Raw genomic sequence first — 57,671 nt, 5'->3', positions numbered from 1 at the left:
ACCTGGACTTCTACTAACACGCCGTCGATACAACAGATTATAAATTGGGATAAATTTTTTTATAATAAAGTAGGGGCATGGAATATTTTCTCTAAAGTCCATTATATATTTGCGTGTTGGTTTACCCATTTTCTATTCGGAAAGTATGATTCTTTCTTATCTCTTCAGGATCGGGAGCAATACAGTAAAGAAGAGCTTTTGAAGTTGGCAAGGAAAAGAGGAATAAATACATGGGGTTCTTGTATATATTGCAAATATCGTTGTAAGAATAAGACGGTGTGTAAGCGACAAGATTTTATTCGTCGGTTAATTTTAAAGGGAAAAACGAAATTAGAAACTTGATTGACTTCTTTATCTATCTTTTGATTTGTTTTTAGAAAGGAAAAAGTTTAGTTTTTTCTCTTAATATGACAGATTCTTTATAGAAATAGCGAGTTATACTTTCGTTACTCCAACGATTTTTATCAGACATAATGTCCATGTGAAGTAACATTTGAGGGGGAGTACTCTAAAAGCTTATCTAAATTTTATTCGGATAGAATTTGAAAGACACAAAAAATCAGTTCCCCTTTTTAGAGAGGAACTGTATCGGTACTGCCAACAGCGTTATAGTACGGAAAAAAGTAAAAAATAACCTGGTAATATTTTTTTATTGGAAAATCCGAACAGGCTTTTTATACTTGCAGATACATATTTAAAATTTGAAACCTTGTTCCTTGATTACTTTTAAAAACACCTCTGAAAAATATTCATTATCTTCCTTTTTATAACGTACGTCAGTAAATACTTGAGCTAAAGTTTTTTTGTTATTTTCTTTGATGAATTTCAAATTTGCGGCAAGATTTTCTTTATCTCGGTATAAACGATCTATATCTTCACGAGTATAGTCTTTATATTTTTCTTGATGTATAATTGCTTCTAAAGGAAGACGATCTACCTGTTCTGGGATTTCGGATGGATAACCGACTGTAATTGTTGTTACCGGAATTACATGCTTGGGCAACTGTAACGTTTCTATAATTTGCGGTGCATTGTATGTTGTCGTTCCGAGATAACATATTCCTAATCCAGCAAGTTCTGCGACTGTACAAAATTGTTGGGCAAAGATGAGGGCATCGATTGCTGCTGTAAAAAATGATTGGAAGTTGTCGTAACCTTGTTGAGCATCTCGCCAATCACACCATTTGATGAAACGGTTAAAATCAGCACAAAACGTAAGAACTACGGGAGCAGACGTGACAGTCGGTTGATTAAAGTGAGCCGGGGCTAATTTTTCTTTCATCTCTTTATCTCGAGTAATAATTACGCTATATAATTGCATATTACCCGTTGTTGAGACCCGACATGCCGTCTCTATAAGTTCGTTCAATAACTTTTCGGGAATATCTTCCTGTGAATATTTACGGATAGTACGTCTTTGTTTTAATTCTTCAAATAACATAAGCAGTCTTTTTTTACAAAAATACAAAATAAAATCAGGAGAATATTCTTTTCTTGTTAGTAGCTTGACATTTTGCACAAATATTTTTATTACTTATTCCTTTTTTTTGTAAGAATTTGTCTGGAGTTGGTAGAAATATTCGTATTAATAAAATAAAAATAGGATAATTTGTCGGATAAGCTTGTATTTATATAGTGTTTTTTATCTTTTGGAAATTCAATTTCTATTTTGGAAAACTTTTGTTGATTCTTTAATTTTTAATAATCTGATTATTAGTTTGTTATTATGTTAAAATGGAAAACTTTGATATTGTTGATAAATAATTAGTTTTTTATTTGTGTAAACAAAATGTTTTCTATAAACTTGTAATCTCAAATTTTTCTACAAAAATCAATACTGAAAATTTATTCTAAAAACACAAAACCTACTTAAACTAAAGAACAGTGGAACCTAAAAACTACACTTATGATGAAGCATTCGAAGCTTCATTAAAGTATTTTAAGGGTGATGAGCTTGCAGCCCGAGTATGGGTGAACAAATATGCCCTTAAAGATTCTTATGGAAATATTTATGAGAAGAATCCGGATGAAATGCATTTTCGTTTGGCAAGTGAAATTGCGAGAATCGAAAAAAAATATCCTAATCCGCTTACAGAGGAGCAGTTGATGGATCTTTTTAAAGATTTTCGTTATATTGTTCCTCAAGGAAGTCCGATGAGTGGTATCGGAAATAACTTTCAAATAGGATCTTTGTCTAATTGTTTTGTTATCGGTATGGACGGCACAGCTGATTCATACGGCGGTATTATAAAAATAGATGAGGAACAAGTACAGTTGATGAAGAGGCGGGGTGGAGTAGGACACGATCTGTCTCATATTCGTCCTAAAGGTTCGCCTGTAAAAAATTCAGCTTTGACCTCTACCGGTTTAGTTCCGTTTATGGAACGTTATTCCAACTCTACCCGTGAAGTTGCTCAAGATGGACGTCGTGGAGCTTTGATGTTGAGTGTTTCTATTAAACATCCTGATTCGGAGGCTTTTATCGATGCAAAGATGACAGAAGGTAAGGTAACAGGGGCAAATGTCTCTGTAAAGATCAGCGATGATTTTATGAAAGCTGCTATTGCCGGAGAGCCTTTTGTTCAGCAATATCCGATTGAAGGAGAAAATCCCAAAGTTGCAAAAGAAGTCGATGCTCAGGCTATTTGGAAAAAGATTGTACATAATGCGTGGAAGTCGGCAGAACCGGGAGTCCTTTTTTGGGATACTATTACTCGGGAATCTGTACCCGATTGCTATGCTGATCTGGGATTCAAAACCGTTTCTACCAATCCTTGCGGAGAGATACCTTTATGTCCTTATGACAGTTGCCGTTTATTAGCCGTCAATTTATATTCATACGTTGTAAATCCGTTTACAGATAAAGCATATTTCGATTTTGATCTGTTCAAACAACATATTATGCTGGCTCAGCGTATTATGGATGATATTATCGATCTTGAAATGGAAAAAATCGATAAAATATTGGATAAGGTTAAGTCTGATCCTGAGTCGGATGAAGTGAAGCAGACAGAATTGCATCTTTGGGAAAAGATACGGTCAAAGACTTTGAAGGGACGTCGTACCGGAGTCGGAACAACAGCCGAAGGAGATATGTTAGCTGCACTCGGATTGCAGTATGGGACAGAAAAAGCGACGGAATTTTCGGAACAAGTCCATAAGACATTAGCTTTGGCGGCATATCGCTCTTCTGTGCAGATGGCGAAAGAAAGAGGGGCTTTTGAAATATTCGATGCGAAGAGAGAAGAGAAGAATCCGTTTATTCTGCGTTTAAAGGATGCCGATCCTGAGCTTTACTCTGATATGGTGAAGTACGGACGTAGAAATATTGCTTGTTTGACGATTGCTCCGACAGGAACAACGAGCCTTATGACACAGACGACCTCCGGTATTGAACCGGTGTTTATGCCTGTGTATCGTAGGCGTCGGAAAGTAAATCCGAATGACCCTGAAGTTCGTATCGATTTTGTCGATGAATCAGGAGATGCGTATGAAGAGTATGTTGTGTTCCATCATAAGTTTATAACATGGATGCAGACCAATGGTTATGAAGTGCGATCGAACTATACACAGGAAGAAATAGACGAATTAGTCTCCAAATCACCTTATTATAAGGCTACATCGAATGATGTCGATTGGTTGCAGAAAGTAAGAATGCAAGGCCGTGTTCAAAAATGGGTAGATCATTCGATCAGTGTAACGATCAATCTGCCGTCGGATGTAACAGAGGAATTGGTGGGACAGTTGTATGTCGAAGCTTGGAAGAGCGGCTGTAAAGGTTGTACCGTTTATAGAGACGGTTCTCGGGCAGGAGTGCTTCTCGCAACGAAAAAGGAGGAGAAAAAAGCTCCGGTACATCTTGATCCTAAACGTCCTATAGAGTTAGATGCCGATGTAGTCCGTTTCCAGAATAATAAAGATAAATGGATTGCTTTTATTGGCTTGAAAGATGGTAATCCTTATGAAATTTTTACAGGTCTGGCGGATGATGAAGAGGGAATCTTGCTTCCGAAAAATATTACGAAAGGAAAGATAATTAAAGCTATCGATGAAGAAGGCAATAAACGTTATGATTTCCAATATCGAAATAAGAGAGGATATAAAACGACAATTGAAGGTTTATCCGATAAGTTTAACCCTGAATATTGGAATTATGCCAAATTGATTTCGGGAGTCTTGCGTTACGGTATGCCTATTGATCAGGTTTTGAAGCTCGTTTCTACTCTTGAATTGGACAGTCAGTCTATCAATACGTGGAAAAACGGGGTAGAAAGAGCTTTGAAAAAATATCTGCCGAACGGAACAAAAGCCAGCGGACAAACGTGTCCGAATTGTGGTCAGGAAACCCTTATTTATCAGGAGGGTTGTTTGATTTGTACTTCATGTGGGACATCTAAATGCGGATAAATCGGTCGATTATTGTATAGAAAGATATTCTATTGATAAAAAAGGCGAACATGTGTTCGTCTTTTTTTGTTTGAACTTACGATCCTGTTTTAAATCTTTTGGAAAGTTATATTATTTCATTTCGGATAAAAATTTAAACAGGCTCTTAACAATATTTGAAAGAAAGAATTTTATTTTTGGGCTGGGATATAATTATCGGTTTTGAATAAATTCGTAACTTCATAACGAGCTAATGATTAAAATGAATAGCTATGAAAATAGTATTTAAAATAGAATATCGTACCCGTTGGGGACAAGAACTTTATGTGACGGGCAGTCATTCGTCTCTTGGTAATTTTGAGGAGAAAAATGCTGTACCGATGCGGTATGAAGGAGATGGAATATGGTCTTTAATACTGAATCTACAAGACTCATCCTCCGGATTTGATTATCGTTATTTAGTAAAAGAATATGGTCAGCCTTATGACAAAGAGTGGGGTGAACCTCGCTCTTTTATACCGTCGGCGTTAAATCATACTTATTATTTATATGATGTTTGGCAGAATATGCCTGCCGACAGTTCATTTTATTCTTCTGCTTTTAATAAGGTAATTTTGGCACGTCATCGAACAGATTCTGAAATTTTGCCTTCATATTCAACTGCCGTAACGTTACAGATGTATGCACCCTCTGTTCGTCCGGATGAGGTTGTGGCTTTGACTGGGACGATGACATCGGAAGCATGGAGTATCAAGGATGCTATTATTATGAATGATGCGCATTTCCCTTTGTGGAAGGCAGTGTTGGATGCATCATCTTTAAAACATCCCGTAGAATATAAATTTTTGGTCATGAAGAAAGATTCCCGTAATATTGTTGCATGGGAATCCGGGAATAATAGAGTCTTAGAGATTCCCCATTTGGAGTCGGGTGAAAATATCGTTTTTTCCGGTTTTAAATGGAAACTTCCTTTACCGGACTGGAGAGGGGCAGGAGTTGCAATTCCGGTTTTCTCATTACGTTCAGAAGAAAGTTGGGGAATCGGAGAGTTCCTTGATTTGAAGAAGATGATCGATTGGGCTGTACAAACAGGTCAAAGATTTATTCAGGTACTTCCGGTTAACGATACTACAATGAGTCATACTTGGCTCGATTCATATCCTTATAGGGCGAATTCTATTTTTGCTCTTCATCCGGCATATTTACGAGTAACGGTGATAGATCGATTGAGAGATAGTGATTCTATGGTTGCATATGAAAAACTTGCAACAGAATTGAATGCCTTACCGGAGGTTGATTATGAACGAGTAACTCTTATGAAATGGGAGTATTTAAAAGCCATTTTTTTGCAGTCAGGGAAAAAAACATTGAATTCATCTGGTTTTAAAGAGTTCTTTAAGGCTAACAGAGAATGGCTTGAGCCTTATGCTGCTTATTGTTGTTTGCGTGATATTTATGAAACTCCGGACTTTAGGAAATGGAAGATGTATTCGGTTTTCAACTCGGATGATATAGCCGAATTCTGTGCACATGGGAATATTTATTATGATAAAGTCAGTTTTTACTATTTTGTTCAGTATCACTTACATATACAGCTTCTTGAAGTCAGGGATTATGCTCATGCGAAAGGTGTAGTACTTAAAGGCGATATTCCTATCGGGGTAAGTCGGGATAGTGTGGATGCATGGTCTCACCCCGATTTGTTTTATATGGATTCGCAGGCCGGAGCTCCGCCTGATGATTTTTCCGTAGAAGGTCAAAATTGGGGATTTCCGACATATAATTGGGACGAGATGGCTAAAGACGGTTATACTTGGTGGAAAGCCCGTTTTCGCAAAATGGCAGAATATTTCGATGCATATCGCATAGATCATATATTGGGTTTTTTCAGAATCTGGGAAATTCCCGAAAGTGCCATACAGGGAGTATTGGGGCATTTTAATCCGGCTATTCCTTTTTCGATAGAAGAATTACAGTCTTATGGATTTTATTTCGATGAACATCGGCATGCTCGCCCGTATATTCGGGAATATATGTTACAAGATATGTTCGGTGAATATACAGGAGAGGTAATACATGATTATTTGCTTGAATGCGGATATGGAATATATGCACTGAGTCTCGATTTCAATACGCAAAGAAAAATAGAAAACCATTTTTGTGGTAAAAGTGATGAGAAGAGTCTAAAGATAAAATCCGGACTTTTTGCATTAACAGATGAAATTTTGTTTGTAGAAGATCCTTATCAGAAAAGGAAGTATCATCCATGTATCTCTGCCCGGCAAACATATAGCTATAAATCTTTGACCGATTATGAGAGATGGTGTTATGACCGGTTGTATGTTGACTTTTTTTACCATAGGCAAGATGCTTTCTGGAAAAATGAAGCAATGAAGAAGCTACCACCGTTGATATCTTCGACCGGAATGTTGGTGTGTGGCGAGGATCTGGGTATGATACCGCAATCTGTACCTGAAGTAATGAATGCGTTGCAGATTCTGTCACTCGAAATACAAAGAATGCCGAAAAATCCGGATAAAGAGTTCGGAGATGTTGCTAATTATCCGTACTTGTCGGTATGCACTACTTCCACGCATGATATGTCCGGAATTAGGGCATGGTGGGAGGAAGACAGGGGCAAAACTCAACGGTACTATAATTATATATTGCAGGAGCAAGGAGAAGCACCTTATTATTGTGAACCGTGGATATGTGAGAAAATTCTGGCTATGCACATGCATTCGCCTTCTATGTTGGCTATCATTCCGTTACAAGACTGGCTTTCGATTGATGGAAATATACGTCGTAATAATCCTGTGGAAGAGAGGATAAATGTTCCGTCTGATCCTCGCAATTATTGGCGTTATCGTATACATATTACGATAGAAGATTTATTGAAAAACTCCGATTTCAATGAACGGGTATTCAAGCTGGTGAGATTCGGTGGGCGTGAATGATTCAAACGCAAACGGGCGGGATCAAATCCCGCCCGTTTGCGTTTGAAAAACTATTTTATTCTTCTGTATATCTTACGATCGTTTGTTCACGGTCGGGACCTACCGAAACGATTTTAATAGGAACTTGCAGTTCTTCTTCTAAGAAAGCGATATAAGCGTTAAATTCTTCCGGGAATTCGTCTTCACTTTGCATTTTGGTCATATCGCATTTCCATCCCGGGAGTTCTACATATACCGGTTCGATAGAATCATTGATTTCAAAAGGAAATTCATCTGTTTCTTTACCATCGATTTTGTAAGCGACACAGGCTTTGATTGTTTCGAATGTATCGAGCACATCGCTTTTCATCATGATGAGGTGTGTAACACCGTCTATCATAATGGCATATTTCAAGGCAACGAGATCTATCCATCCGCAACGACGCTTACGTCCGGTTACAGCTCCGAATTCATGTCCGATTGTACACATTTTTTCGCCTGTTTCGTCGAATAATTCTGTGGGGAAAGGTCCGCTTCCTACACGAGTACAATATGCCTTGAAAATACCGTAAACATTTCCGATTTTGTTGGGTGCTATGCCGAGTCCCGTACAAGCGCCGGCACAAATGGTATTTGAAGAAGTAACAAAAGGATATGAACCGAAATCGACATCTAACAGAGTCCCTTGTGCTCCTTCTGCAAGAACAGATTTACCCTCTTTCAAAAACCTGTTTACAACGTGTTCGCTGTCGATAAGATTAAATTTTTTCAGATATTTCAGAGCTTCGAACCATTGATTTTCGAGTTCTGTAATATTATATTGATAATTAAGCGATTTCAAAATAGATTCGTGCCGAGCTTTAGCTTTGGCATACTTCGTTTCGAAGTCGTGTAATAAATCGCCTACTCGCAATCCGTTGCGGCTTACTTTATCGGTATAAGTAGGACCGATGCCTTTACCTGTCGTTCCGATTTTAGAGTCGCCTTTAGCAGCTTCGTATGCTGCGTCTAATATACGATGAGTCGGGAGTATAAGATGTGCTTTCTTCGAAATGTATAATCTTTGTGTCAGGTCATGTCCACTGGCTGCCAGAGCTTCGGCTTCCTGTTTGAAAAGAACCGGGTCAAGAACTACTCCATTGCCGATTACATTTACTTTTCCGCCTTGAAAAATACCTGAAGGAATAGAGCGGAGTACATATTTTTGACCGTCGAACTCCAAAGTGTGTCCCGCATTTGGACCTCCTTGAAAACGGGTGATAACGTCATACTTAGGGGTTAGCACATCGACTACTTTTCCTTTACCTTCGTCGCCCCATTGTAAACCTAATAGCACATCTACTTTCATACGTATATACCTAATTTTATATAAACTTTCTTGTTCTTGAAAAAATAAGGGTTATTTACGAGATGATTTTTTTCGTTCTGCCTGATTGCAACGGTTACATAGGCCATATACATACAAGGCATAATATGAAGTTGTAAATTTCCCGAATTTTTTGTTTGCCAATACATTCAATAGTTCTTGATCTTTCACTTCCTGTACTTTCCCGCATTTTGTACAGATCAGGTGATGATGGCTGACCATATTATACGATTTTTCGTATTGAGCGGGATTGTAGCCGAATTGATGTTTCCTTATCAGGCCGGCATCGACAAGTAAGTCTACGGTATTGTAAATGGTTGCCCGGCTTACCCGATATTCGCTTTGAGACATAATGTCATAAAGCGAATCAACATCGAAATGTTCGTTCGTCGAATATATCTTATCCAATATGGCATAGCGCTCAGGAGTTTTGCGATGACCTTTCGCTTCTAAATATTGAGTAAGTTTTTGTCTTACGATTTCTTTCGTTTTATCTTCCGGCATGGTGTCATTTGTAGGAAACAGGACAAAGATAATTAATTTTTATAACAAGAACAATGAAACATTAGTTCATTTATCTTGCGTCGGAAAAAGAGTGTCTTTGCAAAATTCATATTCCAGGAAGATCTCTTCTGCAAATCTTTTTTGTTTGTCGTTTCCTGTTTCGTATATATGGCGAAATATGTCGGCTGTATGTTCTGCTGTTTGAAGATCTCGGTGCATCAGTCGTTTTATGCAATTGAGTGCCGCTATTCGTATTGAGGAGATTTCCCGGTCGTCTTGGTTTAAAACTGAGGATATGAGATTTTCTTCTGCCGCTTTGTCCGGATACCTGTTTTGCATCATTAACCGGTTGAATAACTGGTATCCTGTATAGCGAAGAATTTCTTTGTCCGATGTGACCCATTCGCTTGCTTTTTGTATTGCGAACGGGAGTTTGATAAATAAATTCATGCAACAAATATCTGCAATTTCCGGGTAGGGAATTTCTTCAGCCCATTGTTGAGCTATATCAGGATTCATCTCATTTGCAGGATATAGCCATGTAGCTAACATTTTCGATTCTCTTATTTGTTCTTTCCAAAGATATTGAGCTAATTTTGCATTGGGTGTATATGATTCTGCGATATTGCGTATCAATGGAAGGGTAAGACCGAAATTAATTCGGTATTCCATTCCTTTTTCTCGCATACTTGTAGAAACGATTCCGTTCATTGCCATTCTGAATCGTTTTTTGATTTCCCGTAAAGTTTCCTCCATAAAAGTTAAGATGTAAAATAGCTTTTTTCAAAGGTACGTAGAATTTTTATTTTTACTTGATATAAAATATAAAAAACGGATAATCTCATAATTGAAATTATCCGTTTTCCATATTATTGTTTATGAGTTTTAATCATTATAAGTAGGTAGAGGGGAATAGTCTTTTGAATATCGTAACATTTGTTCAGAATACCCTTCATCGTATGAGATTTTTACATCTGTGATATTTCCGTTACTATCTTTTACGGGGGTATATACAGGATTAATGAACCCCTTATACGGAGCAATGTTCAATTTCTCATAACGGGCTAATACTTCTTTATGAAGATCGGGATCTACTTTTACGGCATAAGTTTCCACAAGATTCTTTCCGGCTTCATAATCTCCCGTAGATTTGATGCGTTGTATTTCTGCCAACAATTCGCCCAGTAATGTCCTCATTTTGTTGTAATCGTTTATAACGACAAATGTCTTTCCGTTTTTCTTTTTAAATTCTACAACTTTATCCTGAGCACCTTTTTCCAATACCCAAGCTGCGATCAATTGTCGATTACGCATGTGCGCTTCTTCGATGTTTTTACCGGGAGCGATACGGGTCAGCTGAGTCATAAGGCCGTTCATCATGTATTTATAGTATTCCGACTTATAGGCATCTGCTGTGGGTAGCAATCCAAGAGATACTATTTTCGGGTCGGCGATATAATAGAGGGCAAATAAATCTGCTCGTGCTTCTTCGAGAGTAGATGTATAGGCTTTTAATGCATCGGGATCTGTACCCGGAAGTAATTTCCCGGAAGCATGTCCGAGACATTCATGCAGGTCGGTATGCAAATTATCGGCTTGAAATCCGTATTTTTCTATCCAATTACGTTCAGTATCGCTCCATACGAATTCTTCTGCAAACCCATTTCCTTGTGCTGCTTTATCATAAGCGTCTGTAATATTTTCGATCGTTACGGATTTTGAACCGTGATCGTGACGTATCCAGTTGGAGTTCGGAAGATTGATTCCGATAGCGGTAGAGGGATAAGAATCTCCTCCAAGAATAGCTGCGGTGATTACTTTTGCCGATACGCCTTTCACATTTTCTTTTTTAAACCGATTATCTACGGGAGAGTTGCTTTCAAACCATTGAGCGTTGTTGCTGATGATCTCGGTACGTCTTGAAGCTTCTTTATTTTTAAAATTAACCAATGCTTCCCAGCTGGCTTTCATCCCGAGAGGATCTCCGTAAGTTTCGGTAAATCCGTTTACAAAATCAATGTCAGAGTTCAAATCTCCGACCCAAAGGATTGCGTATTCGTCAAATTCTTTTAAGTTGCCGCTTTTATTATAAGAAATCAGTTTTTCGATTACAGCTTTTTGTTGGTCGTTTTCTGCAACGGCAGCAGCTTTTTTAAGCCAATATACGACTTTTTCTAAAGCTTCGGAATAACGACCTCCGACTTTATAAACTTGTTCTTGAATTTTTCCATTCCGTTTAACCAGACGGCTGTTCAATCCGTATGAGATAGGAGTGGGATCGGCAGGATTTTTCATGTTATTATAAAAAGCTTCGGCTTCGGCCTGTGTGACACCGTCATAATAATTCCCTGCAGAAGTAGCGACGAGATCCTCTCCTTCGGCCTGATTTACCCGTTTTGTCATGATCTTGGGGTTAAACATTACCGGAGTGATGTCGTTCAGTAAATATTTAATGCTTTCTCCATTTTTTAATGGTAAAGTTTGAGCGGGAATAGAACTGACAGCTTGAACGAAAAATTTTTGGCTGAATTCCGGTTTAAATTTATCCGTAGAATAGTGGTGGTGTATTCCATTGGCAAACCATACTTGTTTCAGATATTTTTCCAAAGCTTTAAAATCTTTACTGTTTCTGTCTCCTTTATATTGGGTATAAACAGCCTCGAGAGTCCGACGGATAGCCAGATTCCATTTTCCGTTTTGATCATATAAAATATCTCGTCCTTGCAATGCAGCTTGAGAAAGATAATAGACTAATTCTTTTTGTTTAGGTGTCAAGTCTTCAAATCCCGGAACTTTGTAACGAAGTATTTCCAGATCTGCAAATTTTTCAACCGAATAGAAATTTTTTTCAGCTGCCGATATTTCGACAGATGTTGAAAATGTAGCTGCGGCTATTATCATACAAATAGTTTTTTTCATTGTCATTTTGTTTGGTCTGTGTTTCAATGTATATGCAAAAATACAATCTTCAGGCTAAAGAAAAAAGTTTTGTCGGTAAAACTCCAAAAGCTTAGGTAATTTTAGAGAATATTGTTTTGTCCGCTTCGGACATTTATCATTATTTTTTAATTGTGAGTTTTCAATGAGCTATTTTACAGCTTTTATTTTTATTTGATCTGGAATTTTTAAAGTAAAGATTTGAGATAGAAACTTGTTTATTTCTGATTAAAAGGTATTTTATGTTATAAATCGTAGTCGGGTTATATTCAAATATTATTCGAAAATTATAGAAAATATTGTATATTTATTCAATTCGGATGATATTTCTACTTTTCCTCCATAATAAGACAATATTTTTAAAGAAAGGCTTAGTCCTATTCCGTATCCGGGATATTCCCGAGCATTGGATGCTCTGTAAAAAGACTGGAAAATGTGGTTGATCTCTTCTTGTGGTATACCGATACCATGATCGGTTATTTCTATTATTTTTTTTGAAGAATCATAGAATAGACGTATCTGGACGGTTTTATTTCCCGAATATTTACAAGCATTATCAATAATATTCCGGAGTGCTATTTCCAGCAATTCAGAATTTGCTTCGACTGTTATATCATAACATTTTTCGTTGAGTAGAAGTTGTATGCGGTCATTATCTGTGAAACGTTCTTTTAACCAGTATCCCAAGAAAATCAATTCTGATGGGCGCATTTGCATCTCTTCTTCTTGATGAGAAAGAGATAACAAATTTTGAGTTAATCGGGATATGCGTTTACTTTCGGTCATTATTCGTTGTAATGCTGCGATATATTCTTCTACAGAACGTTTTTTCATTAAGCTGATTTCACATTCGCCCTGAATTGCCGTAATCGGATTGTTTAATTCGTGAGAAGCGTTGTTTATGAATGCTTTTTCCGATTTGAAAGCTGTGTCGATGCGATCCAACATTTCATTTAATGTCTGTATCAATGTATCCAATTCGTCGTTGTTATCAGTTCTTTTAAGTCTTATGTTCAGATTATTTCCACGTATTCGTTTTAATTCTTTTAATAAATTCTGTAGGGGGGCAAGTATTCGATTTGAGTAAATTCTTCCGGTAAGATAGATCAAAATTACACTGAAGAATATTAATATAATCATTAATATTAGAATATGGTCAATGATATTGTCGCCATAATGATTTTCCGATAAAATTATGACAATAAAATTTCCTTCATTATCCGGATAATATAAGGCTGCACCTAATTGTTTACCATGTTTAAATGTAATGGGAGTTTTTGTGAAAAGCTTTTGAATCTGATCTGCAGAAAGAAATAATTGTAATGAATCTTCAGCTGATGAAATACTGTCTGCATTCAATAATATTTCATGAGCGAGGGGGAGTAACTCATTGTATTTTTTTTGAATAATTTGGTAACTCGATTCGTCTACTTCGTCTTTTTCCCAATGTTTTTGAGCAGTTATATAAGCTTTATCAACAAGATAAGAGTAATACAATGTATTAATGTACCGTGTTGTAAAAAAATAGAAAATAATCACGATAACCGTAATAATACTTACTGTAGTCGTTGTATAAAATAATGCTATTTTGTGACCTATTTTCATGTTTTGTCTAATGCGCTTCCATAATGTAACCAGTACCCATTACCGTATGTATGAGTTTTTTATCGAAATCTTTATCTATTTTTGCTCTTAAATAGTTGACATATACATCCACAATATTGGTGTTAGGGTCGAAATTTTTATCCCATACGTTTTTTAATAGATTCATTCTTGAAAGTACACATCCCTGATTCTGGAGAAAATATTCTAACAGACGGTATTCCTTTACCGTAAGTTCTATTTCTCGAGTTCCTCGTTGAGCTTTTCTGGTGTTGCAATTCAATACCAGATCTGCACAGGTCAGTGTTTGTGCGCTCTTGTCATTGCAGCTTCGCCTAACAAGTGCTTTGACACGAGCTCCGAGCTCTTGAAAGTTAAAGGGTTTTACTAAATAGTCATCAGCCCCAGCCTCCAGTCCGGAGACAATATCGTCACTTGTCCCTAATGCCGTAAGTAAAAGAATGGGAGTTCGGTATCCTTCTGTTTGCCTGAATTTTTTACAAACTTCCAACCCGTTCATTTGTGGCATTATAATATCCAGAATCAATATATCATATTGTTCTTGTTGTATAGCTTTCCATGCAGAAATTCCGTCATGAACAGTATAAACCGTATGTCCGGATTCTTGAAGCCCCCGTTCAATAAATGAGGCGATATTTATTTCGTCTTCAGCTAAAAGTATATAAGCCATGTCTGTTTTATGTAGTTACCTTTGTATATCATCGCAAATATAACAAATTACAATCGTCTTTGTCTAAGATTGCCGTTGTTGTCATATAACATTTTTTGATAAAAACATTCGATTATTAGCGGGAAAACAAAAAGAGCGAAGATGGTTGCACTGACCAATCCCCCGATTATTACAATTGCCAATGGTCGTTGTGATTCAGATCCTATGCCATGACTCAGTGCAGCTGGCATTAATCCTATTGCTGCCATAGCAGCAGTCATTATTACAGGACGTATTCGGGAACGCATACTTGATTTTACTGCATCCTGAAGAGGCAGCCGAGTTTTAATGTTTTGTTTGATGTCCGAAATCATAATAACGCCGTTTTGAATACATATTCCGAACAAAGCTATAAATCCGATTCCGGCAGATATGGAAAAATTGAAATCGGTCAACAGAAGAGCTATTATTCCGCCTGCAGCAGCGAACGGAACATTGAGTAAGACAAGTCCGGCATCTCGTGCATTGGAAAATAAAATAAATAGAATGATAAATATAATAATGATGCTGATAGGAACGACTTGGGCTAATCGTTTGGATGCACGTTGTTGATTTTCGAAATCACCTGTCCATTTTAATGTATAACCTTCGGGTAAAACGACTTGTTCGTTTATTTTCTTTTGTGCTTCGGCAACAGCACTTCCCATATCTCTTCCTCGCACCGAGAATTTGACCGCACAGAATCGGGCATGATTATCTCGAAATATAAGCAGAGGTCCTGTGATTGTTTTTATTTCTGCTAATTCTTTTATGGGGATCATTGTTCCGTCCATTGCTTGAACGAGAATTTTTCCTATTTCGTCTTCATTTTGTCTAAATTCTTCTTTATAGCGTACCATGATGTTAAATTTTTTTTCTTCTTCGTATAAGGTCGATGCCGATTTGCCTCCAATAGCCATTTCTATAATACTTTGAACATTCTCTTTCGATACTCCGTAACGGGCAAGTTTTTGTTCATTCAGCTCTATTCTTAATTCTGGCTGTCCTATGTTTCTGATTACTCCTACATCTTCTATTCCATTTACGGTTTTTAATATATTGCTGATTTGAGAAGCCTTTTGTTCAGAATAATAGAGATCTTTGCCAAAAACTTTTACAGCAATTGAACCCTTTACTCCGGAAGCGGCTTCTTCTACATTGTCGGTAATAGGTTGAGAAAAATTGAAATCTATTCCGGGATATCTGCTCAGATCCTTTTGCATTTTTTCAATAAGTTCCGCTTTAGAAAGTTTACTTTTCCATTCTTTTTCGGGATGAATATCCACATGAAATTCTATATTGTAAAAACCGGTTGCATCTGTCCCATCATTAGGACGTCCGGTTTGTGACATAACCTGTCGTACTTCAGGGTAATTTTTCAGCTCTTTTCTCATCTCATTTGCCAGCTTTACCGATTCATTTAGAGAAATACTTTGAGGCAAAGTTGCCCGGATGTAGATAGAGCCTTCATTCAATTGCGGAAGAAACTCTGTCCCGAGTAATGTAAAGCACCATAATCCGAAAAGTGCAAAAACACTTGCAATTCCAATCGTGGTTTTTTTGTAGAAGTGGCACTTTTCAAAGAAAGAAGCGGCTTTTTCTTTGATAAAACGAACAAATCGGTTTTCTTTTTCTTTTACGTTTTTTTTCAGCAGTATTGAAGATAGTACCGGTACTAAAGTCAAAGTGAATATTAAAGCTCCCAATAGAGCAAAGCCAAGTGTATAGGCGAGGGGAGAAAACATTTTTCCTTCTACTTTTTGGAAAGAGAAAATCGGAATTAGTGCCGTGATAATGATTAGTTTTGAAAAGAAGACGGCTTTAGCCTTTTCTTTGGAAATGTTTCGGATCAACCCCATTTTAGACATTCTGTTAAATGCAGTCATTCCACTTTCTTTTGCTTTACGGTCTAATGCAACGAAAATTCCTTCTACCATTACGACTGCTCCGTCTATGATAATCCCGAAATCGATTGCTCCCATAGATAGAAGATTTGCAGACATACCCATTATACGAAGACAGATAAAGGCAAATAAAAGAGCCAGAGGTATCACGATCCCGACAATAACGGTAGTACGCCAATCTGCCATAAATATCAAAACGATAAAAGTAACTAACAATATCCCCTCGATGAGATTGTGAGTTACCGTATTGACTGCAAGATTTACCAGATTCTCTCTATCATAAAATGATACTATTTCTACATCTTTAGGTAATATGTTTTCATTGATATAAGAGATCTTTTTTTTCAGCGCATCGATGACTTCTTTGGGATTTTCATTTTTTCGCATAATGACAATGCCTTCTACCACATCGTTCTCGTTCATGCGTCCTACTTGTCCTAAACGAGGTAGGCACGATTCGTGTACTTCAGCCAGGTGTTTTACTAAAATAGGAGTTCCGTTTATATTTTTTACGACAATGTTTTTGATCTCGTCCATGTCGTTGATTAACCCGATTCCACGAACCACATAGGCTTGAGAACTCTTGGTTATTATATCTCCTCCTACATTGATATTACTGTTTGCGATGGCATCAAATAATTCTAACGATGAAATACCGTAGTTTTTTAGTTGATGAGGATTTACACTTACTTCGAAAGTTTTAACTTCTCCTCCGAAACTGACAATATCGGCAACTCCAGGCACAGAACGGAGGTTACGGTCGATAATCCAATCTTGAATTGTTTTTAACTCTCGGATATTTTTTTTATCGCTTCGTAAAGTGTAACGAAAGATTTCTCCGGTAGGTCCGTATAGGGGTTGTACTTCTGGTGTTACCCCTTCCGGAAGATCTGCATCGTTTAACAAATTATATACTTGTTGTCGTGCCGTAAAATCATCTGCATCATCATCGAACATCACGTTGATGACTGATAATCCGAATAATGTAGTAGATCGAATGTCGGTTTTTTGTTGTACTGGATTCATCGCTATTTCTATCGGAATAGTGATGAATTTTTCTATTTCTTCAGCACTTCTTCCCGGCCATTGGGTGATAATCGTTACTTTCGTGTTCGTTACGTCAGGAAATGCATCTACCGGAGTATGTTTGAAGGAAACAGCTCCGATGACGACAGCAAGAAATGTCAAGAAAAAAATAAAAAATTTATTCTTTAGAGAGAATGCAATGATGTTATCTATGAATTTATGCATAGTAATGTTTTTTAGTTAGCTTTTAAAGCATTGTACACCAAAAGAGCATTTTGGGTGATAATTTTTTCGCCTTCGTTTAGACCTGAACTTAAATAACAATATTTCCCGGATTGTTTGTATATTTCTATTTCCTTGATTTTCGTACGATTATCGGGAGTTATGGCAATAACATAATTTTTACCGTTTTCAAAAATTAGAGCCTGAGTATCGATGCGGGGCATTGATTTTTCAAAAAGAGTCGATTGCACATGAATATTGGTAAACATACCAGGTTTAAGGATATGATCTATATTTTTGAGTTCAATTCTGGCATTCATTGTTTTACTTTCCGGGTCGAGTATATGAGATATTTTTTCGATGATACCCGTAAACTCTTTGTCCGGATAAGCTAATGTCGTGATTCTTACCGAATCTTTTTCATGTATTTTATTGATATCGCTTTCATAAATATCAGCAATTATCCATACATCATTAAGTCCTGAAATAGTAAAAAGATCTTCATCTTGATCGTTGCGTATTTGCATTCCTTTACTGATATTTTTATCTATTATAAATCCGGTTACAGGTGCTTTAATTTGGTAAAATGAATTCGGCTGAATGTGATATATGGAGAAAATCTCTTGTAATCGTTGTCGTTCATTATGAGCGTTGGTAAGTTCTTGTCGTGCTATCATGACATCTTTTTCTGAAGTCATGCCAGAGTGAAACATGTCTTCGGTAGCTTGTAAATTTCTTTGTGCAGTTTTTACATTTTCTACGGCGTCTTTCAATTGTTTTTCATAATCGGCGGCTTCTCCGCTTCGGATTATGGCCAACGTATTACCTTTTTTTACATAGTCGCCGATTTCTGCATTTATTTCTGTAATAGTCCCTCCGAATATTGGAAAAACACGAGCCGTTTGTTTCGGATCGAGAGTTACTCGTCCGTTGAGAGTCAACTCGTCTGAGATTTTATATATTTGCACGGTATCGATAGAAATAATCTCTTGCAGACTGTCAGAAATAATTCCGGATGAGGGATTCTTTTCTGTTATCTTTTTCCCGGAGCAAGAAAAAAGAACAAAAAGTAGTAAGATATGGAATATAGATGATTTCCCTTTCATATTTGTATGCATTAAATTAATAATTGAAAATATTTTTTCCGGTAAGTGTGTTTAGCTTTTCCATAAGTAGGAAAACGTTTTTTCTGGATTCGCACAATTGCAGACATACCTCTTTATAGCTTTCATAGTAATCGATAAATTCAAGCATATTGATATTTCGTAACTTGAAATTCTCATTTACTCCCGATATTAATGTATCGAAATTATTTTCCAGTTCGGAGTTTCCTGAACGGTAAAGTTGTAATGCTCTTTTTAATTGAGAGTATGTTGCATATACTTCTGATCGGGCTTTTTCTATTGATAAATCTTTTTCTTTAATTTTCTTTTGTATATCAAATCGAGCAGCCTTGATATTTCCTTGGTTTCTGTCAAATAAAGGAATGGATATGTTTATCCCTATGGCAAAATAATTATTTATAAAATTCCCGGCTCGGTCATATATCCCTTTTACGGCGAATTCAGGGGCAGCCATTGATTTCTGGAGTTTCAGATTTGCTTTTGAAGCTTGTAGTTCTGTATGGGATATTTTTATATCAGGTCTTTCCGTTAATGTCAGGCATAGATCATCATAGGGTATTTCTTCTAATTTGTATTTGTCGGCTACAGATATATCGATAATAGGAGAAATTGGTTTGCCGGCCTCGTAATTCAGTAGTAGGTTCAATGTCTCTTTATTTTCTATAAGCCGGGCGGTAATTTCACTTTTGTCTTTCTCTAAAGAAAAGAGTAATGCTTCAAGTCGTGAGATCTCCAGAAGAGATAAGTTCCCTTTTTGATGTTGTTCTTGATAGGTGTTCAGTAAAAGTTTTAACGCAGCTATTTCTGTATCATAAACTTTAACAGACCGATTATCGAAATAAATTTCTATACATGTTTCACGGAGTTTACTTTTGAGTGTTCGCAAAACTTCTTCAAATTGGTATTTTGCATTTTCTTTATTTATCTTTTCTAATTTGATACGTTTGTTTCTTTGTCCTGCAATTTGGATAATTTGCTCTATCTCTACACTGGCTTCACCATCTTTGCCGACATCGAAGTATTTATCGTTTAATCGGTTATATATGTTTTGTTCGAGAGATAAAGACGGATTATCCCATAATTTGACTTGTGTAATCTTTGCTTGTGCAATGTCGATATTATATCGTTCGGCAATAAGTGTTAAATTTCTGGAAATGAAAATTTGCTCGGCTTTTTGTAAGGACAGTTGAGTACTTTCCGGTTGTGCATTTCCATAAAGTAGGCATCCGCAGAAACATAAAGTGATTAAATTTTTTTTCATTCTGTATATTTAATTTTCGGCAAAGATAGAATTCGATATTTGGGAGAGTGTACAGAATGAATTATAATATACTTATACGAAATTAGAATTTGATTAGAAGATTATAAAGTATTGTAGATCTGTGTTTTATGGATATAAAAAATAAGAATGCAGGCCGAAAAAAGTATATTTATCTATGTTTTTCGGCCTGCATTTATAAGAAGAAACTTTTTAGAATTATCTTATCTTTATGGAATAGTTGAGATCGCGTTACTTCGGTAATACTTGGGAGAAAAACCTGTGTAACGTTTGAAAAACTTACCGAAAAAAGACGGGTTTGGGAAATTCATTTGAAAAGCTATTTCTTGGATAGTTGCATTAGAATATTTTAAAAGAAAAATAGCTTCTGACATGATGACTTCATCTATCCATCGTGAAGGAGTTTTTCCGCTTACCTCTTTTATTATAGTCGATAAATATTTAGAAGAAATACATAATTTGGACGCATAAAAATGAACCTTTCTCTCTTTTTTGCAGTATTGCGAGACCAATTGCATAAAACGCGCGAAATAATCTTGGCTTCTACTTTGGTAAACATCTTTGATTTCGAGAGATTTGGGATCACTTGCCAAACTGATTATGTCATATAAGAATGTTTTTAAGGCTGCGTGATAGGCTTCTCTGTTCCATTCCGAATATGTGGCGGTTTTCATTCGTTCCTGTATATTACCCAACGTTCGTATAAGTTCATCTTTTCTTTTGGTCGGAATGTCGATTACGGGAATGTTCGTTGTTTGGATAAATAAAGGAGATATTTTATTCCACTGTAAAAAATTTTTTCTTAAATAGTCGGGTGCTAAAATCAATCCGGTTATGATACACTCTTTTTTACAATCTATTTTTATAATATTATTGGGGAGATGAACAAATAATGTATCTGGGGTTACAGTATATGATTTTAAGTCTGATATTATGTTTAGTTCTCCGCTGATACAAAATAATAGAGCGTAAGCTTCGACTTGAAAAGGAAGCAGTACATCTTCCGGTTTTATAGTCTGTTGCATTATCATGCAACCGTCAAGCACACTTTTCTCTTTGTAAAAGTATGATTGAGTTATATGCTCGAATGTGCATTTTTTTATTTGTACCATATCAGTCGTTTTTTGATATATCATATTGAAATAACTTTATCTGTTTCTTTCTCTTTAGATAGTCCTTTATGAGTTTTTCCGATAACTTAGAACCGCCCATATATTAAGCGTTACGGCAAAACTTAATAAAGCCGTCAGTTGCGGTATTAATTCTGTTATTCCGCTTCCACGCAGATAAACAGCTCTCATTACTTGGATAAAGTATTTTAATGGGTTGAATATAACGATTGTTTGTGCCCATTTCGGCATACTGGCAATCGGAGTAAATAGCCCGCTTAACAAAATCAAGATAATCATAAAGAAGAACATGACGAACATCGCTTGTTGCATAGTACTTGAATAGTTTGAGATAATCAGTCCGAATCCGGAGATTAAAACGATGAAAATCAATGAAAAAAGATATAGAGTGAGCAGACTCCCAACGGGAGAGATTCCATATAATACTTTAGCTAATAAAAAACATATATTTAGTACTATGAATCCAATAATCCAGTAGGGTATCAATTTAGCGAGGATAAATGTAAATTTGCTTACCGGAGTCACATTGATTTGCTCGATAGTTCCTATTTCTTTTTCGCTTACTATATTTAATGCCGGAAGAAATCCGCAAAGCATAGTCAGTAACATTACCATGAGTGCCGGAACCATAAAGAATTTGTAATTTAAGTGTGGGTTGAAACGGTTCTGCACCGAAATATTTACTGTTGTGGATAGATTCCCCGCATTGCTTGAATTTTGCCACTCTTGTCGTATTTCTCCGGCAAAACTGTTTATTATTTCCATCATATAAGAACTCCCCAATCCCCCTTTTGTCCCGTTTACGGTGTTGGCGGAGATCAGCACGTTCGTATTTTTTTCTTTGATGAGGTCCTTTTCAAAAAAAGGCGGTATTTCGAGAATAATGTCGATAGAACCTTTTTCTATCGACTGCATGGCTTCGTTATATGTCGGAGATATTTCTTTTAAATGGAAATATTCGGATGCATTTATCTTGTGTATGAGCCTTCGGGAATAATCCGAATGGTCGTTATCCACTATCCCCAGATTAATATTTTTTATTTCAAGGTCTGCTGCCCAAGGCATCAGTATCATCATCATACACGGAAAGATCAATATTAATTTCGGCATGAATGAGTCCCTGATCATCTGTTTGAACTCTTTTTCTATCAGATATTTTATTTTCATATTATTCAAGTCTGTTTTTAAATTTCTTTAGACTTATAGTAATTAATATTATAGCCATAAACATGAGAATCGATATTTCTTGCCATGCAAGAGAGACATTTACCCCTTCGATCATCAGTTTTTTTACGGTCATTATATACCATTTTGCCGGAATGATATGCGATATCCATTGTAGTATAGAAGGCATACTTTCTATTGGAAATATCATTCCTGACAGTAACATAGTAGGCATCATCAATATCATCCCCGAAGCCAGCATAGCTGCTACTTGCGTCTTTGTCAAAGTCGAGATCAGCAACCCGAGAGATAATGATACGAAAATGAAAAGGAGAGATACGATAATCAGCCAGAATAGACTGCCGGCAATAGGAACATGCAAAACGTAAACCGATAAAATAAGTATGGTGAACAAGTTTACGCAAGAAAGAACGAAATAAGGAACTGCTTTTGCCAAAATAATAAAGATAGGTCTCATCGGAGAAACCAACAGAACTTCCATTGTACCCATTTCCTTTTCTCGGACAATCGATATAGATGTCATCATTGCGCATATCAACATCAGAATAAGACCCATAACACCCGGTACAAAATTATATGCACTCTTCATTTGAGGATTATATAATAATTTTATACTTGAGGTGATGTGCATGGGGATATTGTTGCCAAGAGCCAGTTCTTGTTGGCTGGCAGCAATGATACTTGCAGCGTATTGAGTAAATGTTTTTGCTGTATTGGGATCGGTTGCGTCGGCAATAATTTGTATGCCGGCTTCTCCGGTATGCAATAATTTGCTGCTAAACTGTTCGCTGAATACGATTACCATATCCGCTTTGCCCTCTTTAAACTCTTTTTCTATTTCGTTACTGGTATGCAGATAGCGATCTACGATAAAATATTCGCTGGCGTCTATTCGCTCTATTATTTTTCTGCTGACGATATCTTCATTTGGATTCAGTATGCTGACCCGTATGTCCTTTATATCGGTACTGAGTGCAAAACCGAAAATTATAATCTCTATAATCGGCATTCCGAGAAGAATCATCATTGTCCGGATATCCCGGAAAATATGATAAAATTCTTTGTGTACAAAAGCTATAAATTGTCTCATATCAATCTGCTTTACGAGTTGCCTTACGGGCTAATTGCTGGAAGACATCTTCCATGCTTTCTGCTTTAAATTGATGTTTCAAATTCTTGGGAGTATCTAATGCTTCTATGCGTCCGTCAACCATGATCGAGACCCGATTGCAATATTCCGCTTCATCCATATAATGCGTGGTAACGAATATGGTTATTCCCCGATCGGCAGCCTGATAGATCAATTCCCAGAATTGACGTCGTGTTGAGGGGTCTACGCCTCCGGTCGGTTCATCGAGAAATACGATTTTCGGTTCATGGAAAATAGATACCGAAAATGCAAGTTTCTGTTTCCAGCCGAGAGGAAGTTCTTTTACTAAAGTATTCCGTTCGCTTTCAAATCCGAGTTGTTTTAGAAGTATGTTTGTTTTTTCGGAGATCTGACGGTCGTTCATGCCGTATATTCCGGCAAAAAGCCGTATGTTTTCCCATACCTTTAAATCTTCGTAGAGCGAAAATTTCTGACTCATGTACCCGATATTCTCTTTTACATTCTCGGCTTGTCGGTATATATCGAACCCTGCAACCTTTCCTTTCCCTGAAGTCGGTTTGCTAAGACCGCAAAGCATTCTCATCGCGGTTGTTTTTCCAGCGCCGTTAGCCCCTAAAAAACCGAAAATTTCACCTTTAAAAACTTTGAAGGAGATGTGGTTTACGGCCGTAAAATTCCCGAACGTTTTAGTCAGGTTTTCTGTTTCAATAACAATTTCGTTCATATTATCCGTTTTGAGCAAGCTGCATGTAACAATCTTCTATAGAAGCCTTAATTTCCTGAATTACGATTTCCTCGTGGCCTTTTTGTTGTAACCATTTATGTAAATTGTTTATCGTTAAATCATTGTTTTTTAAAGTGATATGGTGTGTTTCACCAAATGCAAAACAACTGTCGATAAAAGGATGAGATCGTAAATCTGTCAGTAATTTAAACATTTTTTTACTTTGTACCGACCATAAAATTTTATTAAAGCTGGCGATAATGTTTTCAGGCGTATCTATTTCCATGAATTTACCCTCTTTAATTAGAGCAATTTTGTCACACAAACGAGCTTCATCCATGTAGGGGGTAGATACGAGTATTGTAATACCCTGATTTTTTAATCGTTTCAGCATTTCCCAGAATTCTTTGCGGGAAACAGGATCTACACCGGTAGTCGGTTCGTCTAAAAACAGAACCGAAGGCTTGTGAATGAGTGCGCAACTTAAAGCCAGCTTCTGTTTCATCCCTCCGGATAAAGCTCCGGCTTTTCTGTCTTTAAACGGCTCTATCTGTTGGTAAATATCTTTTATTAAATAATAATTCTCTTGAATGGTAGTTTGAAAGACAGATGCGAAAAATTTCAGGTTTTCTTCTACCGATAAATCGGGATATAGAGAAAATTTACCGGGCATATATCCGACACGATTACGGATCTCTTTATAATCTTTTATTATATCCAGTCCATCGACGGAGGCTGTTCCGCTGTCAGGCAGGATAAGAGTTGTCAATATTCTGAACAAACTCGTTTTTCCGGCACCGTCCGGCCCGATGATCCCGAACAGTTCTCCTTGAGATACCGAAAATGAAATGCCCTCTTTAGCGTCCGGTTGTCCGAGAGCATATTTGTTTTCGTAAGATTTTTTGATATTATTTACTTCGATAGCTTGCATGGAACTTCGTTTTTGGTAGTCAGTCATTATTCGAGGTGAATTTTACCTCTCCGTACATTCCTATTTTTACATAACCATCGTTTTTTATTGCTATTTTTACTGCATAAACGAGGTTTGCCCGTTCGTCTTTAGTCAATATTGTTTTGGGAGTAAATTCAGATTGAGAAGAGATCCATGTGACGATACCGGGATATTCTTTTCGTTTCTCATCGCCGTAATCTGATATTACCGTTACTTTTTGCCCCACTTTGACTTGGGACAGTTGAACAGAAGTAATATATGCTCTGAGATACATATTTTCGATGTCGGCAACTTTGAAAAGAGGTTTTCCGGTATTTGCCAATTCTCCGGCTTCGGCATATTTGGTGAGTATAGTTCCGTTGATAGGACTGCTGATAGAACATTTTTTTAGTTGGTCTTCTATTTGGGCGACTTGTATTTCAAGAGCCGAACTTTGTTCCGTAATGCTGTTGCTATTGTTTTGTAATGTAGATTCCTGAGCTTTCAGTTGTTTCTCCAGAACAGCGATCTGCCCATTGATGTCATCTAATTGTTTTTCATTGGCAGCATTCGATTTAAGCAGATTGATAATTCTCCTTTGTTCGATTTGGGCAGTTGCGATTTGTTGTTGTGTAGCCGCAATTTGTTTATTTATATCCGGACGGTTACTTTCGACAGAACGGATATTTTTTAGTAATTGCTCTTTTTGCAGAAATAACTGTACCGTATCGATATAGCCTAATTTTTGTCGGGCGGTTACGATAGTCCCTTCTTCGATATCGAGTTGTTCTATTTTACCGTTGGCTTCGGCAGAAACGATTACTTCGGTGGCTTCAAAAGTCCCTGAAGCGTCCATGTTGTCACTATTATTTCCACAGGCACATAAAGCGATAAAGCCTAATAATATTCCGTATTGATATATCTTTTTCATATTAATTGTTTGTTGTATTTTTCAAATTATATATAGCCATTAAATATTGTATTTCATGTAAATATTTAGATTGTCTGGCTTGATCTGCCGCATTGATTTCCCGTAAAAGTTCGGTCACCGATAATGTCCCGTTTTTCACTTTTATTTCAGCCGCCTTTTTTATGTTGTCACGTAATGAGATGATTTGATCATCTTCTTTCATAAGTTCTTTGATTTTTTTTATTTCGCTGTTTTCCTGAAGCATTTGTAAACGAGTGTTGAACAAGAATGTTTCTTGTCCGATTTGGTTATTTCGGATATTCGTATCGATGATTTTTTTCTCATTTTTTTTAGTATAAAGAGTCCCGAAGTTCCAAGATAACCGCACCCCTGCTATGTAGTAAGGTGTAAACTCGTTTTTTAGCATGTCTAAGCCGGGATTTCCGTATGCACCTTGTATGAATAAACCTAATTTAGGCATATTTGAAGCTGATAAAATTTTCTTTTGGGATTGTAAAAGAGTGTGTTGTGCCTCGAAAAGTTGTAGTTCGGGGCGCTTTATCTCATTACCGGGAGGCAATGTTGTAGTCGGTTTTTCCAGTGCTTTGCTATCCGGTATATTTTCTCCGATCATTGCACCGAGCATCCGAAGGTAAGCATCCTGTCCGGTTTGTAATTCTGTATTGCGTTGTCTGGCGTTGATCTGCTCTACTTTTACGGCATCCAAGTCGCTTTGATTAGCAATACCATTTATCATATACGACTCTATTTGTTTGTAGTTCCTTTCCAGTTCTTGCTGTAATAGCATGTTTTGTTTCAACTGTTCATCGATAAGAAGAATGCCGAAATAGAGTTGGTTGACCCTGTCGTTTAATTCATACATTTCTACGTCTAATTTTTTATTCTCGACATCGGACGAGGCTTGAAGACTGTTTTTTTGAGAGCGGATAGCACCTCCGTCCCAAATGACTTGATTTAATTCGACGGCGATTTTATATTGGTCTTTATTCAACCCCTTGATATTAAGGTTCGGCAATCGAATAGGAATCTCCGTGACATCCGATTGATAGGTGGCTTGAGCTGAAAAAGTAAGTTGTGGCAGGTAACCTTTGTTTGCATTGGATAGATTGTATTCCCGCGTTTGCTCTATCAATCCGTATTGTTTGATTTGTGGATAATTTTCTATCGCTTTTTTCTGGCAACTTTCTAAAGATAGTTGTCCATAACCATGAAAAACCGGTAAGCAGGAAAAGAAAACACCTAAAATAAAAAAACGTTTCATAGGAATTGTTTTTGTTAGAACTTATAATTTATTTATGGACGAAGGCCGTTAGTGATAAGAGTGATTACTTCCTTTTTCCGAGTTTCTACAACCTTTTCGAAGTCTCCGAGTTCTATTCCCGTTATATTGCGAATGGATGGGTATGCAAGAAATATGAAAGCATTCATGGATAGAATGTCAAGAAGCAAAGTAATCGCTTCTATCGGTCGGATTTCTCCGTTTTGAATAGCTTGTTTTCGTTCTTCTTCAAATTGCATATAGTAAGGTTTTGCCTTTTCTAATAGCAAACTTCTTAACCATTCGGTACGTTTAGGATCAGAGCCGAGTTCGTTCAAGATCATTCTCGGTAGTTTCGGATTTTGTTGTAAGATAGAAAAATGGATTTCTATAACTTGCCGTATTCTTTCGAGAAAAGAAACTTTTTGTTGACTTAATTCGAAAAGCTGAGGGATTATATGTTCTAATTTTTTCTCAAAAATGCGGTTGAATAAGTTTTCTTTCGTACGGAAATAATAGTGTATCAATGTTTGATTACATCCTACAACTCGTGCGATTTCAGTTGTTGAAGTACGGTTAAAACCTTTGTCTAAAAAAAGCTCTTCGGCAACCTTTAATATTGATTGCTCCATGTCATGATTAGTTTCGGTATTTGCCATTTCTATATTATTAATAGATTTATTTAATCAACTTGTTTAATTATTATATTTAATAGTCTTATTAGGATGTGCAAATGAAAATATAATTTTGAATTTGAGCAACGATTGAGAGTTTATTTTTCTTAAAAAATCTTGAAGATATTTTTTATCGGAAAATTTAAACAGACTCTTAAGAAGTTACATGAGAATTACCAGAAGAAATAACTTTAGTGCTTAAAGTTACTTTAAAGTGGGAAAATCTTGATTTGAAAAAAATTACGAATAGTAAAAAGATCTGCGATACGATTTGTGTATCAAGCTTTTTACTATTCATAATAATCGCAAGTTATACATTCCGGAAAAGAATATGTAAAATTTAGACAGGCTCTTAAAATTTAGCCAAAGCTTGTTCTATATCGGCAATTATGTCATTTACATCTTCAATACCGACCGATAATCGAATTAAATCAGGAGCAACTCCTGCTTCGATCAATTGCTCGTCGGTAAGTTGACGATGGGTGTGACTTGCCGGGTGGAGTACGCATGTACGTGCATCTGCCACATGCGTTACGATACAAGCTAATTTTAAGTTATCCATGAATTTTATAGCATCTTCACGGCTTCCTTTCAAGCCGAATGCAATTACCCCGCAAGAACCGTTCGGCAAATATTTCTGTGCTAATTCATAATATTTACTGCTTTTTAATCCGCAATAATTTACCCATGCGACTTTATCGTTAGCCTCAAGGTATTCGGCAACCTTTTGTGCATTTTGACAATGTCGGGGGACACGTAAATGTAAAGTCTCCAGTCCGAGATTTAGTAAAAATGCATTTTGAGGAGATTGTATAGAACCTAAATCACGCATTAGTTGAGCTGTAGCTTTAGTTATATAAGCCATTTTCCCGAAAGCTTTAGTATAAGTCAGTCCGTGGTACGATTCATCCGGTTGCGTCAGTCCCGGAAATTTATCTGCCTGGGCTTCCCAGTCAAAATTTCCGCTATCGACGATAACTCCTCCTACGCAAGTTGCGTGCCCGTCCATATATTTTGTTGTGGAATGAGTTACGATGTCAGCTCCCCATTCGAACGGACGACAATTTATCGGAGTGGCAAAAGTATTGTCAACGATCAGGGGAACTCCATGCTTATGTGCAATTCGAGCAAACTTTTCTATGTCGAGTACATCTATGCTTGGGTTCGATATAGTTTCACCGAACAAGGCTTTGGTATTTGGGCGAAAAGCTTTGCTGATCTCTTCTTCACTGTCGTCGGCATTGACGAAAGTACATTCTATTCCTAATTTTTTTAGGGTTACGCCGAATAAGTTGTAAGTTCCGCCATATATGGTGGAAGAACATACGAAATGATCTCCGGCTTGGCATATATTGAAGATAGCATAAAAGTTAGCCGCTTGTCCCGATGATGTTAACATAGCCCCGATGCCACCTTCTAAAGCTGCGATCTTTGCAGCTACGGCATCATTAGTAGGATTTTGTAATCGAGTATAGAAATAACCAGACTCTTCCAGATCGAACAATTTTGCCATTTGTTCGCTGGTCTCATATTTGAATGTCGTGCTCTGATAAATCGGTAATACTCTCGGTTCTCCTTTTTTCGGGTTCCACCCCCCTTGTACGCAAAGAGTTGCTCGGCTGAATTTTTTTTCCATATTTAAATTTACTTTATAATATTAGCAATGTTCATGTCGGGTACAAAAATAAAAATAATTATTGATGATAATGATGTATGTAGGTGTATTGTAATATAAAATAAGAAAGTGTGATTATAAACCGAGAGAAGATGCAAAAATAATCTGATCGTATTTTTTGTAGAATTTAGATAAGCTCTAAGAATTGATATAATTGTTATTTCGAGTAAAACTTTATGCGATTAATCTCGTTTTTTGCACCGATATTTCTATAAATTGAAAAAATATTTTTATTGTTGTCCTGACATAAATCCTACCTTTGTGAAAACAAAAAATAATTGTGATATCATGAAAAAGCCGTTTTTTATTTGTACGATCTTGGTTTGTATTTTTACGAATATTCATGCTCAATGGAAACCCGTAGGAAATAGGATTGTGACACCTTGGACAGAAAAGATGGATGTGACTTCGGTTTTACCGGAATATCCTCGTCCGATTATGGAACGAAATGAATGGAAAAACTTGAATGGACTATGGGAGTATGCTATAACGGATGTCGGAAAAAGTTGTCCGAAGCAGTTTGACGGGCAGATATTAGTCCCCTTTGCAGTCGAATCGGCTTTATCCGGTGTCGGGAAAACTGTTGGGAAGGAGAAGGAGTTATGGTATTGCCGAACGTTTAATATTCCTTCGTCTTGGAAAAATAAAAAAATTCTGCTTCATTTTGGTGCTGTAGATTGGAAAGCGGATGTTTGGGTAAATGGTATAAAGGTGGGTAGTCATACGGGAGGATTCACCCCTTTTTCTTTTGATATAACCGCATCTCTTGTAACGAAAGGTGATAATCAGTTGATAGTAAAAGTTTGGGATCCTACGGATGATGGTTATCAACCGAGAGGAAAACAAGTAAAAAATCCCGGAGGTATTTATTATACTCCTGTTACGGGAATTTGGCAAACGGTATGGTTAGAGCCTGTGTCTGAGAAATATATAGAAAAATTGCGTATTACACCGGATATCGATAAGCATTTGCTGACTGTAGAAGTCGACCAGAATGTAGTTTCTGATGAAGACTTGATTGAAGTAAAAGTTTATGATGAGTCTAAGCTGATTGCGACTGCCCGAAGTATTAACCGAGAACCGCTCGTTGTATCTATGCCTCAAGATAGTAAATTATGGAGTCCTGATTCTCCGTTTTTATATACATTGAAAATATCCTTGAAGAATGGTAATAAGGTATTGGATCAGGTTGATAGTTATGCAGCTATGCGTAAATATTCTGTCGGGCGTGATGCTGCAGGAATTGTTCGACTGAGGCTAAATAATCAGTCCTTGTTCCAGTTCGGGCCATTAGATCAAGGTTGGTGGCCGGATGGGCTATATACAGCTCCTACCGATGAAGCTTTGAAATACGATATTCAGAAAACGAAGGATATGGGTTTTAATATGATAAGAAAACATGTCAAAGTCGAGCCTGCACGTTGGTACACTCACTGTGATAAATTAGGCATTATTGTATGGCAGGATATGCCGAATGGCGATCGTGGACAACAATGGCAAAACCGCAGTTATTATGAAGGTCCTGAAATGTATCGTTCTTCCGAGTCTGAAGCATGTTATCGAAAAGAGTGGAAAGAGATTATCGATTATCTATATTCTTATCCTTGTATCAGTACATGGGTTCCGTTTAATGAAGCTTGGGGACAATTCAAAACGGTCGAGATTGCAGAATGGACAAAACAGTATGATCCTACACGTTTAGTAAATCCGGCGAGTGGAGGTAACCATTTTACCTGCGGAGATATGCTCGATTTGCATAATTATCCTACTCCTGATTTGTATTTGTACGATGCACAGCGGGCTACGGTTTTGGGTGAATATGGTGGAATAGGGCTTATTATAAAAGGTCATCTTTGGGAACCTGACCGTAATTGGGGATATATTCAGTTCAATTCTTCAAAAGAGGCGACAGATGAGTATTTAAAATATGCCAATCAATTATACGATTTGATTTTCAAAGGTTTTTCGGCGGCTGTTTATACTCAGACAACGGATGTAGAAGTTGAAGTCAACGGATTAATAACGTATGACCGTAGAGTAATCAAATTAGATGAAAAACGGCTGAACGAGATTAATAGTCGCATTTGTAAATCTTTAAATAAATAAGCGGGTGGTTTCGAAAAGTGAGCTTTTTAGAAAAACTTAAAGTTGATAAACTGAGTTAAGTTTTTATTGATAGTTTTTTATAAATGATTGCTGAGTCAATATGTCTGAATCTGCAAGGTTATCTAAGATAGATCTTGCAGATTTCTATCTTTAAATAGTTGTGACATAATTGTATTTGTAGAAAGGTACTGAAAAATTTGTTTCGTACGAAATTTTTCGTACCTTTGCAGTCACAAATATCGCGGGGTGGAGCAGTGGTAGCTCGTTGGGCTCATAACCCAAAGGTCGTCAGTTCGAGTCTGGCTCCCGCAACTAAACAAAATAGGTCGATTCTATCAAAGAATCGACCTATTTTGTTTTAATGATTAGTAATTTTAGCTTACTCCTTTTTCCCTTTAGAGTTAGAAGCTGATATAAACTGGACTGTCGGTTTTAATTTTCCTTTGACGTTTATCCATAAGTGAGGATGTGTTTGTTTCAGGGCTATTATCGCACATACAAAAGAACATGCAGAACACAAGAAAAATATTAATCCTGTGGTTGGAAGAATGTCGCCTATGCTGACAAGAGGGGATACGATACCGCCGAACGCAAACCCTGTAGCTCCGAATAATGCAGAGGCTGTACCTGAATTTTGACGCTCGCTATCCATTGCTAAAGTTGTAGAAGCCGTAAAGGTAAGTCCCATGGTAAAGAGCAAGAAGAACAACAGCGTTTCATAAATAATGAAAGAACAATTATTGCTAAGAGCGATAAATTCGATTGCCGAGAAAATGACCATTCCTATACAACCAAAGAAAATGGCATGTTCGGGACTTTTAAATTTTATAGATAATGCTGCTGCTATTCCGATGGATAATGCGTTTATTCCAAAAAACAGACTGAATGTAAAGGCTGAGAAGCCGTAATGTTGTTGCATGATAAAAGGTGATGAAGATATGTTGGCGAATAATACCCCCATGGCAAATCCCATTTGGAGAACATAGAAAACATAACGACGATTATGTAGTATTTTTCCGAATCCCCATAATAATCCTTTGATGTTCTCCTGTTTTCTGTTCGATTTAGGTAGAGATTCTTTAAAACGAAAATTTCCGATCAGAAGGATGATACCGATGATTAATAGTATTATAAAAATACCTTTCCAGCCGATAGAATCAGTTAGAAATCCGCCTAATACCGGAGATGCAACCGGAGCTATACCGTTGATCGCTCCGATGATAGCCATGGCTTTTGCCAGATCTTGTCCCGAAAATTTATCGGTAGCTACTGACCGGGAAATGACAATACCTCCCGATCCAGCTATACCTTGCAATAAGCGGAAAGCAATAAAGCTTTCTATGTTCGGTGAGAAAATACAGAATACGGTTGAAACGATAAAAAGTAACATGGAAATAAGCAATAGTGGTCGTCGTCCGTATTTATCGCTTAACGGGCCGAAAAAAATCTGCCCGATCGCTAATCCGATCATACTCGATGTGAGTCCGAGTTGTACCATTGACGAATTTGTATCGAAATATCCTGTCATAGTCGGAAGACTCGGTAAATACATATCGGTTACCAAAGGACCGAAAGCTGTAAGAGCTCCTAACAAAATCAATAAAAATGCTTTAGAATTATTCTCTTTCATATATTATCTCCTATTAATTAAAAACCATTGCAAAATTACCAAGAATGTTTTGTCCGTGAGGAAAATATGTTACTTGTGTTAACCTTTTTTTGTCAGAAATAACAAGATGTGGCTTTGACTTGTTTTTCTGTACAAAAGGTTATTGGGAGGGAAATAAAAGCCGGAGGAATCGATCTTTCGGCTTGAGGATATTGAGGTTTCAGAGCCTGTCTCAATTTTGCTCGGGTCAGTTTTGAGAGTTTCTTTCGAGAATGTTTTTCTGTTTTTACGAGGAGGACAGCAGGCTATTTGACGAATGAAGACGGGAAAAAATACCGGAAGAAAACACGAAAATGACCTGATAATATTTTTTTGTCGGAAAATTTACGACAGGCTCTCAGGCTAAAGATAAAAATTTTAGCCTGATATGATGGTCTATTTCTTGCGGAGTATATTTATTTTGTACGAACACCTTTTACGGATACAAGTTATTCGGTATCGTTTGATATGAATACGGATAGCTATATTATGATCAATCTGAAAATAGTTGAATGCAGTTTGATGGATGGCAAAGTTTACGATGCATTTAGGTTCTTCCTGTTTTTCCATGGCAGATCATTTCATGATTTTATTTGTTTGATTAATTCATGAATTTTATTGATAATTGCAGGAATCGCTTCTTCGACTTTCGGAGATAATTGCATTCCTATTTCCCTGACTTCTTGAACCGATATTGCTAATAAATCGATTTCGGGAATTTGTTCTTGTAGAATCATGGCATCGATCATTTCTTTCAATCCTATTTCATGGGCGCTTAGTAAGAGAGGATAGTCATGAGAATATTTAGGTTTTAAATGTCGGATGGTACCTGCCGGACGGCTATCGAGAGTCGCATCTATTAATATCAGGTGTTTATACTGTTGTAGTGTACCGATTAAGAAGATACCGCCTGTGCCTCCGTCCAACAAATCGACCCCCAGCGGTAATTCTTCTTTCTCTAATCGGTTTATAACATGAATACCTATACCTTCGTCTTTTAAAACCAGATTTCCTACGCCCAGAATAAGTATATCTTTCATTTTTCGGATTTTTTTAGAACTTGTCTCAATTTTGCTCGGGTCAGATTTGAGAGATTCTTTCGAGGATGTTTTTCTGTTTTCAGGAGGATGATAGCGGGCTATCTGACGAGTGAAAACGGGAAAAAAGACCGAAAGAAAACGCAAAGATGACCTGATAATATTTTTTAATTGGAAAATTTAGACAGGTTCTTAGAACCTGTTTATATTATTTGAGATGTAGCAAGTATGATTTTTCAGTCATTTGAAAATCTTCATATTGCAACAGGGAAAAATCATATTAAAGAAATATTCTCATAAAAATTTAGACGACAGGCTCTTAAACAGTTTCTTGTTTTTTTATCTAAGAGTCTGTATAGATTTTTCTTTTATTTCGATTTCCTTCTTCAATAATTTTTCTTTCTCTTTTTTAAGAACGATCTTGTGTTTTGTTCTTTGTTCGTCTTCGTATTCTTTTACGAGACGTTCGTCTATAAATTTCCAGCCGCCGATGATCGATGATGCAATGCCGTTTCGTTCGATATAATCGTGGTAAAATACCAGATAAATATGAACAATGGCGAATAGGATAAACGCCCACATGAGAATATGATGTATATCTCTTACCGGATAAAATCCTCCCATAATGATTAGCAGTTTGCTGAAAAACGGAGCTAAAATACTGTCGGAATCTACATAGAACATTGCCAGTCCGGTAACAGACTGTATAATCATTATGAGAAATAGTCCGAAATAAGTAAACGCGGCGAGACTGTTGTGCCCGATATCGTAAACCGGTTTAGGAGATAGTAACAGAACGTCCACTTTAGTCGTTTCGAAAATTCCTCTCCATTGTTTTTTAGTCAAAGGTATGTAATTAGGCCACCGGGAAAATGTATTTCCGGCGAAGAACCAGTAAATGCGTACCAAAAAGTTGATTATAAAAATAAATGCGGCTATGAAATGTGTCAGCCGTACCCATCCGAACCAGTAATTAAATTCCGGTGCTGTCCCGTGCATTATCGCTGGAGGATCTCCTATAATGTAGCCGGTAATACATAGTATCGTAATGGCGAATGCGTTTACCCAATGAAAAATTCTGACGGGTAATTGCCATACATATACTTCTCTTAGGTGAGCTTTTTTACTGATCATGACTATCTGATTTATTATAGAGTGTCGAACTGGTGTACATGTTTTCCTTCTTCATCGTATAGATGTACGGCACAAGCCATACACGGATCAAAAGAATGAATGGTGCGTATGATTTCCAATGGAGCTGAAGCATCATGTACGGGAGTACCCAATAATGATTCTTCAAAAGAGGAGCGTTGTCCCTTTGTATCTCTTGGAGAGGCGTTCCATGTCGTCGGGACTACCATCTGATAGTTTTTTATTTGTTTATTTTCTATATTGACATAGTGTGCTAACGATCCGCGAGGTGCTTCTGCCAGTCCGATTCCTTGAGCTTTTTGAGGCCAAGTAGAAGGCTCCCAATATATATTGTTGAACATTCGGTAATCTCCCGATTTTATATTTTGCAGCAATTGAATATAGAAATCCTGCATCCAGTCTGCTAGTAGATTCGATTCCATAGCACGTGCCAGAGTTCGTCCTACTGTTGAATACATAGCTTCAAAGGGAACATTTAGTTGCTTTAAGCAGCGATCAGTCAATTCTTTATAATCGTCTCGACCGGAAGCATAACCGACAATCATACGAGCCAAAGGACCGGTTTCCATAGGTCGGTTCTTATAACGTGGGGTCTTTATCCAGCTATAAGGTTGAGAATTGTCCAGATATTGGTAGGGAGGGGTAGGACCGGTGTAATCCAGATTCGTTTCTCCGATAGAAGGGTGCAACCCGACATCTTTACCTTCACTGTAACTGTACCATGAATTGTTCACGTATTCCTGAAGTCCGTCCATTGCATAAGGATCGAAATCTTCGATGTGGTGTAGATCTCGGTTTATGATGATTCCTCTCGGACTTTTGTAAGTACTTAGTTCCCCATAATTTCCCGTGGGATAGTCTCCGTATGAAATATAATTTCGCAATCCACCTCCTATTTTTGTCCATTCGGGATAGTAGGATGCAATAGCAAGTACGTCGGGCAGGTAAACTTGCCGGACAAAATTCTGAGTTGTTTGAATAATTTCGGCTACATAACTGAGACGTTCCAGATTAATGGCATTGGGATCATTGATATTGACCGCACATGCCATTCCCCCGACTAAATAATTGGGATGAGGATTTTTACCTCCGAAAATAGTTTGTACTTTTACTATATCTTTTTGTACTTCCAGAGCTTCCAGATAGTGGGCTACTCCCAACAGATTAACTTCCGGAGGTAATTTGTACGCCGGATGTCCCCAGTATCCGTTTGCAAAGATCCCGAGTTTGCTGGATTCGACAAATTTTTTGATTTTCTTCTGTATGTCCGTAAAATAACCTATCGAACTTTTCGGCCATGCCGAGATGCTTTGAGCGATGGCAGATGTTTTTTTCGGATCTGCTTTGAGCGCTGAAACTACATCTACCCAGTCCAAAGCCTGTAATTGATAGAAATGAACTACATGATCTTGTTCTGTAAGTGCTATTTGCATGAGACTTCGTACACGTTCCGCATTCGGTGGAATAATGATTCCCAGCGCATTCTCTACAGCCCTGACCGAGGCCAGAGAATGTATAGACGTACATACTCCGCATACACGTCCTACATAAGCCCAGACTTCTCTCGGATCACGGTTTTGTGCAATAATTTCAATGCCGCGTACCATTGTACCGGTAGAAAAGGCATCTTTGATAATACCGTTCTCAATATCTGCTTCTATCCTTAAATGACCCTCGATTCTGGTAATCGGATCAACAACAACTCGTGTACTCATAGCTATGTCTTACTACAGTTTATCTGTTTCTTCTGTTTTTATTTTTTGTTCTATTTTCTCTTTTTCATTTTCCAGATGCGATTCTGTCTTGTCGAAATCCTCTTCATTTATACTCAGATCATCCATTTGATTTTTGATCAACTTATGTTTTTGTATATTGGTAACTACTGCATGTGCCAGAACTCCGCCTAAGGCTACGGCGCTTAATCCAGCCCCTATCTTATCGGCTGTTGCTTCTATTCCTATACCGTGAACATAAGGTATGTGACTATATAGTGGGCCGTAATCCCAGAAATTAGGTTCGGCACAACCGATGCAACCGTGTCCCGACTGGATCGGGTAACTGATGCTGTTGTTCCATTTGATTACAGCACAGGAGTTGAACGTATTGGGGCCTTTGCAGCCCATGTAGTAGAGACAGTAACCTTTCTTAGCGTTTTCATCATCGAATGATTGAACGAATAATCCTGCATCATAGGCAGGACGGCGGTAACAAGTGTCATGTATTCGTCGTCCGTAAAATACAGACGGACGTCCCATGTTATCCAATTCGGGAAGTTTATCGAATGTCAGGATATAAGTAATGACGCCGGCCATGACATCAGCAATAGGTGGACAACCCTGAACATTGATAATAGGTTTTCCCGAATATATTTTATGAACGGGCTCTGTTTTAGTCGGATTGGGATAAGCGTGTTGAATACACCCTGAAGATGCACAATTTCCCCATGCGATAATAGCTTCAGCCCCTGCAGCGCCTTCATCGAATATCGATTTCGCATCACGTCCAGCTATGGTGCAATATCCGGGACTTCCTAAAGGTACTGACCCTTCTACGATCATGATATAATGTCCGTAATTATCTTTCATGGCTTGGTGGCGAACTTCTTCGGCCTGTTCTCCGGCTGCAGCCATTAAAGTGTCGGAGTAATCGAGAGAAATCATTTCTAATAGAATTTGGCCTACCAGAGGATGTGATGAACGCAAGAATGATTCGCTACAACAGGTACATTCTTGGAAGTGATACCACAAAACAGGTTTTCTCGGTTTGTTCTGCAAAGCATCTACGACTTGTGCGACTCCTGAACTTTGTAGTCCGAGCATAGCACCCATCATTCCGCAGAATTTGAGAAAGTCCCGGCGCGAATATCCTTTATCCATGAGTTCCTGATAAAAACTTTTTGCTTTCATATCCATATACTTATTTAATCTTCAACATATTCTGGGTAACTGTTCCCCCGATAGTCTGCCGATGATCCGTGAAGATCCGAGAGTTGTATTTAAATATACTTCTCCGGGTGTACCTTTTACTACTTCACCTATAATTTCAGCTTTGCTTCCGTTCAGATCGTTTTTTATGATTTGCAGGGCGCTTTCGGCCTCTTCCGGAGGGAGAATAACCAGTAGTACGCCTTCATTGGCAACATAGAGAGGATCTAATCCGAGTAATTCACATGCAGAGAGTACAGGTTCTTCAATAGGGATTTTTGATTCGTCGATCGCTATACTGACTTGTGCCGTTTCAGCAATTTCGTTTAGCGTAGAAGCGACTCCTCCTCGTGTCGCATCCCGTAGCATGTGAATGTTGGGAATGCCTGAAAGTAGATTCATTACCATACTACGTAGTGCGACAGTGTCACTTTTTATTTTAGATTCGAATCCGAGATTTTCACGAGTTGATAAAATGCAGACACCGTGCTCTCCGATAGGACCTGTAACTATGATAATATCTCCTTCAGTTACATTTTTAGGAGATATTCGCAGGTTTTTCTGTATAGATCCGATACCGCTCGTGTTGATGAAGAGTCCATCGCATTTACCTTTTTCTACTACTTTGGTATCTCCTGTGACAATCGTGACTCCGGCTTTTTCTGCTGCCTTAGCCATTGTCTTTACGATTTTTTTCAGCTCTTCCAACGGAAGTCCTTCTTCCAGTATAAAACTTGCAGACAAATAAAGCGGAGTTGCACCGCAACATAAAAGGTCGTTTACCGTCCCGTTTACAGCAAGGTCTCCGATGTTTCCTCCGGGGAAAAATAAAGGAGAAACGACAAAGGAATCGGTTGTAAAAGCAATATGTTGAGACATTAACGGCAATACCGTTCCGTCATGTTGTTGTTGAAGAAACGGATTGCTGAATGCCGGATAAAATATTTCATCAATTAGAGATTGAGTGAGTGTTCCTCCGCTTCCGTGACCGAGCAATACTCGGTCATATCTTTGCTTAGGGATGGGACATTGTGCCGATTTCATTATTTTTTTAATTAAATGTTATAACGATAATAGGCTGCGCATGCACCTTCTGAGGAGACCATAGGAGCGCCGATAGGATGTTCGGGAGTGCAGCAAGTGCCGAACTGTTTACATTGCATAGGTGTTATTTTACCTTTCATAATATCCCCGGCCTGACATGATGAAGCCTCTTTTTTATTATCGGTTTTTATATTAAAACGTTTTAAGGCATCGTATTGTTCATATTTACTGCGTATTTGATATCCACTTTTTTCGATCTCTCCTATACCTCTCCACTTTCGGTTACAAATCTTGAAAACTTCATCGATTTCTTGTCGAGCTTTGAGATTTCCATCACAGGCTACTATTCGTTTGTATGCATTTTTTACAGTATATTCTTGGTTCTCTAATTGATCAATGCAGGTGTATATTCCCAATAGTAAATCAAAGGGTTCGAATCCGGTAACAGCGATAGATAGTTTCAAATGTTTTGCCAGTTTTTCGTATTCGGATGTTCCGGTAATGGCGCATACATGGCCGGCAGCGAGAATACCGTTTAGAGTACATTCTTTGTCTTGGGCGATAGTCGTTATGGCTTGAGGTACGGTAAATAGGGATGTCAACATCGAAAAATTCCTGATTTTTTTTCTATGAGCTTCGAGAATAGTAAGAGCGTGTATCGGAGCTGTTGTTTCGAATCCTATTCCGAAAAAGACAATTTCATGGTCCGGATTTTCCGAAGCTATGCGTAATGCATCTAAAGGAGAGTATACGATCCGTATATCCGCTCCTTGAGATTTGATTTCGAGTAAGTCGTGTCGAGAACCCGGAACTCGGAGCATGTCCCCGAATGAAGTAAAAATGACTTTATTTTTTGATGCCAGTTGTATTGCAGTATCGATAATAGAAACAGGAGTGACACAAACAGGACATCCCGGTCCGTGTATCAGTTTTATTTCTTTAGGCAGTAACGGTTCTATGCGATAGCGGGCAAGAGCATGAGTTTGCCCTCCGCATATTTCCATGATATACCATGAGTGACGGGTTATCTTATGTATGGCTTCTAATAGTATTTTTGCTTTTTGGGGATTTCTGAATTCATTGAACATGGTCTTTGGGGTTTATAGATTCACTATGACGGGCTATGATCTCGAAATCTTTTAGAGTTTCTTCTGCCTCTTTAATATCGATTGTTGTCAGTGCGACACCTGCATGAGCAAGAATATATTCTCCCGGAATAGCTTCTACCCATTCGATACAAATATTTTTGAGTATTCCTCCGAAATCTACGACAGCAGTTTTCAATCCTCCGTCTTCAGGGACTTCTACAGAGATTATTTTACCGGGAATTGCTAAACACATATATTTTGAAATTTTAGAGCCTGTTTCAATTTTGCTCGGGTCAGTTTTGAAAATTTCCTTATGAACAAATTTTAATATGTTTTTGTTTATTCACAATCAAATATTAAAGAATGATTAGTCAATATAATATACACATTAAAGGCCTGGTTCAGGGAGTAGGATTTCGTCCTTTTGTGTACCGTCTTGCCACTGATATGCACTTGCATGGTTATGTCGATAATCGTAACGACGGAGTGTTTGTAATGATACAAGCGACACCCTCTCAAAAAGATGATTTTGTCAAAGGGTTGACGACTCATAAGCCGGATGTAGCAGAGATCGAGACTGTTACAGTTCTTGAGAAACCCGTAGCAAAGCCTTTACCCGATTTTTTTATTGCTCCCAGTCGGGAGGTTGATAACCATATCACTCGTATAAGTCCGGATATTGCTGTGTGCAATGAGTGTTTACAAGATTTGATTTCACAACCGAATCGTATCCGGTATCCGTTTATCAATTGCACTCATTGCGGGCCGCGCTTTTCAATAATAAATACGCTCCCTTATGATCGGCCGGGAACTACAATGTCTGTGTTTCTGATGTGTCCTGAATGCGAGGCTGAATATACCGATGTTCGGGATCGTCGTTTTCATGCACAGCCTATTGCCTGTAATCATTGCGGGCCGCATTATCATTTGTTTATGAAGAATGGTTATGAAACTGTTGATTATGAAGAGATACTCTCTCGTATGGCAGCAGTTTTGCGACAAGGCGGAGTTGTTGCGTTGAAGGGTCTTGGAGGATTCAATTTGATTTGTAATGCAGAAAATGAAAAGGCTATTTGTCGTTTGCGGGAAATTAAAAAAAGATATAAAAAGCCGTTTGCAATAATGTTTCCGGATGTTCCGACTTTAAGTCATTATCTAAATATTTTACCATTAGAAAAAGAACTTGTTTCTTCTTGGCGTCGTCCGATTGTTTTACTGGAAGAAAAACAAAAGATTGGGACAGGGATTAATGACGGATATAAAACTGTTGGTGCTATGTTGCCTTATTTACCTGTGCATTATCATTTATTTGCTTCATCCGAATTGAAAGCATTAGTGATGACAAGTGGTAATCGGGGGGATAATCCTATATTGATAGATAATGATACAGCTTTATCCGATTTACTTAGAGAAGTAGATTTATTTGTAGAACACAATAGAGATATATCCAATCGGGTAGATGATTCGATTGTTCAAGTAGTAGGAGCACAGCCTCGAATAATTCGGCGTTCAAGAGGTTTTACCCCAGAACCATTATCTTTAAAATTTGATACAGAGGGCATTTTGGCTTTTGGAGCAGAGCGAGTATCTATGTTTGCCTTAGGAAAAGATAAGGAGATTATTTTGAGCCAATATATCGGAGACTTAAAGAATCGGGAAACATTTCTTTTCTATCGGGAGGCTTTGGATAAATTCTGCCTTTTATTCCGTTTCACTCCTCAATATTTAGTTTGTGATGCGCATCCTGATTATTTCTCTACACAGTTAGCATTGCAATTGGCACGACGTTTTCAGATTCCGCTGTTGCGAGTGCAGCATCATCATGCTCATGCTGCGGCAGTAATGGCGGAATACGGCTTGACAGAAGATGTCTTAGCTGTTTGTTTGGATGGGACAGGGTATGGTGATGACGGTTGCAGTTGGGGAGGAGAGATCTTTCGTTGTAATCAGTCGGAATATAAAAGAATCGCCCATTTGCCTTATATACCGTTACCCGGAGGAGATGCGGCAGCAAAGTCTCCGTGGAGAATGGCTGTTTCTTATTTGAAAAGCATATATGGTAATGAAGCCGATTATCCGGTGTCATTCATCGAACGATTAGGTAAATCTCATATACGGCAGATCGAAATGCTTATAGAAAAGGGTATCAATGCACCTTTGACATCGAGTGCCGGGCGTTTGTTTGATGCCGTAGCTTCGCTTTTAGGAATTTGTGATGAAAATACTTATCAGGCTGAAGCTGCGGTGCTATTAGAACAAATGGCTGAGAATGGTATATCCCGTTGCTATCCGATAAATTCTTATGATCCGCTTGATCTTCGGTCTCTTTTTGATGGAATTTTAAAAGATTACAGATTATCTGTACCTGTTTCGGAGATAGCATCGGTATTCCATAATACATTGTCTGCCATGTTGTTAAATATTATTATGCAAAAAATAAAAACTGAGGGATTGACGACTGTCGTACTTTCCGGAGGTGTTTTTCAGAACAAAAGACTTACGAATTTGTTAATAAAACAGTTGTCGGATAGAAAGATATCCTATTATTTGTCATCGAAAATACCTTGTAATGATGGGGCAATTGCTGTTGGACAGCTCTATATTGCTGCTTTAAAAAAAAGAGGATAAAATTATGCATGAGTTATCTATTGCGTTAAGCATTATTAATTTAGCGACAAAAGAGGCTGAAAAAAGCAATGCAACTCGAGTGAGTGAGTTGGAATTGGAAATAGGAGAAATGGCCGGGGTCAATATCGAAGCTTTAGAATTTTCTATGAGTATCGCTATGCAGAATACCATATTGGAAGGAGCTAAAGTTAGTATTGTCGAAATAAGATCATTGGCAGTGTGTCGAGATTGTAAGACACGTTTCTCTCCTGTGTCTATGTTCGATCCGTGTCCTCATTGTTATTCTCATGAAATAGAATTTTTGCGAGGACGGGAACTTAGACTTAAATCTCTGTTGATAGAGTAAATTGTAAACTAATAACATATATTATGTGTGAGACTTGTGGTTGTGATCATCTTATAGACGGGATAACTCATGAAGAAATGCATGCTTTGGGTATAGCTCATGAACATGAGCGGCATCATTCTGAAAATCGTAATAGCAGAGAACATCTGGTTGAACGGAATATTCTTTCGGAAAATAACTTGATAGCTGCTCGAAATAGAGGATATTTTGAGGCTAAATCGATATTTGTACTTAATATTGTCAGTTCTCCGGGTTCGGGAAAGACAACTTTATTGGAGAAGACTCTTTTTAATCTGAAAACGAGATTACCGGTTGCTGTAATTGAAGGAGATCAGCAGACCGATAATGATGCGAATCGAATACGTGCGTTAGACATACCTTGTATACAGATCAATACTCAGAACGGATGTCATCTCGATGCTGCAATGATTCATCATGCGATGAAAAAAATGAACTTGCAAGATAATTCTTTACTGTTTATTGAGAATGTCGGTAATTTAGTCTGTCCTGCTCTTTTTGATTTAGGCGAGAATAAACGAGTCGTATTGATAAGTGTTACCGAAGGGGACGATAAGCCGTTGAAGTATCCTTACATGTTCGACAGTGCGGATATTTGTATTATCAATAAAATCGATCTTTTACCTTATGTCGACAGTAAAATAGAACATATTCGAGATAATGCATTAAAAATAAATCCGAATCTTATATTTTTTGAACTGTCAGCAACTGTTGGAACGGGTATTGATCAATGGTGTGACTTTTTATGTGATCAAGTAAAAAAATAAACGGATGAAGGTTAAAGCCGGTTTCTTTGATCAGTTGAGTGAACAGTGGGATACGATCTGTCGTCACGACGAAATGAAACTCCGTTATTTATTAAGTCGTGTTTCTATACAATCAGGAGATTCTGTCTTGGATGTGGGGACTGGAACTGGTGTTTTGATTCCTTATATCCGGGAGTTGAATCATGAGGGAGATATTCGGGCAATCGATATGTCTTCGGGAATGATAGCGGTAGCCTCACGTAAATATGGAGATGATTCTCATCTTTCTTTTCAGGTTGCAGATGCAGAATCGGATGACATTCCGGGACGTTATCATCAGATATTACTGTATTCTGTGTTTCCTCATTTAGAATTTAAAGAAGAAACTGTTTATCGATTGGTTTCTCATAATTTAAAGCCGGATGGAGTATTGCTTATTGCTCATTCTCAGAGCCGACAAGAGTTGAACCGGATGCATCGAATGCGGGATGATCGGGTATCGGAAGATATGTTGTCTGACGTACAGACCCAAAAAAGAAAGTTGGAACAAGTCGGTTTGCGTGTTTTGGAAGCAGTCGAGAATAGTGATTTTTATTATCTGGTTATTACCTCGAAGGTAAAAAACGGGATGAGACTTATAAAATAGGGAATAACTGGTTCTGGTTATTCCCTATTTTATTGTTATTCTATAATTATCTGGCAGTTCTCCAAACTTTTTATACGAGCGAGTGATTCTACATGAATACCCATTTCTCTCAATTGCTCTCCTCCATGTTGAAATGTTTTTTCGATAATAAATCCCATTCCTGCCAATGTAGCACCTGATTGACGGATCAAGTCGATTAATCCGAAAGCTGCGTTTCCGTATGCGAGGAAATCATCGATACATAATATTCGGTCTTCAGGTTTTAAATATTCTGCGCTTATACTTACCGGATATTCCCGATCTTTTGTGAAAGAATGTACTGTTGTACTTAAGGCGTGACGCATTGTTTTAGGTTCTTTTTTCTTTGCAAAAACAACCGGTAATTGCATTGTGTAACCGGTCATGATTGCAGGCGCTATGCCGCTGGCCTCAATCGTTAAGATTTTGTTAATTCGATCGTTTGCAAATCGTTGAGCAAACTCTTCAGCAATAAGTTTCATTAACATAGGATCCATTTGATGGTTGATGAAACTATCGACTTTGAGAATGCCGCCTTCGTAACAAGTCCCGTCTTCTAATATTCGTTTTTTTAATATTTCCATTAATTGTTGTTTTTTCTTGACATAACAGCGGCTATCGACAGAATAATTCCTAAAGCGACGCCTAAAAGTGCTGCAAATAAAACTTGATATTGCCCGGGTAATAAAAATGTTATGGTATGAGCCGGAATCCAGAAAAACGGAATCGTTTTCTTAAATACGAATCCCCATTGAACATTCCAGTTTAGAGACGAAAGAATTTTTCCCATAGGAATAGGCCTCATCAATGCTGTTAACTTACCTCCGTATTGTAATATCTGAGTATCGGTTATTTTATGTAGGGTCATAAATACAGGTCCGAATGTCGTATTCATCATGACGCTGATAAAAAACGCACCGAGTACTTTTTCCATAGATAAACCCTGTTTCATAGCATTGGGGACATCTTCTATTCCGAAACTTTGGAGTAAGTAAGGAACTCCGGAAGAAAACGTTTTCATTGCAACAGCAATCCATATTCCCAAAAATCCCCAGATGATGGCTCGAGGTAAAATACCGAATCCGGGTTCGTTATATACCCCCTTTTTAATTCTTAATCCGATGACCTCGCCTAATGTTGCGAGAATGGCGAATTTAAAAAATGCCATGATATACGGATGAGATCCATTATATTCCGTATATCCGTTATAAAAAGATTCTGAAATGAAAAAAGGCAAGAAACAGAGTATTACAATCCCTCCGAATAATAGGTCTTTCGTTTTCATTTTATTCCCGGTAAGATTATAGCTCGATCAGTTCCTTTTCCGTAATACTATGTAATCCATATTTCTTTATTGTCTCCAATGCCGCATGCTGATTACTTGTGCGTATAATAAGAAATGCATTGGTTTGTTTTGAAAAACAGTACATATATTCGATACTGATCGACTCCTTTGCAAAATATTTCAACTCTTTGGCAAATGTACCGGCCATAGAATCACACGTAAGAGCGATTACATCGCTTGTATTTGCGCTGACATTAGCCTCTTTGAGCAGTTTTATGGCATGGGCTGTATCAGAAGTTATTAATCGCAATATTCCGTATTCCGAAGTGTCGGCTACTGTGGCGGCAATAATACGGATGTTAGCTTTACCTAAAATGTCGAGAATTTCGTTAAGCCGTCCCGATTTATTTTCGAGAAAAACCGAAAGTTGTTGTATGATCATACTTTTTGTTTTATTTATTTTTTGCGTAAATCTTTTACTCGCACAGCTTTACCCTCAGACTGCGGAAGGCTTCCTCTATCGACTAATTTTACTTTAGGCGTCAATAGTATTTCGTCTTTCAATCGATGGGTAATTTCTTTTGTAAGTCGTTGCAATTGGCTATAATCGTCGGTAAATAGTTCTCCGAGTTCGACATCTATCTTAAGTTCGTCGTTATTGCCGATTGTTTCGATCGTAATCAGGTAATTTGTTCCGAGTTCTTTAAATTGTAAAAGAATTTTTTCTATTTGCATCGGGAAGATATTCACACCTTTTACGATAAACATGTCATCGCTTCGTCCTTTCAGACGATCTATTCTTCGGTGAGTTCGTCCGCAAGGGCACTCTCCGGGAATAATCCGGGTCAAATCTCGGGTTCTGTATCTCAGTAACGGCATAGCATCCCGGTCGAGAGTCGTAAGTACCAGTTCTCCGATTTCACCGTCAGGTACGGGTTCTAAAGTTTCAGGGTCGATGATTTCCATGAGGAAACAGTCTTCCCATAAATGCAAACCGTTTTGACAAGTACATTCGAAAGCTACGCCCGGACCGCTCATTTCAGACATTCCGAAACTGTTGTATGCTTTCACTCCTAATAATTCTTCTATGCGTTTTCTCTGTTCCTCAGTATGGGGTTCAGCACCGATAATTAATGTTTTTAATTTCGTGTCTTTTCGAGGATCGATACCGCATTCGAACAAGACTTCTGCCAGACGGGTTGCATAGCTGGGTATGGCATGAATTGCCGTCGTTCCGAAATCGGTAATGAATTTTACTTGCCGCAGACTATTCCCTGCCGCAGCAGGAACTGTCAGAGCTCCTAAGCGTTCTGCTCCGTATTGAAATCCGAGTCCGCCGGTAAACATGCCGTATCCTGATGTGTTTTGAAATACATCGGTATTTCGTATGCCTACCATATACATGCAGCGTGCTACTCGGTTAGCCCATTGGTCGAGATCATGTTGTGAATGACATATAACGGTCGGATTACCGGTCGTCCCACTCGAAGAATGTAGCCGTACGACATTTTTCATGTCTGTGGCGACCAATCCGAAAGGATAATATTCTCTTAAATCGGCTTTTGTTGTGAACGGTAGTTTTCTAATGTCTTCTACGGTCGATATAGAATCGGATGTAATCCCTTTTTCTCCTAAAATTTTAGCATAAAAAGGTGAATGAAGCGCAATGTCGATGCTTCTTTTCAACCTTTCGACTTGTAATTTCTGTAATTCAGAACGTTTGATCGTTTCGATTTCGGGTTGATAATACATAGTTGGAAATTAACTTAAAAATGTGTGTCGGTTATATTTATTGGTATAAATACCTTTTGATACTGCGTTTCGGTGTTTTTTCAAACTCTTCGTAATGGATGTTGATTTGACTTATCTGGCTGTATGCCGGAAGCTCTTTGTTCAGAGCGATTCGATTCTCCTCCATTTGAGTTTCGATATTTTTCTGGGTTATATTTTCTTTCTCGGCATTTTCGAAATCAGGATAAACCAAAGCGATAAGTTTCCCTTCTTTTTCAATAATGATAGATTCGCTGACAAAGGGCATATTGTTTAATTTTCCTTCGATCTCTTCGGGGTATATATTTTGTCCTGACGGTCCTAAAATCATATTCTTGCTCCGGCCTTTGAGATAGATAAAATTGTCCTTATCCATAACGGCGAGATCTCCCGTATTCAACCATCCGTCTTTGAAAGCGTTTTCTGTAGCTTCATTATTTTTATAATACCCGAGCATAACATTGTCTCCTTTGACATGCAGTTCTCCTACGATATTTTCCGGATCGGGTGAGTCGATTCGGGCTTGCATACGATCTACTATTTTACCGCAAGATGTGGCTCTGCTTTGTTCCCAAGGCGCGTATGAAATCAATGGTCCGCATTCCGTCATTCCATATCCTACCGTGAACGGAAAATTGATTTTTTTCAGAAATTGTTCCACTTCTTTATTCAGTGCAGCACCGCCGATAATTAATTCATGCAAATTCCCTCCGAACGTTTCTTCGAGCTTCATTTTAATTTTTGAAAGAAGTTGAGTATCAAGAACGGGGATCATCAACATAAGTTTCATCAAAGGTTTGTCCAGCAACGGGAATACTTTGGTTTTAATGATTTTTTCAATAATTAGAGGTACAGCTACGATTAGTTTTGGTTTTACTTCGGCAAAAGCATCCATAATTATTTTAGGAGAGGGAATGCGGGTCAAAAAATGAATATGGCAACCTTTTGCAAAAGGATGCATCAGTTCTACGGCCAAACCGTACATATGTGCCATCGGAAGCATCGATACCGTCCCGTCACCTTCACGCAAAAAATCGAGATTCTCCAAACAAAATTTCAAGTTCGACCAAATGCTGCGATAAGAGAGCATTACACCTTTTGAAAAACCTGTAGAACCGGAAGTATAATTTATGAGAGCCAACTCGTCAGGTTGGTCTTCATAATATTTTACATCATCTTTTGTAAATCGATTCGGGAATTTCTTTCCGAAATATTCGTTCAGATGTTCCCGTGCATCTGTCAGGTTTTTCTTTTTAGACATGAGTACGGAAAAATCGTTGATCAAAATGATCGCATTGAGGTTAGGCATTTGCGACTCGTTCAAATTTTCCCATACTACGTCTCCAACAAACAAAAGTTTAGCGTCAGAATGATTGACAATATGGTGAACGTTATCTGCTTTGAACTCATGAAGTATAGGTACGGCTACTGCACCGTATGCCAATGTGGCGAAAAAAGCGACTGCCCAATGCGACGAGTTTCGTCCGCAGATTGCGATTTTGTCACCTTTTTGTATTCCTGCGGCTTCAATCAAAATGTGTAGCTTTTCTATTTTACGGGCAATATCTTTATATTGGTATGAAACACCTTTAAAGTCCGATAAAGCGACCGATTCCCAGTGTTCACGAATGCTGTTTTCTATATACGCATTAAAACTTTGTTGCATATTTATGGTTTTTAATAATATTCTAATTACAAACTTACGAAAAAAAGTTCGGTTGGAAAACAATTTGCTATTTTCTTCAGATTTATCTCAAAGAAAGGATGTAGAAAAAGCTGTTCGATAAAAAATGCTGTATGAAATATTCTTCATACAGCATTTTTTATCGAACGGTCGAGATTACAAATCTTTTACATATCGGCACACTCTGCCGTCGGCACTTATACCTTCGATAACGATATGATATGATCCGGGATTATCCGAAGTATAAAACTCGATTTCCTGTTTGCCGTCTGCTCCGATCGTAACGAAAGGATTCCAGTAAATTGTACTCCTTAAATCCGGAGTAGATTTTTGTTTCTCTTCCGGAGTTTCGTATTTAGGGTTATAAAATTGTACGTCTTGGGTATATCCCAATGGTCTGATTGTTATTAATCCGGGAGAAGGAGCACCTTTTACTTCCGCACCTTTTTTTAAAGTGATAATGATTGCTCCTCCACTTCCGGCGCTTCCGAAAATAGAAGCATTACTTCCCTTCATGATTTCAAGGGATGCTATATCAGATACAATAATCGATTCGAGTATCGATCCCCCAATCGGCCCGAATGAGTTTTCATTTTGTTCCATTTCATCTACAGGAGCATCGTACATGACATCATCGACAACAACGACAGGGGGACGATTATTTCCCCGTATGCGTATTTGATTTCCGCTTCGTTGCACTCCGGGAATCGTCCCAAGTAAGTCATACACCGAATTTGCATTAGTGCGTTCTATATCTTCACTATCTATAGAATAATTCATTACGCTCGAATAAATGCTTTTATTTTCATTTTCCTGGCTTATTTTATGTCCTTTTACGACGATTTCTTTTAAATTGATAACACGCATGCCGCCTTCATTATAATATTTATCCCGTACGTTTGCTAAATAATTATCCATATATTGAACGGAATCGTTGACAAAGGGTATTTTATGCACCATCTTCGGAATGGCCGTCGAGTCGATTGTAATATCAACCGTAGCAAATCCCTTTTTGGTTCTGGCTTGAATAACAAATGTAGTGCTGTCGGGGAATAAAAGATTATCTATCATGAATTTTCCTTCAGGGTTGGTCTCTGTCATTTGCAGAATATTTTGTGTTGGCGCAAGTGCAATAATCGGGGCTTTATTCTTTTTTCCGAACAGTCCTTTTACTGTACCGCTGATGTATAGTCCCTGCTCTATCGGATATTGAACATTTATATCGGGGAGTTTATTTATGTCTTTTATCTTGAATCTTTTCCATCCGTGAGTGAGCATTACGAAATCTAAATAACGTTCGGTTTTACCGGAATTGTCTTTGAAATAAAATCCGGGAGCTTCTATATTCCCTTTTAGATCGGATGTTAAAAGAATATTAGAACATATATTATCGGCCAAAGAATCGTTTTTTACGAGATTATTGTCGGTTATGCTGATTGAATATTCTCCCGGTAAAGGCATCCCGTCGATGCTATTCGTTACTGCAATGTTCAGTTTTACTTTTTCTCTTTTTCCATATTCTTTTTTATCCGTAATTATCTCCCATTTATCTGTAGGCGGATGTTTGATGAAAACAAGCCGTTCGCTGATAGGCATCCCCTTGCTGTTTAACAGCATGAGGTGAGTAATTCCGTTTTTCAGAGTTTTGTCACTTATTTTTCCTATGCTATTTTGTTCAGTAATACGGGTCAATACTCTTAATTCTCCGCGTGTATGAGCCAATAAATACAGTGTATCGGGCAAAACTGTGTTTTCACTTTTTTGTACTTGATAACGAATGTAGCCTTTATAGTGAACTGCCGCTAATTTTATCCCGTCGTTTTTTACTTCGGGAAGTTCAAACCGTTTCGTAACATTGTCGCTCGATGTGACGATAGCGTGAAATTTATCTCCGGCTTGAGGCGAAATACTGACTGCCCCCATTCCTCTGTATTCACTGCCGAATACAGAAATCGTATCACCGTTTTGGTTCAATATAATACCGGTTATTTCTTTTGAAAAACCATTGCTACCTAAAGCCTTGAATGCTACGATCTGGTTTGTCGTATTTAATAATTCTCCACCTTCGGGTAGAAAATCGACGTGAAAATCTTTTGAAAAGTCAGGAATGAAAAACGTTCTGTCATAAGTATATTGCTTATCGTCAAATCGGACATCGATGCGACGTTGTATATCGGGAGTTTTAAATTCCGGCAAAGAGATGTATATGTATCCTTCTTCGTTTGTTACCGAAGTTCCTTTTATCGGTTTTTTTAGTTCTTTGTCAAAGATTGTATATTTTATCTTTGTTTTGCTGAATACCCCGTTTGTATTGTTGAAAAATTTGATTTTAGCAAGGTATCCGTCATCTGTTTTCTGGTATTCGATAGAGGAAAGAATACTCACATCTATGGCATTTCCTATTTTAATATCTCTGAGATACATGTATTCGGGATCAGCATTTACCATCCAATTGCTGTATGCTCTTATGTAATAATCACCGGCAGGCATTTCGGCAGGTAAAACGAAATTGTTTTGAAACCCATGTTCTTGCCGTTTTACTTTTTTTCGTTGAATGATAGAGTCGTTGCGGTCTATCAGTTCTACCGTAATAAAGTTGCTGCGAGTATTGTCGATGTGAGTAATGGCATTGACAAGATAACCTTTGAACCAAATGCTTTCTCCTGCACCGTAATAAGGCTTATCCAATTGTAGATATAACTTTTCTTGAGGGATGCGGCTGATTATATCGAAATATGAGGTTAATTTGTCTTCTTGAGAGAATGTTTCTGACTTGTCTTTATTTTGGCTATATATATTAGGGACTAATCCTATTAATAAACATAAAACAACAGATGTTTTAAGTTTGTATAAATATGTGTTCATGGAGTTTTGTTATATCGGATTATCGGAAATGGGTTTGTTATGTTTGGTGTTTAGACTTTCGAATGATCGGGAAGTTTAATCGATAATGTCTTTTAGGGTAAACTTTGAATTTGTTTTATGTAAGATATGAACTCTTCGTTAGTCATTTTAAAATCGCGCTCTTTATAATGTACATAATCTTCAAAATAGTCACTGGCTATGTCGGCGACAATATCTTTTCCACTCAAACCGTTTTCGTTTAACTTTCTCTCTATTTTATCTTTAAACCACTGTACAGTTTTTATTTTCTCCTCCCACAACTCGGGTCGTTCCTGAGATAAAACATGTTCATTTTTAATAATCAGATAACATGTAGCATAAAATTTCTCGATACTATTGAATATAGATTCAAATGTTTCAAGTATGGGAGATTGTAGATTGCTCAAATAAATTTCAGTCTGTGTCATAAATGTTCTCGTTATGTTACAAAAATAAGATTAAAGTATAGAATAAAAAATATTTCGATAAATTAAATAGGGTTCTATATTAGAAAATCATATAATTTTTATAATAGTCGGGGAATAAAAATATAGGAATACTCTATTAGGGAAATATGGGATAAATCAAAGGAGTGAAAGGTATATAAATCCTTGTTCCTTTGATTTTTTGATAGATTGTTAGAACCTATAAATTTTGCTCAGATTAAGAGCCTGTTTAAATTTTCCAGGGTCAGTTTTGAGAATTTCTTCCGAGTATGTTTTTCTGCTTTTACGAGGATGATAGCGGGCTATCTGACGAGTAAAACGGAAAAAAGACCGTGAGAAAACAGAGAAATGATCTGATAATATTTTCTTTAGTCCGAAAATTTAGACGACAGGTTCTATTATCGGTAGGTCTATTTTTTCAGTGTGAAAAGAAATTCGAGACCTCCATTGATCTGATTTTTTGCCAGAATTTCGCCTTTGTGGAATAATACCGCGTTTTTTACAATTGCCAGTCCGAGACCAGTGCCTCCCAATTTGCGGGAACGTCCCTTATCTACTCTGTAAAAACGTTCGAACAGGCGGTTCAGATGTTCTTCCGAGACCCCGATTCCGTTATCCGAGAAAGAAAAATAGTAATAATTATCATCTTGTAAATAACAGTGAATTGAAATGGTAGTCCCTTCACCGGCATAAGCAATGGCATTATCCGTAAGATTTCTGAAAATCGAATATAGAAGAGAGTGATTCCCATTCAGTGTCATATTTTCAGGTAGTGAAATATCCAGTTCCATTTTCTTGTTTTCCAAAGAAGTAGAAGTATCGGCAATAACCTCTTCGATAATTTTATTTATCGATATAGGTTCGCAATCGAAAAGATCGTTCGATTCGTCGATTCGGTTCAATATCGAAATGTCATGCAATAGATCTGTCAGCCGTTTTGTTTGGGCATAGCACCTATCGAGAAACAGTTCGCGTTTTTCTTCAGATAAAGTCGGATTATCGATGATAGTTTCCATATATCCCTGAATGCTGCTAACCGGAGTTTTGAGTTCATGAGCGATATTTTGAGTCAACTGACGTTTCAGCCGACTTTCTTCTTCTTGTTGAGTTACGTTGTTTATCGATATTTCGAATGAATTATCTTGAAACAAGATACATTCTATTTGAAATGATTTGCTGTTTTTACTCAATAGAAATGAATCGCTTATAATTTCTTCACGGGAATGATTCGGGTAGCTGTTTTTATCGACGAAATCGAATATTTGCTTAAACTCTTGTACTTCAAAAATATCATCGATAGAAGAAAACGGCTCGTCGGAAATCAAGTTTGCATATTGTACAAATAGATTATTTGCTACGATAACCTTTTTTTCTTGAGAAAAGACGGCGAGTCCTTCTTTAGAGATTTGTAAATGTTTGATCAATTTCTCTTTTTCGATAGAAAGTTCTTCTTTGGTGTGATGCAGATTTTTGTAAATGCGGATGATATTGTGAGTTATGTCTCCGATGTCATTATGAGCTAAAGGCATATTTACATCGATCGGTTTTTCTTGTTTTGCCCGGTTTGAGAAATCTCGAAGTATAGAGATCGATTTTCCCAATTTATTACAAAAATAATAAAGTATGATGATAGCTAATGCGGAAGTTATGATTAATATATAAGTAAACTGACTATCGCTTTTCAGCATAGATCCGGTTGATAAATCGAAAGGAAGAGCCGATCGGACGATTACATCTTTATATTTCCGGGCAGAATAAAAATAATCTTTGCCCGGACGTGTTTCGGAACTTCGTAAAGAATATCCGATTCCGGAATGAATTGCTTGATCTATTTCCGGTCGTTTTTTATGGTTGGGTAGAGGGATAGAATCGTTATGTCCGCTGTCGGTAATAACTTTTCCGTCCAGAGTCGTAATGGTTACACGTAAGTTTTTGTCGGTAATACCGGCTATTATAGAATCAAGTTTAGCTTCAGTCATCTGTGAAGAGGAATATTCTCTATATATCAGATTGTTGTAATCTTGAAGAATCGAATTAAGCATTCCTTTTCGAGTCTCTTTGTCCAGATTGAACTGGGTAAAGAAAATAACCAAAATGAATGTGATAAACAAGGACGCTATCGATATGAAAAGCTCTATGTGAAAAGGTATTCTGCGTTTGTCTTTCTCAGTGTAACTCATTATTTTAGCTTTAGTCAAGCATTTTCGAAACAATATCCATATCCCAGACGGGTCACGATATTTTTCCCGTATTCTCCTATTTTTTTCCTTAATCGGGTGATATTTACATCTATTGTGCGGTCTAATACATATACCTCGTCACTCCAGACACGAGAGAGTATTTCTTCACGAGAGAAAACGTGACCTTGATTTCCTAATAGAAGTTTCAGAATTTCGAACTCTTTTTTGGTCAGCGTGATTTCTTCTCCTTTGATTGTTACTTTTTTTTGCGGTATATTAACAAGAAGTTGATCAAAGGAGAGAGTTTCCTGACTTGTGTTGTTATTTGTTACCGTTCGTCGCAGAACAGCCTTTACCCGAGCAATGACTTCTCTTATTGAAAATGGTTTAGAAATGTAATCATCCGCTCCGAGGTTGAATCCGGTCAATCGATCGTTTTCTGTGTCTTTTGCGGTTAAAAAGATAATTGGAATTTTGGCTTTGTTATCATCTTTACGAATGATATTTGCCATTTTGAATCCGCTGATTTCTCCCATCATTACATCCAGCATGAGCAGATTATATACCGACAGATCTTTCTTTAACGCTTCTTCTGCAGAATTAGCGGTATCTACTTCATAACCTTCTGTTTCGAGGTTAAACTTTAGTATTTCGCAAAGATCTTCTTCGTCATCGACTACCAGAATTCTGTAATTTGTCATAACTGTTTATTTTTTATTGCAATACAAAAGTCAGTAAACACTGTTTCGTCAGTGTGAAATATATATTACAAAGATATTACTTTCTTCATAAGGGGATGGCTTCGTTCTTTTAACAAAGATAAAAATAAAAATGAAAATTTGTTTGGTCAGGTAAGAAAAACATTTGATTGGTATTTGGATAGTATGTTCATTTTTTATTGACAGAGAAGGGTAGTACCGTTCTCAGATGTTCTAAAGAACGACTTGCTGTCGGAGAATCAAAAAATTGCGTATATTTGCAAAGAGAAAAAGCAAAGAAAAAATAAATGAAGAATATTCGCAATTTTTGTATTATTGCACATATAGATCACGGAAAAAGTACATTGGCCGATCGTTTATTGGAGTTTACAAATACCATAGCAGCTAAGGACCTGCAAGATCAGGTATTGGATAACATGGATTTGGAGCGGGAGAGGGGAATTACTATCAAGAGTCATGCCATACAGATGGAATATATATATAACAATGAAAAGTATATATTGAACTTGATCGATACTCCGGGACATGTTGACTTTTCATACGAGGTATCCCGTTCTATCGCTGCTTGTGAAGGGGCTTTGCTGATTGTGGATGCCTCTCAGGGTATTCAGGCACAGACGATTTCCAATTTGTATATGGCGATCGAAAATGATTTGGAGATAATACCTGTTGTCAATAAAGTAGATCTTCCCAGCGCAATGCCCGATGAAGTTGAAGATCAGATCATTGAATTGATCGGTTGTAAGCGAGAAGAGATAATCCGTGCCAGTGGTAAGACCGGTGTCGGAGTTGAAGAAATTCTTCAATCGATTATCGAACGTATTCCTGCGCCGACGGGTGATCCGGAGGCTCCTTTGCAATGTCTTATATTCGATTCCGTATTCAATCCGTTTAGGGGAATCATCGCATATTTTAAGATTATGAATGGTGTGATTCGGACGGGTGATAAAGTAAAGTTTGTTGCTACCGGTAAAGAGTATGAAGCCGATGAGATAGGAGTCCTTAAGTTGGACATGTCTCCTCGAAAAGAACTTGGAACGGGTGATGTAGGATACATTATTTCGGGAATAAAAACATCTCGGGAGGTGAAAGTAGGGGATACGATTACGCATATAGCACGTCCGTGCGATAAAGCAATCGATGGTTTTGAGGAAGTGAAACCTATGGTATTTGCAGGAGTATATCCGATCGAAAGCGAAGATTTCGAAGATTTGCGAGCATCTTTAGAAAAGCTGCAATTGAATGATGCTTCACTTACTTTCCAGCCGGAGTCTTCGGTTGCATTAGGCTTCGGTTTTCGTTGCGGTTTTCTCGGGTTATTGCACATGGAGATAATTCAGGAACGGCTCGACAGAGAATTTGATATGGACGTTATCACTACAGTGCCTAATGTATCCTATAAAGTATATGATAAAAAAGGAAATGTGACAGAGGTACATAATCCGTCCGGTCTGCCCGATCCTACTCTGATAGAAAAAATAGAAGAACCTTATATAAGAGCCTCTGTTATAACGGCAACCGATTACATCGGGCCGATTATGACGCTTTGTCTGGGAAAACGAGGAGAACTTATCAAGCAGGAATATATTTCGGGTAACAGAGTCGAGCTGATCTATGATTTGCCTTTGGGTGAGATTGTCATCGATTTTTATGATAAGTTGAAAAGTATCTCTAAAGGATACGCTTCGT

The 57,671-nt window shown here is 37.6% G+C and carries 44 protein-coding genes, 1 tRNA gene and 1 pseudogene (2 of these 46 cut by a window edge); 10 read left to right on the top strand and 36 right to left on the bottom strand.

Annotated features, from left to right (window positions below; all coding sequences use genetic code 11):
• Nucleotides 1-342 carry the end of a glycosyltransferase family 2 protein gene (locus tag Q0093_RS06605; protein WP_297929136.1) on the top strand. The gene continues 660 nt to the left of window position 1, outside the view, so only the last 342 of its 1,002 coding nucleotides appear in the window; the start codon falls outside the window, past its left edge; the stop codon is at nucleotides 340-342.
• A 352-nt stretch (nucleotides 343-694) separates the two neighbouring features.
• Here the strand turns inward: Q0093_RS06605 and Q0093_RS06600 are convergent, their stop codons facing one another.
• On the bottom strand, nucleotides 695-1,441 hold the full coding sequence (locus Q0093_RS06600; protein ID WP_297929135.1) for a nitroreductase family protein: 747 nt from the start codon (nucleotides 1,439-1,441) through the stop codon (nucleotides 695-697).
• 443 nt (nucleotides 1,442-1,884) lie between these two features.
• Here Q0093_RS06600 and Q0093_RS06595 point away from each other — a divergent pair, with 443 nt between their 5' ends.
• Both Q0093_RS06595 and Q0093_RS06590 read left to right on the top strand, forming a co-directional pair.
• On the top strand, nucleotides 1,885-4,407 hold the full coding sequence (locus Q0093_RS06595; protein ID WP_294178484.1) for an adenosylcobalamin-dependent ribonucleoside-diphosphate reductase: 2,523 nt from the start codon (nucleotides 1,885-1,887) through the stop codon (nucleotides 4,405-4,407).
• Between the two features lie 251 nt (nucleotides 4,408-4,658).
• Entirely contained in the window at nucleotides 4,659-7,343 is a 2,685-nt protein-coding gene (locus Q0093_RS06590; RefSeq protein WP_297929133.1) for a 4-alpha-glucanotransferase, read from the top strand.
• Nucleotides 7,344-7,398: 55 nt separating this feature from the next.
• Here Q0093_RS06590 and Q0093_RS06585 read toward each other — a convergent pair whose 3' ends face one another.
• The 18 genes and pseudogenes from Q0093_RS06585 to Q0093_RS06500 all read right to left on the bottom strand — a co-directional run bounded on the left by Q0093_RS06585 (nucleotide 7,399) and on the right by Q0093_RS06500 (nucleotide 29,575).
• Nucleotides 7,399-8,670, bottom strand: coding sequence for an adenylosuccinate synthase (locus tag Q0093_RS06585; protein ID WP_297929132.1), 1,272 nt, complete (start codon nucleotides 8,668-8,670; stop codon nucleotides 7,399-7,401).
• A gap of 51 nt (nucleotides 8,671-8,721) precedes the next feature.
• Nucleotides 8,722-9,192 (bottom strand): Fur family transcriptional regulator, encoded by a 471-nt coding sequence (locus tag Q0093_RS06580; protein ID WP_122337082.1) that lies wholly within the window; start codon nucleotides 9,190-9,192, stop codon nucleotides 8,722-8,724.
• A 66-nt stretch (nucleotides 9,193-9,258) separates the two neighbouring features.
• Nucleotides 9,259-9,948: a DNA alkylation repair protein gene (locus Q0093_RS06575; RefSeq protein ID WP_297929129.1), complete on the bottom strand. Its 690-nt coding sequence runs from the start codon at nucleotides 9,946-9,948 to the stop codon at nucleotides 9,259-9,261.
• Between the two features lie 129 nt (nucleotides 9,949-10,077).
• Complete coding sequence (locus tag Q0093_RS06570) at nucleotides 10,078-12,093, bottom strand: dihydrofolate reductase (protein ID WP_297929127.1); 2,016 nt, start codon at nucleotides 12,091-12,093, stop codon at nucleotides 10,078-10,080.
• A gap of 312 nt (nucleotides 12,094-12,405) precedes the next feature.
• On the bottom strand, nucleotides 12,406-13,734 hold the full coding sequence (locus Q0093_RS06565; protein ID WP_297929126.1) for a HAMP domain-containing sensor histidine kinase: 1,329 nt from the start codon (nucleotides 13,732-13,734) through the stop codon (nucleotides 12,406-12,408).
• 7 nt (nucleotides 13,735-13,741) lie between these two features.
• Nucleotides 13,742-14,422 carry a response regulator transcription factor gene (locus tag Q0093_RS06560; protein ID WP_297929124.1) on the bottom strand — a complete coding sequence of 227 codons (681 nt, stop codon included), beginning with the start codon at nucleotides 14,420-14,422 and terminating at the stop codon, nucleotides 13,742-13,744.
• Nucleotides 14,423-14,469: 47 nt separating this feature from the next.
• Nucleotides 14,470-17,595, bottom strand: a complete 3,126-nt coding sequence (locus tag Q0093_RS06555) for a CusA/CzcA family heavy metal efflux RND transporter (protein WP_297929122.1) — start codon at nucleotides 17,593-17,595, stop codon at nucleotides 14,470-14,472.
• Between the two features lie 11 nt (nucleotides 17,596-17,606).
• Entirely contained in the window at nucleotides 17,607-18,698 is a 1,092-nt protein-coding gene (locus tag Q0093_RS06550) for an efflux RND transporter periplasmic adaptor subunit (protein WP_297929120.1), read from the bottom strand.
• Between the two features lie 16 nt (nucleotides 18,699-18,714).
• Complete coding sequence (locus Q0093_RS06545) at nucleotides 18,715-19,977, bottom strand: TolC family protein (RefSeq protein ID WP_297929118.1); 1,263 nt, start codon at nucleotides 19,975-19,977, stop codon at nucleotides 18,715-18,717.
• Between the two features lie 227 nt (nucleotides 19,978-20,204).
• Nucleotides 20,205-21,107, bottom strand: coding sequence for a helix-turn-helix transcriptional regulator (locus Q0093_RS06540; RefSeq protein WP_294178508.1), 903 nt, complete (start codon nucleotides 21,105-21,107; stop codon nucleotides 20,205-20,207).
• 66 nt (nucleotides 21,108-21,173) lie between these two features.
• Nucleotides 21,174-22,292 carry an ABC transporter permease gene (locus tag Q0093_RS06535; RefSeq protein WP_297929116.1) on the bottom strand — a complete coding sequence of 373 codons (1,119 nt, stop codon included), beginning with the start codon at nucleotides 22,290-22,292 and terminating at the stop codon, nucleotides 21,174-21,176.
• A gap of 1 nt (nucleotide 22,293) precedes the next feature.
• Nucleotides 22,294-23,400: an ABC transporter permease gene (locus tag Q0093_RS06530; RefSeq protein ID WP_294178511.1), complete on the bottom strand. Its 1,107-nt coding sequence runs from the start codon at nucleotides 23,398-23,400 to the stop codon at nucleotides 22,294-22,296.
• A 1-nt stretch (nucleotide 23,401) separates the two neighbouring features.
• Nucleotides 23,402-24,166 (bottom strand): annotated as a pseudogene (locus Q0093_RS06525) (ABC transporter ATP-binding protein); the annotation flags it as partial.
• Complete coding sequence (locus Q0093_RS06520) at nucleotides 24,147-25,076, bottom strand: ABC transporter ATP-binding protein (RefSeq protein WP_297929149.1); 930 nt, start codon at nucleotides 25,074-25,076, stop codon at nucleotides 24,147-24,149. The pseudogene Q0093_RS06525 and the gene Q0093_RS06520, both read right to left, overlap by 20 nt.
• Before the next feature lie 19 nt (nucleotides 25,077-25,095).
• Nucleotides 25,096-26,007, bottom strand: coding sequence for an HlyD family efflux transporter periplasmic adaptor subunit (locus Q0093_RS06515; RefSeq protein WP_297929115.1), 912 nt, complete (start codon nucleotides 26,005-26,007; stop codon nucleotides 25,096-25,098).
• 1 nt (nucleotide 26,008) lies between these two features.
• Entirely contained in the window at nucleotides 26,009-27,268 is a 1,260-nt protein-coding gene (locus Q0093_RS06510) for a TolC family protein (RefSeq protein WP_297929113.1), read from the bottom strand.
• A 32-nt stretch (nucleotides 27,269-27,300) separates the two neighbouring features.
• A complete protein-coding gene (locus Q0093_RS06505) occupies nucleotides 27,301-27,924 on the bottom strand; it encodes a TetR/AcrR family transcriptional regulator (protein WP_294178517.1) in 624 nt (207 codons plus the stop codon).
• A gap of 367 nt (nucleotides 27,925-28,291) precedes the next feature.
• Nucleotides 28,292-29,575: an O-acetylhomoserine aminocarboxypropyltransferase/cysteine synthase family protein gene (locus Q0093_RS06500; protein ID WP_297929111.1), complete on the bottom strand. Its 1,284-nt coding sequence runs from the start codon at nucleotides 29,573-29,575 to the stop codon at nucleotides 28,292-28,294.
• Nucleotides 29,576-29,902: 327 nt separating this feature from the next.
• Between Q0093_RS06500 and Q0093_RS06495 the strand changes: the two genes are divergently transcribed.
• Entirely contained in the window at nucleotides 29,903-31,720 is a 1,818-nt protein-coding gene (locus Q0093_RS06495) for a glycoside hydrolase family 2 protein (RefSeq protein ID WP_297929109.1), read from the top strand.
• 240 nt (nucleotides 31,721-31,960) lie between these two features.
• Nucleotides 31,961-32,032: transfer RNA gene (locus Q0093_RS06490), tRNA-Met, on the top strand.
• A 67-nt stretch (nucleotides 32,033-32,099) separates the two neighbouring features.
• Here the strand turns inward: Q0093_RS06490 and Q0093_RS06485 are convergent.
• From Q0093_RS06485 to Q0093_RS06450, 8 genes are all read right to left on the bottom strand, one after another.
• Nucleotides 32,100-33,350, bottom strand: a complete 1,251-nt coding sequence (locus tag Q0093_RS06485; protein WP_297929107.1) for a multidrug effflux MFS transporter — start codon at nucleotides 33,348-33,350, stop codon at nucleotides 32,100-32,102.
• Nucleotides 33,351-33,949: 599 nt separating this feature from the next.
• Entirely contained in the window at nucleotides 33,950-34,408 is a 459-nt protein-coding gene (locus Q0093_RS06480; RefSeq protein ID WP_294178523.1) for a hydrogenase maturation protease, read from the bottom strand.
• A 336-nt stretch (nucleotides 34,409-34,744) separates the two neighbouring features.
• On the bottom strand, nucleotides 34,745-35,539 hold the full coding sequence (cybH, locus tag Q0093_RS06475; protein ID WP_294178871.1) for a Ni/Fe-hydrogenase, b-type cytochrome subunit: 795 nt from the start codon (nucleotides 35,537-35,539) through the stop codon (nucleotides 34,745-34,747).
• A gap of 14 nt (nucleotides 35,540-35,553) precedes the next feature.
• Nucleotides 35,554-37,272, bottom strand: coding sequence for a nickel-dependent hydrogenase large subunit (locus Q0093_RS06470; RefSeq protein ID WP_297929104.1), 1,719 nt, complete (start codon nucleotides 37,270-37,272; stop codon nucleotides 35,554-35,556).
• Nucleotides 37,273-37,284: 12 nt separating this feature from the next.
• Nucleotides 37,285-38,469, bottom strand: a complete 1,185-nt coding sequence (locus Q0093_RS06465) for a hydrogenase small subunit (RefSeq protein ID WP_307766691.1) — start codon at nucleotides 38,467-38,469, stop codon at nucleotides 37,285-37,287.
• 15 nt (nucleotides 38,470-38,484) lie between these two features.
• Nucleotides 38,485-39,525, bottom strand: coding sequence for a hydrogenase expression/formation protein HypE (hypE, locus tag Q0093_RS06460; protein ID WP_297929101.1), 1,041 nt, complete (start codon nucleotides 39,523-39,525; stop codon nucleotides 38,485-38,487).
• Between the two features lie 11 nt (nucleotides 39,526-39,536).
• The gene (gene hypD, locus Q0093_RS06455; RefSeq protein ID WP_297929099.1) at nucleotides 39,537-40,613 is read right to left on the bottom strand and encodes a hydrogenase formation protein HypD; all 1,077 of its coding nucleotides are present in this window, start codon (nucleotides 40,611-40,613) and stop codon (nucleotides 39,537-39,539) included.
• Entirely contained in the window at nucleotides 40,603-40,866 is a 264-nt protein-coding gene (locus tag Q0093_RS06450; protein WP_294178861.1) for a HypC/HybG/HupF family hydrogenase formation chaperone, read from the bottom strand. The genes hypD and Q0093_RS06450 overlap by 11 nt, the downstream gene beginning before the upstream one ends.
• A gap of 110 nt (nucleotides 40,867-40,976) precedes the next feature.
• Here Q0093_RS06450 and hypF point away from each other — a divergent pair, with 110 nt between their 5' ends.
• From hypF to Q0093_RS06430, 4 genes are read left to right on the top strand one after another with little or no spacing between them, the layout of a single operon-like run.
• Nucleotides 40,977-43,241, top strand: coding sequence for a carbamoyltransferase HypF (gene hypF / locus Q0093_RS06445; RefSeq protein WP_297929096.1), 2,265 nt, complete (start codon nucleotides 40,977-40,979; stop codon nucleotides 43,239-43,241).
• Nucleotides 43,242-43,245: 4 nt separating this feature from the next.
• Nucleotides 43,246-43,587, top strand: coding sequence for a hydrogenase maturation nickel metallochaperone HypA (hypA, locus tag Q0093_RS06440; RefSeq protein WP_297929094.1), 342 nt, complete (start codon nucleotides 43,246-43,248; stop codon nucleotides 43,585-43,587).
• A 23-nt stretch (nucleotides 43,588-43,610) separates the two neighbouring features.
• A complete protein-coding gene (gene hypB, locus Q0093_RS06435) occupies nucleotides 43,611-44,372 on the top strand; it encodes a hydrogenase nickel incorporation protein HypB (RefSeq protein WP_297929092.1) in 762 nt (253 codons plus the stop codon).
• Between the two features lie 4 nt (nucleotides 44,373-44,376).
• The gene (locus Q0093_RS06430; protein WP_297929090.1) at nucleotides 44,377-44,997 is read left to right on the top strand and encodes a class I SAM-dependent methyltransferase; all 621 of its coding nucleotides are present in this window, start codon (nucleotides 44,377-44,379) and stop codon (nucleotides 44,995-44,997) included.
• Between the two features lie 35 nt (nucleotides 44,998-45,032).
• Here the strand turns inward: Q0093_RS06430 and xpt are convergent, their stop codons facing one another.
• From xpt to Q0093_RS06385, 9 genes are all read right to left on the bottom strand, one after another.
• A complete protein-coding gene (gene xpt, locus Q0093_RS06425) occupies nucleotides 45,033-45,599 on the bottom strand; it encodes a xanthine phosphoribosyltransferase (protein WP_294178853.1) in 567 nt (188 codons plus the stop codon).
• The gene (locus Q0093_RS06420; protein WP_294178851.1) at nucleotides 45,599-46,300 is read right to left on the bottom strand and encodes an Mpv17/PMP22 family protein; all 702 of its coding nucleotides are present in this window, start codon (nucleotides 46,298-46,300) and stop codon (nucleotides 45,599-45,601) included. The genes xpt and Q0093_RS06420 overlap by 1 nt, the downstream gene beginning before the upstream one ends.
• A 16-nt stretch (nucleotides 46,301-46,316) precedes the next feature.
• On the bottom strand, nucleotides 46,317-46,742 hold the full coding sequence (locus Q0093_RS06415) for an amino acid-binding protein (RefSeq protein WP_009317256.1): 426 nt from the start codon (nucleotides 46,740-46,742) through the stop codon (nucleotides 46,317-46,319).
• A gap of 14 nt (nucleotides 46,743-46,756) precedes the next feature.
• Nucleotides 46,757-48,052: a phenylacetate--CoA ligase family protein gene (locus Q0093_RS06410; protein ID WP_297929087.1), complete on the bottom strand. Its 1,296-nt coding sequence runs from the start codon at nucleotides 48,050-48,052 to the stop codon at nucleotides 46,757-46,759.
• Nucleotides 48,053-48,089: 37 nt separating this feature from the next.
• Nucleotides 48,090-49,736 carry an AMP-binding protein gene (locus tag Q0093_RS06405; RefSeq protein WP_297929086.1) on the bottom strand — a complete coding sequence of 549 codons (1,647 nt, stop codon included), beginning with the start codon at nucleotides 49,734-49,736 and terminating at the stop codon, nucleotides 48,090-48,092.
• Between the two features lie 174 nt (nucleotides 49,737-49,910).
• Nucleotides 49,911-52,619, bottom strand: a complete 2,709-nt coding sequence (locus Q0093_RS06400; protein ID WP_297929084.1) for a TonB-dependent receptor plug domain-containing protein — start codon at nucleotides 52,617-52,619, stop codon at nucleotides 49,911-49,913.
• A 92-nt stretch (nucleotides 52,620-52,711) separates the two neighbouring features.
• Nucleotides 52,712-53,065, bottom strand: coding sequence for a hypothetical protein (locus Q0093_RS06395; protein WP_294178839.1), 354 nt, complete (start codon nucleotides 53,063-53,065; stop codon nucleotides 52,712-52,714).
• Nucleotides 53,066-53,493: 428 nt separating this feature from the next.
• Nucleotides 53,494-55,263 carry an ATP-binding protein gene (locus tag Q0093_RS06390; RefSeq protein ID WP_297929082.1) on the bottom strand — a complete coding sequence of 590 codons (1,770 nt, stop codon included), beginning with the start codon at nucleotides 55,261-55,263 and terminating at the stop codon, nucleotides 53,494-53,496.
• A gap of 14 nt (nucleotides 55,264-55,277) precedes the next feature.
• Nucleotides 55,278-55,964, bottom strand: coding sequence for a response regulator transcription factor (locus Q0093_RS06385; protein WP_294178835.1), 687 nt, complete (start codon nucleotides 55,962-55,964; stop codon nucleotides 55,278-55,280).
• 305 nt (nucleotides 55,965-56,269) lie between these two features.
• Here Q0093_RS06385 and lepA point away from each other — a divergent pair, with 305 nt between their 5' ends.
• On the top strand, nucleotides 56,270-57,671 hold the 5' portion of the coding sequence (gene lepA, locus Q0093_RS06380) for a translation elongation factor 4 (RefSeq protein WP_297303764.1). 386 nt of this gene lie beyond the right edge of the window; 1,402 of the gene's 1,788 nt are visible here — the first part of the coding sequence; its start codon is at nucleotides 56,270-56,272; its stop codon lies off the right edge, out of view.

The organism is uncultured Coprobacter sp., from assembly GCF_947855755.1.
Classification (GTDB): domain Bacteria; phylum Bacteroidota; class Bacteroidia; order Bacteroidales; family Coprobacteraceae; genus Coprobacter.
This window is presented reverse-complemented; position numbering and strand designations above follow the sequence as displayed.

What these genes read in the sequence shown, in the direction of transcription:
- Q0093_RS06465 (WP_307766691.1), bottom strand. Translation starts at nt 38,469, where the DNA reads ATGGATATGAAAGCAAAAAGTTTTTATCAGGAACTCATGGATAAAGGA.
- Q0093_RS06555 (WP_297929122.1), bottom strand. Translation starts at nt 17,595, where the DNA reads ATGCATAAATTCATAGATAACATCATTGCATTCTCTCTAAAGAATAAA.
- Q0093_RS06500 (WP_297929111.1), bottom strand. Translation starts at nt 29,575, where the DNA reads ATGGAAAAAAAATTCAGCCGAGCAACTCTTTGCGTACAAGGGGGGTGG.
- Q0093_RS06580 (WP_122337082.1), bottom strand. Translation starts at nt 9,192, where the DNA reads ATGCCGGAAGATAAAACGAAAGAAATCGTAAGACAAAAACTTACTCAA.
- Q0093_RS06400 (WP_297929084.1), bottom strand. Translation starts at nt 52,619, where the DNA reads ATGAACACATATTTATACAAACTTAAAACATCTGTTGTTTTATGTTTA.
- Q0093_RS06480 (WP_294178523.1), bottom strand. Translation starts at nt 34,408, where the DNA reads ATGAAAGATATACTTATTCTGGGCGTAGGAAATCTGGTTTTAAAAGAC.
- Q0093_RS06385 (WP_294178835.1), bottom strand. Translation starts at nt 55,964, where the DNA reads ATGACAAATTACAGAATTCTGGTAGTCGATGACGAAGAAGATCTTTGC.
- Q0093_RS06485 (WP_297929107.1), bottom strand. Translation starts at nt 33,350, where the DNA reads ATGAAAGAGAATAATTCTAAAGCATTTTTATTGATTTTGTTAGGAGCT.
- Q0093_RS06530 (WP_294178511.1), bottom strand. Translation starts at nt 23,400, where the DNA reads ATGAGACAATTTATAGCTTTTGTACACAAAGAATTTTATCATATTTTC.
- Q0093_RS06415 (WP_009317256.1), bottom strand. Translation starts at nt 46,742, where the DNA reads ATGATCATACAACAACTTTCGGTTTTTCTCGAAAATAAATCGGGACGG.
- hypB (WP_297929092.1), top strand. Translation starts at nt 43,611, where the DNA reads ATGTGTGAGACTTGTGGTTGTGATCATCTTATAGACGGGATAACTCAT.
- Q0093_RS06590 (WP_297929133.1), top strand. Translation starts at nt 4,659, where the DNA reads ATGAAAATAGTATTTAAAATAGAATATCGTACCCGTTGGGGACAAGAA.
- xpt (WP_294178853.1), bottom strand. Translation starts at nt 45,599, where the DNA reads ATGGAAATATTAAAAAAACGAATATTAGAAGACGGGACTTGTTACGAA.
- Q0093_RS06535 (WP_297929116.1), bottom strand. Translation starts at nt 22,292, where the DNA reads ATGAAAATAAAATATCTGATAGAAAAAGAGTTCAAACAGATGATCAGG.
- Q0093_RS06505 (WP_294178517.1), bottom strand. Translation starts at nt 27,924, where the DNA reads ATGGCAAATACCGAAACTAATCATGACATGGAGCAATCAATATTAAAG.
- Q0093_RS06405 (WP_297929086.1), bottom strand. Translation starts at nt 49,736, where the DNA reads ATGCAACAAAGTTTTAATGCGTATATAGAAAACAGCATTCGTGAACAC.
- Q0093_RS06545 (WP_297929118.1), bottom strand. Translation starts at nt 19,977, where the DNA reads ATGAAAAAAAATTTAATCACTTTATGTTTCTGCGGATGCCTACTTTAT.
- Q0093_RS06520 (WP_297929149.1), bottom strand. Translation starts at nt 25,076, where the DNA reads ATGCAAGCTATCGAAGTAAATAATATCAAAAAATCTTACGAAAACAAA.
- Q0093_RS06560 (WP_297929124.1), bottom strand. Translation starts at nt 14,422, where the DNA reads ATGGCTTATATACTTTTAGCTGAAGACGAAATAAATATCGCCTCATTT.
- Q0093_RS06570 (WP_297929127.1), bottom strand. Translation starts at nt 12,093, where the DNA reads ATGATAATAGCCGCAGCTACATTTTCAACATCTGTCGAAATATCGGCA.
- Q0093_RS06450 (WP_294178861.1), bottom strand. Translation starts at nt 40,866, where the DNA reads ATGTGTTTAGCAATTCCCGGTAAAATAATCTCTGTAGAAGTCCCTGAA.
- cybH (WP_294178871.1), bottom strand. Translation starts at nt 35,539, where the DNA reads ATGATCAGTAAAAAAGCTCACCTAAGAGAAGTATATGTATGGCAATTA.
- Q0093_RS06395 (WP_294178839.1), bottom strand. Translation starts at nt 53,065, where the DNA reads ATGACACAGACTGAAATTTATTTGAGCAATCTACAATCTCCCATACTT.
- hypD (WP_297929099.1), bottom strand. Translation starts at nt 40,613, where the DNA reads ATGTTCAATGAATTCAGAAATCCCCAAAAAGCAAAAATACTATTAGAA.
- Q0093_RS06515 (WP_297929115.1), bottom strand. Translation starts at nt 26,007, where the DNA reads ATGAAAAAGATATATCAATACGGAATATTATTAGGCTTTATCGCTTTA.
- Q0093_RS06510 (WP_297929113.1), bottom strand. Translation starts at nt 27,268, where the DNA reads ATGAAACGTTTTTTTATTTTAGGTGTTTTCTTTTCCTGCTTACCGGTT.
- hypE (WP_297929101.1), bottom strand. Translation starts at nt 39,525, where the DNA reads ATGAAATCGGCACAATGTCCCATCCCTAAGCAAAGATATGACCGAGTA.
- Q0093_RS06420 (WP_294178851.1), bottom strand. Translation starts at nt 46,300, where the DNA reads ATGAAAACGAAAGACCTATTATTCGGAGGGATTGTAATACTCTGTTTC.
- hypF (WP_297929096.1), top strand. Translation starts at nt 40,977, where the DNA reads ATGATTAGTCAATATAATATACACATTAAAGGCCTGGTTCAGGGAGTA.
- Q0093_RS06495 (WP_297929109.1), top strand. Translation starts at nt 29,903, where the DNA reads ATGAAAAAGCCGTTTTTTATTTGTACGATCTTGGTTTGTATTTTTACG.
- Q0093_RS06470 (WP_297929104.1), bottom strand. Translation starts at nt 37,272, where the DNA reads ATGAGTACACGAGTTGTTGTTGATCCGATTACCAGAATCGAGGGTCAT.
- Q0093_RS06600 (WP_297929135.1), bottom strand. Translation starts at nt 1,441, where the DNA reads ATGTTATTTGAAGAATTAAAACAAAGACGTACTATCCGTAAATATTCA.
- Q0093_RS06550 (WP_297929120.1), bottom strand. Translation starts at nt 18,698, where the DNA reads ATGAAAGGGAAATCATCTATATTCCATATCTTACTACTTTTTGTTCTT.
- Q0093_RS06575 (WP_297929129.1), bottom strand. Translation starts at nt 9,948, where the DNA reads ATGGAGGAAACTTTACGGGAAATCAAAAAACGATTCAGAATGGCAATG.
- hypA (WP_297929094.1), top strand. Translation starts at nt 43,246, where the DNA reads ATGCATGAGTTATCTATTGCGTTAAGCATTATTAATTTAGCGACAAAA.
- Q0093_RS06410 (WP_297929087.1), bottom strand. Translation starts at nt 48,052, where the DNA reads ATGTATTATCAACCCGAAATCGAAACGATCAAACGTTCTGAATTACAG.
- Q0093_RS06430 (WP_297929090.1), top strand. Translation starts at nt 44,377, where the DNA reads ATGAAGGTTAAAGCCGGTTTCTTTGATCAGTTGAGTGAACAGTGGGAT.
- Q0093_RS06540 (WP_294178508.1), bottom strand. Translation starts at nt 21,107, where the DNA reads ATGGTACAAATAAAAAAATGCACATTCGAGCATATAACTCAATCATAC.
- Q0093_RS06565 (WP_297929126.1), bottom strand. Translation starts at nt 13,734, where the DNA reads ATGAAAATAGGTCACAAAATAGCATTATTTTATACAACGACTACAGTA.
- Q0093_RS06585 (WP_297929132.1), bottom strand. Translation starts at nt 8,670, where the DNA reads ATGAAAGTAGATGTGCTATTAGGTTTACAATGGGGCGACGAAGGTAAA.
- Q0093_RS06390 (WP_297929082.1), bottom strand. Translation starts at nt 55,263, where the DNA reads ATGAGTTACACTGAGAAAGACAAACGCAGAATACCTTTTCACATAGAG.